The organism is Paenibacillus albiflavus (assembly GCF_004344915.1).
Taxonomy (GTDB): domain Bacteria; phylum Bacillota; class Bacilli; order Paenibacillales; family NBRC-103111; genus Paenibacillus_AM; species Paenibacillus_AM albiflavus.
Map to the genome: position 1 here is coordinate 1 of NZ_SKFG01000005.1, position 57671 is coordinate 57671.

52 protein-coding genes, 2 pseudogenes and 1 riboswitch (1 of these 55 running past the window's edge) are annotated in these 57671 nt (G+C 42.0%); of the genes and pseudogenes, 32 read left to right on the forward strand and 22 right to left on the reverse strand.

Going from position 1 to position 57671, the window contains the following annotated elements; all coding sequences use genetic code 11:
* Nucleotides 1-87: 87 nt before the first annotated feature.
* From E0485_RS07770 to E0485_RS07810, 9 genes are all read left to right on the forward strand, one after another.
* Nucleotides 88-1632, forward strand: a complete 1545-nt coding sequence (locus E0485_RS07770; RefSeq protein ID WP_132417433.1) for an S-layer homology domain-containing protein — start codon at nt 88-90, stop codon at nt 1630-1632.
* Nucleotides 1633-1954: 322 nt separating this feature from the next.
* Nucleotides 1955-2536, forward strand: a complete 582-nt coding sequence (locus E0485_RS07775; RefSeq protein WP_132417434.1) for a TetR/AcrR family transcriptional regulator — start codon at nt 1955-1957, stop codon at nt 2534-2536.
* Nucleotides 2537-2576: 40 nt separating this feature from the next.
* Nucleotides 2577-3890: a cytosine permease gene (locus tag E0485_RS07780; RefSeq protein ID WP_235857477.1), complete on the forward strand. Its 1314-nt coding sequence runs from the start codon at nt 2577-2579 to the stop codon at nt 3888-3890.
* A gap of 7 nt (nt 3891-3897) precedes the next feature.
* Nucleotides 3898-5022 carry a DUF917 domain-containing protein gene (locus E0485_RS07785; RefSeq protein WP_235857478.1) on the forward strand — a complete coding sequence of 375 codons (1125 nt, stop codon included), beginning with the start codon at nt 3898-3900 and terminating at the stop codon, nt 5020-5022.
* Nucleotides 5022-6599 (forward strand): hydantoinase/oxoprolinase family protein, encoded by a 1578-nt coding sequence (locus tag E0485_RS07790; protein WP_132417435.1) that lies wholly within the window; start codon nt 5022-5024, stop codon nt 6597-6599. Before E0485_RS07785 ends, E0485_RS07790 begins: the two co-directional genes overlap by 1 nt.
* Nucleotides 6600-6883: 284 nt before the next feature.
* Nucleotides 6884-7813, forward strand: coding sequence for an ATP-binding cassette domain-containing protein (locus E0485_RS07795; protein ID WP_132417436.1), 930 nt, complete (start codon nt 6884-6886; stop codon nt 7811-7813).
* A complete protein-coding gene (locus E0485_RS07800; RefSeq protein WP_132417437.1) occupies nt 7810-8583 on the forward strand; it encodes an ABC transporter permease in 774 nt (257 codons plus the stop codon). Before E0485_RS07795 ends, E0485_RS07800 begins: the two co-directional genes overlap by 4 nt.
* Before the next feature lie 131 nt (nt 8584-8714).
* Nucleotides 8715-9428: an ABC transporter ATP-binding protein gene (locus E0485_RS07805; protein ID WP_132417438.1), complete on the forward strand. Its 714-nt coding sequence runs from the start codon at nt 8715-8717 to the stop codon at nt 9426-9428.
* Complete coding sequence (locus tag E0485_RS07810; protein ID WP_132417439.1) at nt 9421-11019, forward strand: ABC transporter permease; 1599 nt, start codon at nt 9421-9423, stop codon at nt 11017-11019. The genes E0485_RS07805 and E0485_RS07810 overlap by 8 nt, the downstream gene beginning before the upstream one ends.
* Before the next feature lie 253 nt (nt 11020-11272).
* On the opposite strand, the gene E0485_RS25865 is transcribed toward E0485_RS07810, so the two are convergent.
* From E0485_RS25865 to E0485_RS07835, 6 genes are all read right to left on the reverse strand, one after another.
* Entirely contained in the window at nt 11273-11698 is a 426-nt protein-coding gene (locus tag E0485_RS25865; RefSeq protein ID WP_407944836.1) for a transposase, read from the reverse strand.
* Nucleotides 11589-11987 carry a transposase gene (locus E0485_RS07815; protein WP_235857485.1) on the reverse strand — a complete coding sequence of 133 codons (399 nt, stop codon included), beginning with the start codon at nt 11985-11987 and terminating at the stop codon, nt 11589-11591. Before E0485_RS07815 ends, E0485_RS25865 begins: the two co-directional genes overlap by 110 nt.
* 278 nt (nt 11988-12265) lie before the next feature.
* The gene (locus tag E0485_RS07820) at nt 12266-12499 is read right to left on the reverse strand and encodes a hypothetical protein (protein WP_132417441.1); all 234 of its coding nucleotides are present in this window, start codon (nt 12497-12499) and stop codon (nt 12266-12268) included.
* Nucleotides 12500-12814: 315 nt separating this feature from the next.
* The gene (locus E0485_RS07825; protein WP_132417442.1) at nt 12815-13141 is read right to left on the reverse strand and encodes a hypothetical protein; all 327 of its coding nucleotides are present in this window, start codon (nt 13139-13141) and stop codon (nt 12815-12817) included.
* A 78-nt stretch (nt 13142-13219) separates the two neighbouring features.
* Nucleotides 13220-14005, reverse strand: coding sequence for a PH domain-containing protein (locus tag E0485_RS07830; protein WP_132417443.1), 786 nt, complete (start codon nt 14003-14005; stop codon nt 13220-13222).
* A 131-nt stretch (nt 14006-14136) separates the two neighbouring features.
* Nucleotides 14137-14673 carry a hypothetical protein gene (locus tag E0485_RS07835; RefSeq protein ID WP_132417444.1) on the reverse strand — a complete coding sequence of 179 codons (537 nt, stop codon included), beginning with the start codon at nt 14671-14673 and terminating at the stop codon, nt 14137-14139.
* A 153-nt stretch (nt 14674-14826) separates the two neighbouring features.
* Here E0485_RS07835 and E0485_RS25485 point away from each other — a divergent pair.
* Nucleotides 14827-15222: pseudogene (locus E0485_RS25485) on the forward strand (IS110 family transposase); the annotation flags it as partial.
* On the opposite strand, the gene E0485_RS07845 reads toward E0485_RS25485, so the two are convergent.
* Together E0485_RS07845 and E0485_RS07850 are read right to left on the reverse strand one after the other, a co-directional pair.
* Nucleotides 15222-16187: a sensor histidine kinase gene (locus E0485_RS07845; RefSeq protein WP_132417446.1), complete on the reverse strand. Its 966-nt coding sequence runs from the start codon at nt 16185-16187 to the stop codon at nt 15222-15224. The pseudogene E0485_RS25485 and the gene E0485_RS07845 overlap by 1 nt on opposite strands.
* Nucleotides 16114-16815 (reverse strand): response regulator transcription factor, encoded by a 702-nt coding sequence (locus tag E0485_RS07850; RefSeq protein WP_207910943.1) that lies wholly within the window; start codon nt 16813-16815, stop codon nt 16114-16116. Before E0485_RS07850 ends, E0485_RS07845 begins: the two co-directional genes overlap by 74 nt.
* 192 nt (nt 16816-17007) lie before the next feature.
* Here E0485_RS07850 and E0485_RS07855 point away from each other — a divergent pair, with 192 nt between their 5' ends.
* Nucleotides 17008-17472: a MarR family transcriptional regulator gene (locus E0485_RS07855; protein WP_132417447.1), complete on the forward strand. Its 465-nt coding sequence runs from the start codon at nt 17008-17010 to the stop codon at nt 17470-17472.
* Nucleotides 17450-18319: a DUF6544 family protein gene (locus E0485_RS07860; protein WP_235857479.1), complete on the forward strand. Its 870-nt coding sequence runs from the start codon at nt 17450-17452 to the stop codon at nt 18317-18319. The genes E0485_RS07855 and E0485_RS07860 overlap by 23 nt, the downstream gene beginning before the upstream one ends.
* A gap of 76 nt (nt 18320-18395) precedes the next feature.
* Here E0485_RS07860 and E0485_RS07865 read toward each other — a convergent pair whose 3' ends face one another.
* Complete coding sequence (locus E0485_RS07865; protein WP_132417448.1) at nt 18396-18662, reverse strand: hypothetical protein; 267 nt, start codon at nt 18660-18662, stop codon at nt 18396-18398.
* A gap of 117 nt (nt 18663-18779) precedes the next feature.
* On the opposite strand from E0485_RS07865, the gene E0485_RS07870 reads away from it, so the two are divergent.
* Nucleotides 18780-19004 (forward strand): helix-turn-helix domain-containing protein, encoded by a 225-nt coding sequence (locus E0485_RS07870; protein ID WP_132417449.1) that lies wholly within the window; start codon nt 18780-18782, stop codon nt 19002-19004.
* A 65-nt stretch (nt 19005-19069) separates the two neighbouring features.
* Here E0485_RS07870 and E0485_RS07875 read toward each other — a convergent pair whose 3' ends face one another.
* From E0485_RS07875 to E0485_RS07885, 3 genes are all read right to left on the reverse strand, one after another.
* On the reverse strand, nt 19070-27259 hold the full coding sequence (locus E0485_RS07875) for a GH36-type glycosyl hydrolase domain-containing protein (RefSeq protein ID WP_132417450.1): 8190 nt from the start codon (nt 27257-27259) through the stop codon (nt 19070-19072).
* Between the two features lie 138 nt (nt 27260-27397).
* Complete coding sequence (locus tag E0485_RS07880; protein ID WP_132417451.1) at nt 27398-27952, reverse strand: hypothetical protein; 555 nt, start codon at nt 27950-27952, stop codon at nt 27398-27400.
* 73 nt (nt 27953-28025) lie between these two features.
* Entirely contained in the window at nt 28026-28640 is a 615-nt protein-coding gene (locus E0485_RS07885; RefSeq protein ID WP_132417452.1) for a TetR/AcrR family transcriptional regulator, read from the reverse strand.
* A 167-nt stretch (nt 28641-28807) separates the two neighbouring features.
* Here E0485_RS07885 and E0485_RS07890 point away from each other — a divergent pair, with 167 nt between their 5' ends.
* Both E0485_RS07890 and E0485_RS07895 read left to right on the forward strand, forming a co-directional pair.
* Nucleotides 28808-29443: an NAD(P)H-binding protein gene (locus E0485_RS07890; protein WP_132417453.1), complete on the forward strand. Its 636-nt coding sequence runs from the start codon at nt 28808-28810 to the stop codon at nt 29441-29443.
* A 237-nt stretch (nt 29444-29680) separates the two neighbouring features.
* The gene (locus tag E0485_RS07895) at nt 29681-30232 is read left to right on the forward strand and encodes a GNAT family N-acetyltransferase (protein ID WP_132417454.1); all 552 of its coding nucleotides are present in this window, start codon (nt 29681-29683) and stop codon (nt 30230-30232) included.
* Nucleotides 30233-30310: 78 nt separating this feature from the next.
* Here E0485_RS07895 and E0485_RS07900 read toward each other — a convergent pair whose 3' ends face one another.
* Complete coding sequence (locus tag E0485_RS07900; RefSeq protein WP_132417455.1) at nt 30311-31645, reverse strand: stalk domain-containing protein; 1335 nt, start codon at nt 31643-31645, stop codon at nt 30311-30313.
* Nucleotides 31646-31768: 123 nt separating this feature from the next.
* The gene (locus E0485_RS07905; protein ID WP_132417456.1) at nt 31769-32398 is read right to left on the reverse strand and encodes a YfbR-like 5'-deoxynucleotidase; all 630 of its coding nucleotides are present in this window, start codon (nt 32396-32398) and stop codon (nt 31769-31771) included.
* 200 nt (nt 32399-32598) lie between these two features.
* Here E0485_RS07905 and E0485_RS07910 point away from each other — a divergent pair, with 200 nt between their 5' ends.
* The 4 genes and pseudogenes from E0485_RS07910 to E0485_RS07925 all read left to right on the forward strand — a co-directional run bounded on the left by E0485_RS07910 (nt 32599) and on the right by E0485_RS07925 (nt 35904).
* On the forward strand, nt 32599-32814 hold the full coding sequence (locus tag E0485_RS07910) for a hypothetical protein (protein ID WP_132417457.1): 216 nt from the start codon (nt 32599-32601) through the stop codon (nt 32812-32814).
* A 100-nt stretch (nt 32815-32914) separates the two neighbouring features.
* Nucleotides 32915-33238, forward strand: a pseudogene (locus E0485_RS07915) (HAMP domain-containing protein); the annotation flags it as partial.
* 515 nt (nt 33239-33753) lie between these two features.
* Nucleotides 33754-34455, forward strand: coding sequence for a response regulator transcription factor (locus tag E0485_RS07920; RefSeq protein ID WP_132417459.1), 702 nt, complete (start codon nt 33754-33756; stop codon nt 34453-34455).
* A gap of 6 nt (nt 34456-34461) precedes the next feature.
* On the forward strand, nt 34462-35904 hold the full coding sequence (locus tag E0485_RS07925; protein WP_132417460.1) for a sensor histidine kinase: 1443 nt from the start codon (nt 34462-34464) through the stop codon (nt 35902-35904).
* 79 nt (nt 35905-35983) lie between these two features.
* Here E0485_RS07925 and E0485_RS07930 read toward each other — a convergent pair whose 3' ends face one another.
* The 4 genes from E0485_RS07930 to E0485_RS07945 form a co-directional block, all read right to left on the reverse strand.
* The gene (locus E0485_RS07930) at nt 35984-36340 is read right to left on the reverse strand and encodes a YxeA family protein (RefSeq protein WP_132417461.1); all 357 of its coding nucleotides are present in this window, start codon (nt 36338-36340) and stop codon (nt 35984-35986) included.
* Nucleotides 36341-36345: 5 nt separating this feature from the next.
* Nucleotides 36346-38265 carry an ABC transporter permease gene (locus tag E0485_RS07935; protein ID WP_132417462.1) on the reverse strand — a complete coding sequence of 640 codons (1920 nt, stop codon included), beginning with the start codon at nt 38263-38265 and terminating at the stop codon, nt 36346-36348.
* Entirely contained in the window at nt 38252-39019 is a 768-nt protein-coding gene (locus E0485_RS07940; RefSeq protein WP_132417463.1) for an ABC transporter ATP-binding protein, read from the reverse strand. Before E0485_RS07940 ends, E0485_RS07935 begins: the two co-directional genes overlap by 14 nt.
* 242 nt (nt 39020-39261) lie before the next feature.
* Nucleotides 39262-40410 (reverse strand): VanZ family protein, encoded by a 1149-nt coding sequence (locus E0485_RS07945; RefSeq protein ID WP_132417464.1) that lies wholly within the window; start codon nt 40408-40410, stop codon nt 39262-39264.
* A 188-nt stretch (nt 40411-40598) separates the two neighbouring features.
* Here E0485_RS07945 and E0485_RS07950 point away from each other — a divergent pair, with 188 nt between their 5' ends.
* Nucleotides 40599-41645 (forward strand): DUF418 domain-containing protein, encoded by a 1047-nt coding sequence (locus tag E0485_RS07950; protein ID WP_132417465.1) that lies wholly within the window; start codon nt 40599-40601, stop codon nt 41643-41645.
* 612 nt (nt 41646-42257) lie between these two features.
* Here the strand turns inward: E0485_RS07950 and E0485_RS07955 are convergent.
* Nucleotides 42258-42893, reverse strand: coding sequence for an SGNH/GDSL hydrolase family protein (locus tag E0485_RS07955; protein ID WP_132417466.1), 636 nt, complete (start codon nt 42891-42893; stop codon nt 42258-42260).
* A gap of 162 nt (nt 42894-43055) precedes the next feature.
* Here E0485_RS07955 and E0485_RS07960 point away from each other — a divergent pair, with 162 nt between their 5' ends.
* From E0485_RS07960 to E0485_RS07975, 4 genes are all read left to right on the forward strand, one after another.
* Complete coding sequence (locus tag E0485_RS07960) at nt 43056-44012, forward strand: alpha/beta fold hydrolase (RefSeq protein WP_132417467.1); 957 nt, start codon at nt 43056-43058, stop codon at nt 44010-44012.
* Between the two features lie 40 nt (nt 44013-44052).
* Entirely contained in the window at nt 44053-44556 is a 504-nt protein-coding gene (locus E0485_RS07965; RefSeq protein ID WP_132417468.1) for a GNAT family N-acetyltransferase, read from the forward strand.
* A gap of 121 nt (nt 44557-44677) precedes the next feature.
* The gene (locus tag E0485_RS07970; protein ID WP_132417469.1) at nt 44678-45490 is read left to right on the forward strand and encodes a PIG-L deacetylase family protein; all 813 of its coding nucleotides are present in this window, start codon (nt 44678-44680) and stop codon (nt 45488-45490) included.
* Between the two features lie 194 nt (nt 45491-45684).
* Entirely contained in the window at nt 45685-47133 is a 1449-nt protein-coding gene (locus E0485_RS07975) for an alpha/beta hydrolase family protein (protein WP_132417470.1), read from the forward strand.
* 3 nt (nt 47134-47136) lie between these two features.
* Here E0485_RS07975 and E0485_RS07980 read toward each other — a convergent pair whose 3' ends face one another.
* The 3 genes from E0485_RS07980 to E0485_RS07990 all read right to left on the reverse strand — a co-directional run bounded on the left by E0485_RS07980 (nt 47137) and on the right by E0485_RS07990 (nt 49630).
* The gene (locus E0485_RS07980; protein WP_235857480.1) at nt 47137-48231 is read right to left on the reverse strand and encodes a sensor histidine kinase; all 1095 of its coding nucleotides are present in this window, start codon (nt 48229-48231) and stop codon (nt 47137-47139) included.
* Complete coding sequence (locus tag E0485_RS07985; RefSeq protein WP_132417471.1) at nt 48221-48910, reverse strand: response regulator transcription factor; 690 nt, start codon at nt 48908-48910, stop codon at nt 48221-48223. The genes E0485_RS07980 and E0485_RS07985 overlap by 11 nt, the downstream gene beginning before the upstream one ends.
* A 114-nt stretch (nt 48911-49024) precedes the next feature.
* Nucleotides 49025-49630 carry a pentapeptide repeat-containing protein gene (locus E0485_RS07990; RefSeq protein ID WP_132417472.1) on the reverse strand — a complete coding sequence of 202 codons (606 nt, stop codon included), beginning with the start codon at nt 49628-49630 and terminating at the stop codon, nt 49025-49027.
* Nucleotides 49631-49821: 191 nt separating this feature from the next.
* A riboswitch (purine riboswitch) is annotated at nt 49822-49923 on the forward strand.
* Between the two features lie 98 nt (nt 49924-50021).
* Between E0485_RS07990 and purE the strand changes: the two genes are divergently transcribed.
* From purE to purL, 8 genes are all read left to right on the forward strand, one after another.
* Entirely contained in the window at nt 50022-50507 is a 486-nt protein-coding gene (gene purE / locus E0485_RS07995) for a 5-(carboxyamino)imidazole ribonucleotide mutase (protein ID WP_132417473.1), read from the forward strand.
* Nucleotides 50504-51706, forward strand: a complete 1203-nt coding sequence (gene purK, locus E0485_RS08000) for a 5-(carboxyamino)imidazole ribonucleotide synthase (RefSeq protein WP_132417474.1) — start codon at nt 50504-50506, stop codon at nt 51704-51706. Before purE ends, purK begins: the two co-directional genes overlap by 4 nt.
* A 19-nt stretch (nt 51707-51725) precedes the next feature.
* Nucleotides 51726-53021 (forward strand): adenylosuccinate lyase, encoded by a 1296-nt coding sequence (gene purB / locus E0485_RS08005; RefSeq protein WP_132417475.1) that lies wholly within the window; start codon nt 51726-51728, stop codon nt 53019-53021.
* A gap of 42 nt (nt 53022-53063) precedes the next feature.
* Nucleotides 53064-53954 (forward strand): phosphoribosylaminoimidazolesuccinocarboxamide synthase, encoded by an 891-nt coding sequence (locus tag E0485_RS08010; RefSeq protein ID WP_132417476.1) that lies wholly within the window; start codon nt 53064-53066, stop codon nt 53952-53954.
* A 27-nt stretch (nt 53955-53981) separates the two neighbouring features.
* Nucleotides 53982-54221: a phosphoribosylformylglycinamidine synthase subunit PurS gene (gene purS, locus E0485_RS08015; RefSeq protein ID WP_132417477.1), complete on the forward strand. Its 240-nt coding sequence runs from the start codon at nt 53982-53984 to the stop codon at nt 54219-54221.
* Between the two features lie 30 nt (nt 54222-54251).
* A complete protein-coding gene (locus tag E0485_RS25055) occupies nt 54252-54467 on the forward strand; it encodes a hypothetical protein (protein WP_165921118.1) in 216 nt (71 codons plus the stop codon).
* A 311-nt stretch (nt 54468-54778) separates the two neighbouring features.
* Nucleotides 54779-55474 carry a phosphoribosylformylglycinamidine synthase subunit PurQ gene (gene purQ, locus E0485_RS08020; RefSeq protein WP_132417478.1) on the forward strand — a complete coding sequence of 232 codons (696 nt, stop codon included), beginning with the start codon at nt 54779-54781 and terminating at the stop codon, nt 55472-55474.
* Nucleotides 55452-57671: the 5' portion of a phosphoribosylformylglycinamidine synthase subunit PurL gene (gene purL, locus E0485_RS08025; protein ID WP_132417479.1), read on the forward strand. It continues 27 nt past the right edge of the window; only the first 2220 of its 2247 coding nucleotides appear in the window; the start codon lies at nt 55452-55454; its stop codon lies beyond the right edge, outside the window. The genes purQ and purL overlap by 23 nt, the downstream gene beginning before the upstream one ends.

The window sequence follows — 57671 nt, forward strand, 5'->3', positions numbered from 1 at the left end:
GGCTCCGCGTTCATTAGCGGTTCAACCGTCAGCGCGGAAGGCGACTATACGCTTGTCGTCACGGATGCGGCGGGCAACGTCACCACCGTGAGCTTCACCATCGATAAAACACCTCCTAGAGTAACGGGCGTCACATCCGGAGCACCTGTGTATACAACGCCGGTTACGATTTCTTTCAATAAAGGAACGGCAACGTTGAACGGAGTTCCTTTCGCTTCCGGTACTACGGTTAGCGCATCCGGCACCTATTCGCTCGTCGTTACTGATGCGGCAGGCAATAGCACGAGCATTTCTTTTACTCTTAGAAGTGCCAGCTCTGGAGATGGGGGTGGAAATAGCGCTGGAGGCAGCGGTGGTGAAAGTAGTGGAAGCGGCGAAGGCAATAAAATGGCTATTAATATGATCGATATCCAAATCAACAACGTTGTCTATAAGAATTTCGCGATCGTATCCGTCAAAACCGTCAACGGGAAAAAAGTTACGACCGTACAGCTAGATGAAACCAAAATCATAAAAGAGTTGAGTTCCCTACACGACAGTCCTATAATCGTTATTCCGGTTCAGAACGGCTCTGATCGCGTTGTCGTTCTGTTGAACAGCCAGTTGGCGAAAGCGCTCGACGATAAAAATATGACTGTCGAGGTCCAAACGGACAACGCTTCCTACACCTTGACAGCCAATCAATTCGATATGGACGCGATCGCCAAGAGCTTAGGATCGAATACGCCATTAAAATTCAATATCGAAATCGCGAACGTGCCCGATCATAAAGTCGATTCCATTCGCAATAAATTAGGCAAGATCAGCTTGGTATCGCCAGCGATTGAATTTAAGATCACGGCATCGTCCGGCGGGAAAACAATCGAAATCAACAAGTTTCTTCACTTCGTTCAAAGAAGGATCGCCATCCCTGACGGGTTCGACCCGATTAAGATAACGACGGGCGTCGTGGTTACGGAAGATGGCAACATTGTTCCGGTGCCTACCAGGCTCGTCCAAGAAAACGGGAAATATTATGCGGTTATGTACAGCTTGACGAACAGCGTCTATACCGTGATCGGCAACGAAAAAACATTTTCGGATATCCAAAAACATTGGGCAAAGACCCACATCGAAAAGTTAGCGTCGAAGCTGATCGTTCAAGGCATCTCCGAGACAAGCTTCAAGCCGGACAACCAGATTACTCGAGCGGAGTTCACGGCAATTCTGGTCAGGTCGCTCGGTCTGCATGCGGTCGGCAGCTCTGCGGATTACGCGGATGTCCAGAAGAGCAATTGGTTCTACAAAGCCGTGACGATCGCAGCGAATAACGGACTTACCGCCGAGGGCAATAGCAACCGGTTCAATCCGAACGAACAAATGTCGCGGCAAGAAGCGATGGTTATGATAGCGAAAGCGATGCATTTAGCCGGAATGGACGTTGCGATCTCCGACAAGGAAGTCACCGAGCTGCTAGGCGCGTTCAAGGATTTAGAGCGGCTTGATTTCTCTGCCAAGCCTGCGGCTGCGCTTAACGTCAAGTACGGCGTAATTGTCGGCTATAATGGCTTGATTTCGCCCGGCAACGTCATTACGAGAGCAGAAACATCGATCATCATTCAGCGTTTCTTGGAAGCGGCGAAATTGAACTAAAAACGAATTAGATGCCAAAAAAATCTTCAATCTCACGGAAACGTGAGTCATATATGAGGGAAAACGAAGGAGCTAACTTCTGCTCGAATTGCGGCCAGAAGCTAGGCTAGATCACTAATTCAAATTGACAATTAAATAGTTGAATGATGAATAGCCCCATCCGATTAGGATGGGGTTTTTGCTGTGTATGATATAATTTATTACTTTTTCGCCATAAATTAATTTACTCTGATAAATCAAAAAAAGTATTGTATTTTTATGCAATTTGGATGTATAGTATTTACTTAATTAACGTTAATTAAATTAGAAGTGTGAGGATGTTATGACCAAGAATAAGTTGAAAGAAGTTGCCATGAGGTTGTTCGGAGAAAAAGGGTATGACGGTACAGCGCTCTCAGAAATCGCTAAGGAAGTAGGCGTTAAGACGCCTGCAATTTATTTCTTTTATGAGAATAAAGAAGATTTATTTATGACGGTCTTTAAAGAAGCGATGGAGTTTTACAATTTATTCATTCAGGAGCTCTCCGAGGATCAAGCGGAATTGAATGCCAAAGACAGTTTATATCGGATATTGATCAGGCAGCATCATTTTTATCAGAAGAACCCAGAGTATAGTTTGTTCGTACTCCGGTATATGTTATTTCCACCATCTTTTCTTAAAGAAACGATCGAGAAAGCATTTCTTCATTCGGATGTGCTGTTAACGAAGGTGATTGAAGCTTTGATTGTACAAGGAATACAAGAAGGTACGATTAGGGAACAGTCTGTAGAATTCCTTGTGGATGCTTTTCTTAATTTACTGGACGGGTCATGCATGCAATATTTTTACTACCCTTCCACAGAGCTTTATGAACGCAAACTAAATAATGCTTTTGCCATGTATTGGAACGGCGCTTGTTCGTAAACCTGGAGAGCAGTAAGATTTCACAGATAAGGGGATGAAGATGATGAGTGAAGTTAGCGAAGTTATAACGAATGAATCTAAATCACATGATTATGAAAGAGAACCCGTTCCAATGCATTTGCGCAAAGGATGGTTATCCATGTCCCTAGTCTGGATCGCAATCGGGATCGACTTATCTGCCATGTTCCTGGGGGCTGAACTTGGTGCAGGAATGAATTTGACAGATTCTCTAACTGCCACCATGATTGGTTCGGTTATTCTTGGAATAATCGGTGCATTATGTGCGTATGTCGGTGCCAAAACAGGACTTTCGACTGCGATGATCAGTCGGTTTCTATTCGGAAATCGAGGCGCACTTATTGTATCAGTTGTGCTTGGTATTTTCTCACTGGGCTGGTTCGGGGTGCAAGCAGGCTTCTTCGCATCCAACATGCAGACAGCTTTTCTGAAATTATGGAATATTGATTTATCTTTAGGTCTTCTATCCTTTATAGGCGGTATGCTGATGATGTCGACAGCGATCTGGGGCTATCGCTCGATCGAAAGATTAAGCGTGTGGTCTGTTCCACTTCTTGTCATTTTTATCGGAGTTGCCTTTTATACAGCCATACATACCCAAGGTACTGCAGCTATTTGGGAACCAATCAGTGCTGCACCTATCCCGATGGGAACTGCAATTTCACTCGTTATCGGAATATTCATTGTTGGAACGATTCTATCTCCCGATATTGCACGTTGGGCGCGTACACCCAAGCACGCTATAATCGCGGCATTTATTGGATTCTTTGTGGGAAACAGCTTTATGACGGTTATTGCGATCTTTCTATCCAGATTGATGGATACAAGTGATCTTACGAATATTTTTATCATGCTAGGATTAGGTCTGCCTGCAATTATCGTACTAACCTTGGCTCAATGGACGACGAATACGAACAATTTGTATTCTGCCTCATTAGGATTCTCCGTTGTGTTCAAGCGTGTGCCGAAAAAATGGATTACCGTAATTGCGGGTCTGATCGCTATTTTACTGGCAGTGCTTGGAATCTATGATCGTTTCTTGTCTTTCTTGAACGTGATTACGATGTTTGTATCCCCAATCGGGGGAATCTATACAGCCGAATATTTGCTTGTCGATCGCAAGAAATTTACGTTTGAAGGACTGGATCGCAATAAAAAATGGATTATTCGCTCCCTAGTTGTATGGGTAGCGGCTACATTTTTCGCTTATATGACAACAGCAGCCCCGGATGGGTTTGGTTTATTCCAGCTGACAAGTGTGCCTGCACTCGATGCATTTATTTGTGCATTCGTCGTGCAATGGATTGTCGGTAAAATGATGAACAGGAAAGGATAACTCCAACATGAATAACAACATGAATAACAACAAGCTGACAGAACTTACAGAAGAAGCTATTCAATATATTGCAGTCGGTGCAGCAGTGCTTGGGACAGGAGGTGGCGGAGATCCTCATATCGGTAAACTGATGGCCATTGAGGCAATACGTAAATATGGTCCTGTTCGTGTGGTAAGTCCTGATGAATTAGCAGATGACGACCTGGTTGTTCCTCTTTCGATGATCGGGGCGCCAACTGTCATGAATGAGAAAATTCCTTCTGCCATGCAAATGATCAAGCCCTTGGATTTAATTGAAAAAGAATTAGGTCGCAAGGTGAATGCTATCATGCCGATTGAAGTAGGCGGCGGCAACTCGCTTGTACCGGTAATCGCTGCTGCTCAGCGGGGAATTCCTTTGGTTGATGCAGACGCGATGGGCCGTGCTTTTCCAGAATCGCAAATGGTTACGTTCCACTTGGACGGCATTGATTGCAGCCCAATCGCCATGGCAGATGAGCGTGGTAACGGTGCGCTCCTGCATGCAATTGACGGTGTATGGGAAGAACGAATGGCGCGTGCGATTACGATCCAAATGGGCGGCTCCGCTTCGATCTGCGATTACCCGGTAACTGGGGCGCAGGTAAAGCAAAGCGCCATCTCACATACACTGACACTTGCTTATGAGATTGGCAAGACCTTATTCGAATCGAAGGGCTTAAAGCAGAATCCAATCGATGCGCTGCTCAAACAGTTAAAAGGGTATGCGTTGTTCCACGGCAAGGCAGTGGAAATTCGTCGCCGTACGGAAGGTGGATTTACGCGCGGCGAGGCTGTATTCGAAGGCACAGACACGCTCAAAGGACGCACGATGCGTCTATTTTTCCAGAATGAGTTCTTGCTCGCAACAGAAGACGGACAATCTTTGGCTGTTACACCAGATTTAATTTCTTTGCTCGATCAAGATACAGGCATGCCCATTACAACCGAGAATTTAAAATATGGCGCACGCGTAACAGCAGTCGGATTCCCTTGCGATCCTAAATGGCGTACTGCCAAAGGATTAGAAACGGTTGGACCGCAATATTTTGGTTATGATACACCCTACATTCCAATTGAAGAGCTAGCAGCTAAGAAAGGCGGGATTCAGTAATGGCTCAAGCAAAAATAAGCAGTGAAGAGATCTATCGAATTGGGATTGACGTTGGCGGAACGAATACGGACTCTGCTTTGCTGGATTCCAAGCTGAATACGATTCATACGGTCAAAGTGCATACGACAAGTGATGTGAATGAAGGAATTGTCGAGTCAGTCCGTCAATTGCTGGAGGAGAGCAAATTGAATCCTGCTCAAGTACGTTATGCTATGCTTGGAACGACGCATTGTACCAATGCGATTTTACAGCGCAAGCATTTGGGTAGAGTGGGCCTCATTCGTCTTGGAGCACCAGCGACGACATCTGTTTCACCACTAGCCGATTGGGATGATACGATTAAAGCAGCGATTGGTCCTCATGCTTATGTGGCAAATGGCGGTTATGAATATGATGGTCGCACAATCGTGGAATTGGATGAAGCGGAGATTATCGACTACTGCAATCGGATGAAAGGGGAAGTCGATGCAGTTGCGATTTGTGGTGTATTCTCCCCAGTGAATACTTCTCAGGAGAAACGTGTAGAGCAGCTTGTTAAGCAAGTTCTTGATGAGAACATGCCAGTTACGCTGTCTCACGAAATTGGCAGCATCGGTCTGCTGGAGCGGGAGAACGCATCGATTTTGAATGGTGCGCTGCTTAATGTGATTTCCGGGGTTGTCCATGGTTTCGAGCAAGCATTAAATGGATTCGGCATCAAGGCTGGCGTCTATATTTGTCAAAATGACGGTACGCTGATGCGCAGCGAATATGCGCTTCGTTATCCGATTCTCACGATTGCTTGCGGCCCTACGAACTCCATTCGTGGCGCAGCACATCTGTCCGGATTAAACAATGCGCTGGTAGTGGATATTGGCGGTACGACGACGGATATTGGTGTGCTGACACAAGGCTTTCCACGTCAATCATCAGCAGCTGTCGAGATCGGCGGGATCCGTACTAACTTCCGTATGCCGGATATTCTATCTATTGGAATCGGTGGAGGAACCATTGTGAGATCAAATACAGATCAGGACGTTGTAACGGTTGGTCCGGATAGCGTAGGGTATGAGCTGCTGAAGCGTGGACGAATTTTTGGCGGAGACACTTTGACAGCAACAGATGTAGCTGTTAAGCTAGGTCGATTCGAGTGGAAAGATGCGCTGATGGATGACTTGGATGAAGCGATATGCCGCAAGGCTGATGCCATTATTACAAGCGATATTGAGGATGCCATTGATCGTATGAAAACAAGTGCAGATCCAGTGGATGTGATCTTGGTAGGCGGAGGAAGCATTCTCGTGCCAGACCAGCTTAAAGGTGTTTTGCGTATCGTGAGACCTAATCATCATGATGCTGCCAATGCAATTGGTGCGGCACTGGGTGAAGTAAGTGGTGAGACTGAGCGCATCTATTCGCTTGACGATATGACCTACGATGAAGCGATGGCGGATGCTCGCAGCAATGCAATTGAGCAGGCGGTTCTTGCTGGAGCAGATCGTGCTACCGTGCAGATTGTGCTAACGGAGGATATTCCGATTGCCTACTTGCCTGGCAACGCTTTACTTGTAAAAGTAAAGGCTGCTGGTCGGCTGTAGCATGTTGTAAGAACAGAATTAGCCGATGAATTTTATATAGACCTGAGAGCCAGCCGATCGCATATGCGAGTCGAGCTGGCTTTTCTTCAGTATTATAGAATTTATAACATTCGTATCATAAATTCTAAGTAATACCTTAAGAAACGCATCCGTCTTTAGGACGGTGGAACCGTTTCTTCTTGTTTAAGATTGATTTAAGAATCAGTTAAGAGATCAATTAAGAAATCGCTGATAAAGTATAGATATGGAAGAAAGCGACTGTAGATAGAAGAGGAGTGAAGAGCGTGGAAACAAGCGTATTATCACTAAAAAATGTATCCAAATCATTTGGCAAAGAAAAAGCTTTGAATCAGGTAACATTAACTGTGAGAAAGGGAGATATTTATGGTCTCATTGGTCGTAATGGTTCTGGGAAAACGACAATCATGCGGCTCATCACAGATTTATCAACAGAGTCCAAGGGTGAGATTGCTTTATCAGGCAATGCGAAAGGAACGTCAAGCTATCATACGGCCTTACAACGAATTGGCGCCGTCATTGAAACTCCGGTTGCTTACAATAAGCTTACGGCTTATGAAAATATGAAAATTATTTGCATTCAAAAGGGAATACATGATTTCTCGATCATTAATGAAACGTTGGAATTTGTGAACTTGGCGAACACCGGAAAGAAAAAGTTCCGCAACTTTTCTTTAGGGATGAAGCAGCGCTTAGGCATCGCGATGGCACTAGTCAATAGCCCTGATTTCCTCATATTAGATGAACCCATCAATGGTTTGGATCCGATTGCGATTATTGAGTTCCGTGAACTGCTGGAGAAAATTAATATCGAGAAAAACACGACAATTCTGATCTCCAGTCATATTTTGACCGAGCTATATCAGGTATCTACACGTTTTGGCTTTATTCATCAGGGTGAGATGATTCAGGAGATTACGAAGGAAGAATTCGATTCGAGCTGTTCCCAAGCGATTATCGTTCGAGTACAGAATACATCTCAAGCAGCAGTGGTCTTAATGGAAGCCATTGGTGATAAATTTCGATTTGTTGGGGAGAATGAAATTCACATTACGGATCCATCAGCGAGCGTTGCAGGTATCAATCAGTTGTTATCAGCCAATGGGATTCTTATCGATTTTATTGGTAAAAAGGAAAGCAGCTTAGAGAACTACTATACTAATCTCATCCAATCCCTTGGAGGTGGAAAGAAATGATTCGTTTAATGAAAGCTGATCTCTATCGTTTAGTTCATACCAAAGGTATATATATCGTGTTATTAGCGATCATCGCTTTTGTGAGTGTATCGGTGTCTGCTGAACAAGTTGGCACGATGGGGGTAAATAGTGAGTCTGCTTTGAAAAGTCTATATCAAGGCAGCAGTACTTGGAATATGGCAGTAGCTCTGACGAGTGCCTCCTTTTCAAGCAGCATCCTAATCTATCTGTTTATTGCCTTCTTTGTGGTTGTTTTAGGATACGAATTCTCACAAAGAACCTATAAAAATACGTTAACTTCAGGTGTGAGTCGAGTTGCTTTTGTTATTTCCAAATACTTCACGCAGCTGCTAACTTTATTTGTAGGCACTTTCTTATATTATGCGACAACTGCTGTACTCGCCTTTTTTAAATATGGTACAGAAGGTATTATGGTCGGTGAGGTTCTCACAGATGCGTTGATTGCTATGGTGAGCTTGAGCTTTTGCGTCAGTGTTATTTTCAGTCTAGCCACCCTCGTATTATTACTAACAACTAGTAATATTATCTCCGTTGTATTCATCATCATCTATCCCATTCTTATTCAACTTACGTATATGCTTACGAAATGGGATGGGCTCAAATATTTTGATTTTTATTCGCTCGCACAAAGCATTGGTCTCAGTCAAATTGGCGGAACAGAGTTAGTGCCCTATATCTTGGTGAGCTTAGCTACGATTACGATTTCCCTCATTGGAGGCGCCATTGTTATTCGTCATAAGGAACTATAATCACAAGCATTAACTGACGTTCTACCTTTTTATGTGAAATGAACTTTCATAATGGTCTGTTCGTATTATAGTTAATCTACTCAAATAACATTGCAGAAGGTTAAATAGATTAACGGAGAGGTGAAGGACAGATGCTGACTATTAAACATTTTACAAAAAGATATAAAGGTGGCAAAAAGGCTGTAGATGACCTCAACTTGATTGTTGAAGCAGGAGATATTTATGGCTTCATTGGGCATAATGGCGCTGGGAAGACGACGACGATTCGCTCGGTTGTGGGTGTGCTTGAATTTGAGGAAGGCGATATCGAAATTAACGGCATTTCAGTGAAAAAGGATCCTGTAGCCTGCAAAAAGATTACGGCTTACATTCCTGATAACCCGGATCTCTACGATCATCTTACGGGTATTCAGTATTTGAATTTTATTAGTGATCTCTACAGCGTATCCAAGTCTGATCGGGAGTCGCTCATTCGTCAATATGGCGATGCGTTTCAAATTACAGCCAATTTAGGAGATTTAATCTCCTCGTATTCGCATGGTATGAAGCAGAAGCTGGCGATTATCTCTGCGCTTATTCATCAGCCGAAGCTGTTAGTGTTGGACGAGCCTTTTGTTGGGCTTGATCCCAAAGCAGCTCATACGCTGAAGACGATTATGGCGGATCTATGCAGCAAAGGCAGCGCGATCTTCTTTTCCACTCATGTTCTAGATGTAGCAGAGAAGCTCTGCAATAAGATTGCGATCATTAAAGCAGGTAAGCTGCTGAAGCAAGGCAGAACAGAGGATGTTAAAGGCGATAGCAGTCTCGAAGATGTGTTCTTGGAGTTGATTGATCATGACTAACATCTGGCGGCTTACGAAAATTCAACTGCTTGCTTCGTTTGGCTTGAACAAAGCCTTGCACACACAGGATGAGAAGGAAAAACGCAAATTGCTCTTGCTAAGCATCGCGATTCTATTTGCGATTATTATGGTTGGCGCTGCATCCTTCGCTTATAGCTGGGGGATCGGGATGCTCTTCTTTGAACAAATGGAGCTGCTGCTCGCCATTATGATGGCGGTAGCTTGTTTAATTGGATTCTTTACAACCATTTATAAAGCTAGTGGTGTGTTATTCAGCTTTAAGGACTATGATTTAGTGATGTCGCTCCCGATACCAACAAGTCATGTTGTCGCAAGCCGTGTTTTGCAGCTTTATGTACTTAATTTATTTTTTGCTCTAGTGGTGATGGTGCCAGCTGGCGCAGTTTATGCGATCAAAGTGAATCCTGCGGTATCCTATTATCTGTTCTTTATCCTCACGCTTTTCTTTATTCCGCTTATTCCGCTGATTGCTGCCACCATTATTGGTGCGTTAATCAGCTTTATTTCCTCGCGATTTAAGGGAAGCCGTGCGATTAGCTTAATTTTGACTATTGCTGTATTGGTGGTCTTTATTGTTGGCTCATTAAGTATGAGTGGAAGCGGCAATGAACAGATGCTCATCGATATGAGCGTACAATGGGCTGATATGATTTATAAGATATATCCACCTGCTGTGATGTATGTAGATGCAGTTTGCTCGTATGATCTCCTAAACCTAGTGTTTTTTATTGGGATTTCAGTCATTGCCTTTATCCTGTTTGCGCTTATTCTGGGTACGAGATATAAAGCCATATATACAGGCATGAATACATCGCGTGCAAGCAGCAAGTTTAAAATGAGATCGCTGCAAACCTCCTCACCTTTTGTGGCGTTATACAAGAAGGAGTTGCGTCGGTTTTTAAGCTCGTCCTTATATGTACTTAATGTGGGCATCGGGATGATTCTATTGCTGGTTATGGCCATCGCACTGGTAATCATGGGATCGGATCAGCTTGGACAATTAATCGAAATTCCGGGGTTCGAGACCTACTTAAGCAAATTAGCGCCATTCGTGGTCTCGATGTTTGTCGTCTTAAGCTGTTCTACAGCATCCTCGATTTCACTGGAAGGCAAAAACATCTGGATAATAAAGAGCTCGCCTGTTTCTAAACTGACAATCCTGCTTAGCAAGATTGCGGTGAATTTGACGATAACTGTACCTGTACTAATGATCAGCAGTGTGCTGGTCATGGTAACGCTTCGCACAGGCTGGGTAGAAAGTTTGTTTCTATTGATACTGCCAATTCTGTATGCCATTTACTCGGCTGCTCTCGGCATCCTGATCAATCTGAAGTTTCCTAACTTAGAGTGGACAAGCGAAGTGACGGCTATTAAGCAAAGCGCATCTGTGATGATTACGATGTTAATTGGATTTATTAGTCTAGTTGTTCCAGCCGCTCTTACGATCCTACTCTCCAATGTGAACGGGAATCTCGTTCTGTTAGGTATTGGGCTGATTATTATAGCGGTATGCGCTGGTATGTATCGGTATATGAAGACGAATGGGGAGAGATTGTTTCAGGGGTTGTAAAAGAAGCCTAGTAGCTGGGAAAGAACATCAGAGATGGCAATGTCATTAAGTTAACTCGAAAAAAAGACCGGGGATAAAAATGAACCGAAACGGCATGGGAAATAGCCCTGTGCCGTTTGCTTTTTGGTGCAAGCAAGGAAAAAAGCATACAGCAAACAAAGCGGGTGGAATATCCTATTCATGTGAAACGAATTTATGCTACTCTATAGACGAAGCTAACAGCTGATTTATAACGGATTTTGCGCGTATTCTTCTACCCTGGGCGAATGGGTTGAATCGGCAAAATATTTTTGCGAATCAGCGCTTTAATATCGGGCGGGGGTTCTTCGTCCCGTGAGCGCAGGAAATGTCTACAAACGTGAACGGCGACCGTGAAGTTGACTTGGTATTGATGCCGTTTATCCATTTGGGAAATGATTACGTGTGAGGTAATCATTTCAGCGAAATTGTGCAGGATCATTCTTGCGAAAATCTCTTGGATGATGGACTCTTGTCTCTTTGCGTGAAAATTCGTCAGACCGACGGTGTATTTTAATGCCCTGAAAGAGGTTTCAATGTCCCATCGCATGTTATGGTGGGAAATCAGCGGCAGAAAGATTCGTAATGACGGTTTCATAAGCGCCATTAGGCAGGACGAAACGAACAGCCCGAAAGGAAATCGGGTAAAATAAGCTCTCATGCAAATCCAAAAAATCAAATGTAGAAGTGGGAGGGACGAACTTGTAAACCTCGGGATGAGCCTTGACCTCTTTGGCTTGTTTTTTGGTGAGTATCAGATGAACGTCAATATCAAAGTCTCCAATAGAGGGCAAACGCAAGCCCGAAAGAATACCATTGGAATCCAAATCCTTTACTCGTATGACGTAGTTCCACCCTTTGCGTTCAATATGCGCGAAATTGTTGTAACTTTCATAACCTCTATCGGCAGTAACAATGGTTTTGCCTTTGATGGGGGAGCGGTCAACCATGGCAGTCAACGCCTTTCTTTACACAACCTTCGCTGCTGAACAATGGCATAGACGTAAAGTCTGTTGCAGAGGTCATAGGCTGCGTTCAAATGCAGAAGGTTATAGCCTTTCGTGTTCAGTTGCGATATGCAAATCCGAACCGTCAACGGCAAGTAATCGATACCCTCGGTAGCACTTAATATCCGTATACGATTGTGTAAATTCGTGAAACAAGAATTCCACAGCAGACTGCAGGATTTTATTCCTCTGCTGGACAAAAGCAGAAGTGGTTGCAGTGTTTACGTCATAGCCTGCGATTCCAAGAGTTCCTTATATATGCTGTTGCCGCCCATTGAGATCAGGAGTTGCATAACCGTTTCAAAGGGCAGCTTTTTCTTTCGGGTAAAATCTTTATTAGGGAGGGCTTTTGCCATAAGTGCTGGTGCGGCTGACATTTCTCGTATAGGGGATGTCTGCGTTTCTTTTAGTGAATTCGCGTACTCTTTCTTTGGTGTAACCTCCTCGTTTTTCAAGGGGCTTTGCCACACATTTTTCCATCTATTTGTCAAGTTCTATTTCTATTTTTACAAAAAAAGAGCGGGTTATCTTTTACGATAACCTGCTCTTGTTCTTGATTTTTTAACTTAATGACATTGATAGTCCGCCCCTCTTTGCTATTTCCGCCAATACATCTCCGATTTAATTATCATTCCGCACTAACATTGAACAGCACTCTACATGTGTCCTTATAAAAGTTGTAGACGTTTATGGTGATGCAGAGAGGGGTCAGTATTTTGAGTTTTAGGTTGGTTAGTGTTTACATTATACATGTGATAAATAGTATTTCGTTAAATCCTGTCGGAAGGTTTATTAGATAGATCTATACTTTTATCTTTATCCGATCTAAAAAATTCGTAATTTTCAATAATTTTAAATAAAAAGTAACCCCCCATTAATAAAATAATAGCACCAGTCCATTTATATGAATTAATAAATGCATCACATAATAACAGATATTTAGAAGGCTCGGTCTCCCCACCAAGCTTTAGTTTTATGTAATTATTAGCCGCACTATTACCCCAGTTCACAGAATTAAGTAAAATTATACAACCTAGAAATGTAGTAGTTCCAAAAAATAAGATAGAACATAATTGATTTTTTTTCTTAATATCCATTATCTGGCTCCTATTTCATTTTACTTTTAGAATAAAAATCTCAAAATTTCTCATTCAGTAACCATCACAAATTACTAGCTAATCTAATAATTCTTGAAGATATTGAGGCGATGGATCAAGTGCCATGATTTGATTCGATAGAGTGTATTTTAAATCGTCTATTATTAGAGTAGGCTTAAATGAATATAGATAGTCTAAGTCTGTTTTAACCATTAATTCAATCGATAATGTTGAATTGGACTCTAACATCCTCGGAAATTGTATGGAATTTTTAGATATAACAAACTTTTCAGGAACCATTATATCAGATATCTCAAAATTATGATTTGTTTTGTTTTTTAATACAACTTCATATTTAAAATACTGTGAGGGTACTTCTGTAACAATAAAAGGGATAAATGATTTAATCTCGATATCATTTTTCAACTTATTTGATGATATTATTTCACCATTAAAAATAACAATATTCTTTTCATAAACTTGATTATTTATTTTAAAATGTATCATTAATTCATTATTCTTAAGTATCATTGGATTTTTAAAAGAAACTAACAAATTAAGAGTATATTGATTATAATGTTCACTTTTTTGCCCAATTGAAACTTCATGTTTAACTACATTGAGGATGTCATCTAAATTTGTTCTCAACTCATACTGCTCAATATCTAGATTGTTTTTTTTTGAATAAAAAGGTATAGATATGAACATCTCCTCATCTTGATGTGCAATAATATTATAGTGCCATGTTGGTAAAAACCTAACTTGTGTATCTCTTTGGACAATATTAATATTGGAAGTTATTATTAAGATAGTAGCAGTACCAATTAATAGAAATACAACGTATTTGATTTTTTTTATTATCATAGCCCCTCCGTACAATATCCTACCAACAATGAATATTTGAAAGATTAGTGTGCAAGTAACAGTTATATGAATAGAAAGAGTTCGAGATCAGAGGGTGTGCCCTCTGATCTCTTTAATATTTCAAAATGTGACTATACTACTCTATAAATAAATCCTCTAAAATGTCTTGGTGTTAAGGTAGCCTCATCCCCTGTATAGGAGCAGCCAATTGGAATTGAAGTAGAGCATACTTTCAATCTTTGAAATAGTTCTTGTTTGTAATAAAAATGCTGGTATTCTATCGTTTTGTATTCATCATTTTTTTTAAAAGGATAAACATATGCTGTTGTTGTCGATTCAGTTCGACTAAATGAATATCCAAAAGCTGCCTCTGCTGCTCCAATAGATACTTTTAATGAACCTGTATAACCTTCATTCATTCCTACTGATTTTGAACAATTCAATGATGCCCCCTCTGCATAGTAACCAGCAACGCAAAATGTCCAAGGTCCATAATCAATGTATAGTTCACCGTGATCGTAAACTTCCCAAGTATAAATATTTATGTAAGGGGTTATTTCTGATTCGCTTGCGCTAGACTCGGTACCGCTTAGAGGTGAAGCAAATGCTAATGTATTTACTGAGATGAACATCAGTAGTGCAGAAAAAAACAAAAATAGCTTTTTCATAGATATCTTTCCTCTCATTTTTTATTTAATCCCAATAAAGTATTTATATAAATATATTATATCTAAAATATTACCTTTATTTGGGATTAAAATCATATTAACACTATTGTTCTAATATGTCACTAAAATTTTAAAAATTTCCTTATTTAAAAAATAGAGGACTACTTCACCGTCGTGTTAGCGAATGTACAACGCATCAAGAAGAATATCCCTGGTCGTAAGACAGACGTTTGCGACGCCGAATGGATCGCAAAGTTGCTTCGAGTCGGACTTATTGAATCAAGCTTTATACCATCTGAGGATTTAAGAGAGCTTTGTGACCTTTGCCGACTTCGAAAAAAACGAATTGGCTCTTTAACGGTGGAGAAGAATCGTATCTAGAAGTATCTCGAGGCAGGAAACATCAAGCTTGGTAGTGTCATCTCCGATATATTTGGCGTATTTAGGTGCAACTTGTTGCGACACTTAATCGAGCAAGGTTATGTGGATAATGTCGAAGTAAGCGTCAAAGGCTCGATTAAGAAAAGAAGGGCAGCTGTTACCGAAAGCTAAGACTCTCTGCTTTTTTTGAGTTTGAGTTGTAGGTAGAAAAATTCAGGATCTGTCTTGATTGTAATCTCACCATCCATGGCTTTTACCAGTTCTTTGACGATAGAAAGCCCTAGACCTGTGTTTTTGTTGGATCGTGAAGGGTCTTCGGTGACAAAGCGTTGATACAGCCTATCGGCATTCTCGATTGAAGCGGCTATACCGTTGGTAAATTGAATGATGAGCTGATCTTGTTGTGCTTCTAGCGAGATCAGTACCTTGCGATAGCCATATTTTAGAATATTACCTAGAATATTTTGGAAAATTCTCTGCAGAATTGTTTCATCTGTGATGATAGATTGCTGTTCCTGAATATGAATTTCTAGGGACAGGTGTTTCTTGTGCAATTCATCATAATAGGTAAACAAGTATTGGGTTAATAACTCAGAGACATCTATTTTGCGGAACTCAGGGGTTAGCATTTTTTCTTGAATCAGATTGTATTCCATAAGGTAATGAAGATAATGAGAGATCGAGTTCAAGCTGCTATCGATCTTCTGAATCATGGCGTGATGCTGTGATAGCTTAGGATCCTGTAAAAGAATCTGTGTATACCCTGACGATACAGTCAAAGGTGTCTTGAGATCATGCGTGAGATTGGTGATTACCTCCTGCATTTGTTTATCCTTATGGTATCTTTCTTGGTTGTAGATTTTATTTTGCTTAATTAATCGATTATTACTGTCTAGTAATCTTCTAATAATTCCATTCTTGGAAGTAGAGGTTAATTCTGCATTTGTATCTTTTGAGACAATATAGTCAAGCTGCTGGATGATTTTCTTCAAGTCTAGAAGAATTAAGCCCAAATAGGCAAGCACAGCAATGAGCAGGATACTAAGTAGCCACAGAATGTTACTCGCCCCCTCCAGCCAAACGAATGCCGAGGCCCCAGATCGTCTCGATATACTCGGTGTCCGGATCGGCATCTTTTAATTTTTTTCTTAGGGTACTGATATGTACGTTGATTGTGTTCTCTCCGCCAAAGTAATCATTCTCCCAAATCGTCTGATAGAGATTGGCTTTGGAATAGATTTTTTTAGGGTGGAGCAGCAATAACTCTAGCAGCTTGTACTCTTTATGAGATACTTGTATATCCTGGTTATGTACTAATACCTTATATTCTTCCCTAATCAAGGTTAGATTGTGATAAGAGAGCTCATCACCAGGCTCCGTTAATAGAGCGGTATTACGTAGCTGAACTTCAATTCTAGCTTCAAGCTCCTCTACATGAAAAGGTTTGGTAATGTAGTCATTGGCACCTTTTCTTAATAGATTCACTGTTTTACTTTTATCATTCAATGCCGTGATAATGATGATGGGAACATGGGAAGTTCGGCGAACCATCTCTAATACACTTTCGCCTGTCACCCCAGGCAACATCAGGTCGAGAAGGATTAAGTCGTATTTGTTTTTGCTTATTTGCATAAGCGCTTCAGTTCCTGAATTCGCCGTGTCCAATTGGTATCGATTGGTAAATAAATGGGCAAGAAGTTCGCAAATATTCTGATCATCTTCAATAAGCAGGATATGTTTCATCGTTGACCTCGAATTCATGGATGTCGTTTATCTCTCCTTATTAGTTATATCATAAATAGTAGAATGAAGAATGGTCAAAAGAGCACAAAACACCGACAAGTTGTCAGTGTTTTGTATCCTTTCAAGTTATACAAGGTTTTTGACAAAAGGTAACTGGTTACATAAAATAAAGGTAACTAGTTACTTTTATGAGTTTGGAGGTGTTATATATTGAATGAAGTAGAAAAAAAGGCATATATCTTTGGTGGTATTCTGACTTTGGCAAATCGATTGCAGGTTCTGGGCGACAAGTTGGATGAGAATGTGACGCTAAAACAATGGTTGCTTATCGCCATTATTTCAAAGCATGGACGACCATCTCCGACAATAAGCGAGGTGGCTGAAATGATTGGAAACTCCAGACAGAATGTTAAGAAAATGGCCCTTATACTTGAGAAACGAGGCTTTGTTTCATTAATAAAAGATGATCAGGATGCGAGAATCTATAGAATTCACCTTACACCCAAATGTATAGCTTATTTCGAGAGTAGAAGCGATAAAGAGATTCAATTTATGAATGCACTGTTTGATACATTTGATGAAAATTTGACGAGTGGACTATACGAGGGAGTCATAAAGTTAGCTTACAACATTACCAGAATGGAGAATACTCATGATGAAGAAGAGAGGGGTTAAAAAAACAATGTGGATGATCGTTGTGATCCTTGCGGTTATAGTAACTGGCATCGTAGTCTTTTTTAAGATCCCCTATTCCAAGACCAAAACTGATTTTAATCAAGTAGTAACAGAACAGATCAGCAGCTCAAAAGCATTAAAAGATGTTTTTACATTAGATGACATTAAAGGATTGCCGTATCCTGTACGCCAATATTTTGAAAATAGTGGATACATAGGTACTCCCAAAATGAACTATATGAAAGCAGCATTTAATAATGTTGATTTTATTATGTCTCCAGACAAACCAGCTTTGAAAATCGACTATACCCAGTATAATTTTGTTCACGAGCCTATAAGACTTGCCTATATTGACACTGCTATGTATGGAGTGCCATTTGAGGGCTTTGATTCTTATCTTGATGGTGATGGAAGCATGAAAGGGGTCCTCGCTAAAGTAATTACACTCTTTAATCAAAAGGGTGAAGAAATGAATAAGGCTTGCCTAGTGACATTTCTATCAGAATCTTTAATTATGCCCAACGCGGCTTTACAGCATTATATTACTTGGGAGGAAGTTGATGATACCCATGCAAAAGCGACTATATCATACAACGACATATCGGCAAGTGGGATCTTCACTTTCAGTGAGAATGGCGAACTTTTTTCTTTTACAACTGAAGATAGGTCTGTTGTATCCACTGATGGAACATTTCAGCAAGTGACATGGTCAGTTTTATTTAAAGACTACAAGACAATTGACGGTATCAAACAACCGGGTCATCTTCAAGTTGTCTGGAATTACGATCACGGAGATCTCATTTATTTTGACAGCAGTTCTTTTAAAGTTGAGTATGACTCACAATAAGTCTTTGCACTTGGATTTTCTATAATTAAAAAGTAGATCGCCCACTTGCAAAGGTGTGCGATCTACTCGCTTATAATCATCCAGAATTCTCGGCATTTAATAATTTCATTTTATTCGCCATGAAACTTTTTTCCAATCTTATATGAAGTAACTCCGTCTGTAAATCCTTTTCAATTGTATGTACGGCGGAAATAATGCTTTCCCCAATGTGTATACCTTTATCTCCGTTGCTTGCAATGTAGTCTACGATCATCGAAATGCTACCTTCACATAGTCCGATTTTTTGAATTAGCTCATCTTCCTCAAGTTCAAGTTGCTCATACTTATTTCTGTACTCATTCAAGCCTAATCAACTCCACCTTTGAAATAATTACGCCTATACGTACCAATAATGTAATTATTATATGGTACGCTTTTGCGTAATGTCAATGGTTGAAACTAAATATAGATGGTGATTAGTGTGTCAAAAAAAGTAGTTATTAATATTTCGAAATTAGTAAGGGAGCACCAAATAACATTGAGGGAATTGTCGCGTTTATCTGATGTCAGACACGCGGCATTGAGTGAATTATCTAATGGGAAAAGAGAGAATATTAACTTTAGCCATATCGAAAGGATTGCAGACGCTTTGAATATAACAGATATCAGAAATATAATTGATCTGATTGAAACAAATGATGATTAATGTTTCTCAGAAACAAAACCCAGTCCGTATGAGGACTGGGTTTCATTGTGGAATGGGGGTATCTGCTATAAACCGATCATAATGTGATGTTCTTCGCCATCGTCTAACAATTCAATATAAGTTTCAGGTCCAGCCTTCAAACCTTCTTCTGTTGAAGGATCTTTGTTGAAATCCAGGATATACTTCGTGTCACCGTATCGATAGGTTGCTTTAAAGCTGGACCACTCGGAAGGAATGCACGGATTTAAGTTGAGCTTATTTCCGTGTTTGCGGAGCCCCAGTATCGACTCGATCCCGCACTGATACATCCACCCGGCAGCACCGGTATACCAAGTCCAGCCTGCATGTCCATGATGTGGTTCAGCGGTGTAGACATCAGCTGCCATTACATAAGGCTCCCCGACATATTTCCGTACTTCATGTTCCGTACGTGTATGATTAATCGGGTTAAGCATATGGAACAGCTCAAACGCTTTATCACCTTGGCCTAGCTTACTCCAAGCGCTGATGCTCCAGAGGACGCCGTGGGTGTACTGCGCTCCATTCTCGCGAATGCCCGGTGGATACCCTTGGATATAACCCGGACTTGGTTCGGTGTGGTCGAATGGAGGGGTTAAAAGCCTCACTACGGAGAGCCCGCGGTCAACCAGCTCACGGTCGAACGATTGCATAGCTTGATTAGCGCGGTCCTGTGGTGCTGCTCCCGAGATCACGGACCAAGATTGCGCAATGGCATCGATTCGGCACTCTTTGTTATAGATAGAGCCGAGCCAAGCGCCAGAGTCCGTGAATGCTCTTCGATACCACTGCCCGTCCCAAGCATGGTCATGGATTGCTTGCGCCAATTGCTCGCGGACTTGTTTATAGTGTGCTTCTCGTTCAATCTCGCCGCGGTTTCCGCTTAGCTCCCTAAACCGCTGCAGCACCTCGCATATAAACCATCCGAGCCACACACTCTCGCCACGTCCTTCACTCCCAACCAGGTTCATGCCGTCATTCCAATCTCCCACGCCAATGAGGGGGAGTCCATGTTCACCGATCCTCTGCAGGGCTTTGTCGATTGCTCGTATGCAATGCTCGTACACCGTACCGCTTTTGTCAGACTGCACCGTCGGTTCATATCGCTCATGCTCGCCTTCCTGCAACGGTCCACTCGTAATAAAGGGTACAACCTCGGCTAGAAGCGTATCATCACCCGTATGCTCCATATACCGGGCCACCGAATAAGGCAGCCAAAGCAGATCGTCGGAGAATAGTGTTCGGATACCGCGCGCTGTTTCTTCATGCCACCAGTGCTGCACATCGCCTTCCTCATATTGATGAGCAGCATGGATGAGAATCTGCTTCCTCGTAAGATCGGGTATCGAATGGAGGAGTGAAAGAGAATCCTGCAGCTGATCACGGAATCCATATGCGCCTCCTGCTTGATAGAAGGCAGTACGTGCCCACATGCGGCAAGCGAGCGATTGGTAGAGCAGCCAGCCGTTGAGGAGAATATTGGTCTCGATCGAAGGAGTCTCCACAACGATCTGGCCCAGCGTTCGATCCCAGTAGTCTGCGTTCTCTTTCCAAGCCGCATCGCAATGCGAGCCATCGCTGTATCGCTGAGCCAAGCTTGCTGCTTCAGTTTTGGAAGATGCGCAGCCGAGCAAGATTAAAATCTCTTTTTCCTCGCCTGACGCCAGATCCAGCTTCAACTGGACCGCTCCGCAGCTCGCATAGTGTACGCCAGTTCGCCCAGACAGACTGGTGCGGTCCAACGCAGCGGGATGGTCTAAGCTTCTGTTCCTTCCGATAAACTCCAGTTGATCCGTGGTCCAAGACAAGTCGCTGGAGTTCGCGGTATTCTGTGGAAAAATTCCCAAGAATGCAGTCGCATCCCGGAAGTTTTCTTGATACCGATTCTCTGAAGTCAGAATAGAGGCCACTTCATTCCACTCACTTACGATGTAGGGAGCGTTCTGTTGACGCTGAACGCCTAGTACCCACTCAACATAATAAGTGACGGAGAGTCGTCTTTGTATGGACGAGGTGTTCTTGAGCTGCAGTCGAATGATTTTGACGGGATCCTCCCTAGGGACGAATACAGTCATCTTGTGACGAATCCCGAGACGCTCATGATCGAAAGTCGTATAACCCAAGCCATGCGTGACCATATAAGGATTCTCATCCTTGCCAGACGATGGTGTGATGGTCCACAGGTCACCTGAATTCTCATCTCGTACATATCCGAGTTCCCCAGGTGGGTCAAGTACAGGATCATTAGACCATGGGGTTAACTTGCATTCCCGACTGTTCCTCCAGAACGTGTAGCCAGTACCTAGCTCAGAGACAAGGGCACCGAATCTGGGGTTAGAGAGGACGTTGATCCATGGCGCAGGCAGATGCTTGCCATCCTTGATCAAAAGCTTGTATTGTTTGCCATCCGCCGTAAACCCACCCCAACCGTTAAAGAAGTGAAGCTCTTTTGCTTGGAGCAAAGGTGGATGGGTTAGCGGTACATGCAGTTGGTCTTGCTCGGCAGTCCGCTTAAGCAGTTCTGGCCAATCGGCATCATGAGAACGACGCTGCAAACGAAGTTGACTAGCCATACTTGGTCCGCCTGCCAGCAGCACAACTCGTGCAACTGCCAGAAGAAGCGTTCGTTCTTCTTCGCTTAGTCGGTTGTCTGGAATGACATGAATTCCTACAGTTCCTGCACCGAATCGATCAACGCTGTGCTCTACGGCTCGACCAAGCGCTTCCTGCAGATTTTGCTGATACCCCTCTGCAGATAGATTAAGAATGATAAGATCGAATTGAAGCCCCATCCTTCTCAAATATTCATGCCCTTTCAACAGCTTAACGATAAAGGGCAGATGGCTTGGGTTATCAATTTGGACAAGGATAATCGGTCTATCACCTGAAATGCCGAAGGACCATAATCCAGGCTGTCCCTTCGAATTCGCGGCGATCCGTAAGCTGCGCTCGTCTCTTAAAGGCGGTGTGTATAGGACTTGAGCTGCAAGTGACTGGTATTGGTTGGATTCGAACTGATCGATGCCAAGATTGCGCAGCTCGATACGGCTGCGAGTCCAGGCAAGCTTGAAGCTTCGATCCACCGCTTGCGCCTTCGTCAGCCTGGATACGATTTCGACTGCATCTTCTCTCGACTCGGCAACGGATGTCACGGCATACAAGTGGACCTTCTCACTCGGTTCCACTCGTACTCGGTGCCGCATGACGAAGGCGGGATCAGCCACAGACCCGGTTTTTCCCTTCAGAGAGCAGTGGATGGATTCGGGTTCCGTTAGCCGATATCCTCTACCGATGAAAGCGGCCCGATCTGTCTCAAACTCTGCCGTCCCTAGCGTGTGACATTCCGTTGCGAGCAGATGGGCGGACCAGAGCGATCTGTCCTTTGCTTCTCGTTTGCGCCTGCTGGCAACAAGACAGCCGCTATCATGATCATATGCAGTGCGGATAAACAGCTTGCTGAAAGCTGTATGGGCATCATCTGAAATAGGGTTCGAGAGCGCAAGCTCTATAAAGGATGTGATTTCAAGCACCTTGGCTTGATCTCCCTGATTTACTAATGTGATACGGCGTACCTCAGCATCCGCTTCAGGGGAGACGCATATTTCCATACATGTCTCGATAGTGTCATCCTTGCGTTTGAAAGTCGCTTTGTCTGGTTCGAAGCAGACACGCTGCTCTGGCGATTCCACCCTGCAAGGCTGGTATGATGCAGACCAGATCTGATCAGACATGACATCTCGGATGTAAATATAGCTTCCCCATGAATCCATAATGGGCTCTTCTCTCCATCTCGAGATCGAGAGGCCTTCCCAACTGCTATAACCGCTTCCGCTAACGGTGACCATCGTGGTGAAGCGCCCGTTCGACAGCAGGCACGTTTCCGGTGTAGCGGTGTGAGGAGAAGTGAACTCCCGTATCGGATTCACTTCTTTCACGGCTTGTTCCCCGCGAACCATTGAGCGGTTCATTGCAGGATGTTTGATCCACGTTAGAGGCCGCATAACGCGCTCCTGAAGCAGCAATTCTGCTGCACGTACTTCCTTGTTCCGATGGAACCTTTCGAACATGGTGGTTGGCAAAAGCAGGTTGGACAAGGTCAGCAGAGTCATCCCCTGGTGATGCGCCATAAAGCTGCGGATCACGACATGCTTGCTGCCTGCTGGCATTCGTTTTGGCGTAAAATCCAATGCCTCGTAATAACCGTATTTACCGCGAGCACCTAGCTGATCCATTTGTTTCAGCGCCTTGAGCCCTTCCTTCGGGGCATAAGGCAATGCCATAGCCGTTGCATACGGCGCAAGAACAAGATCCTGCTCAAGTCCTCGCTTAAACCCAATACCAGGGACGCCAAATGCTCTATATTGATAGTTCATTTGGTAATCAAAGGCGAAATAACCGGATTCGGAAATCCCGAACGGAACGCCACGCTCCTGGGCAAAAGCGATTTGACGCTCTACCACGCCTTGGTAGGTGCTGTCCCATATCGTATGTCGATACGTCTTCATCAGCAGCCATGGCATCATGTACTCGAACATCGTTGCCGACCAGGAGAGCAGCACCGGCTGGCTGCCAACCTTCGTCAGCGTTCTTCCGAGCGCATTCCAATGTGACACGGAGACTTGCCCTAAGGCAATGGCGACGAAGCTGGCTTGGCGTGCCTCAGAAGCCAGCAGGTCGTAAAGCACAGCATCTCGAACGCCTGGCTTTACATGATAACCAAGTGAGAAGAGGTTGGTCTTCGCATCGAAGAGCGGACGAAAGTTTGTCTCGTGAATCAATACGTCGATTCTAGCTGCCAATCGTTCCCCACGAGTAATCATATCCGCTTCAGTAACTAAGCCGGGCTCTTGCGCGAAGGCGACTCCAAATTGCTCATTTGACCATTGTTGACGGCTATTACGGCTAACCTGCTTCAATAGGTGATCTTTGTCATTCTGCAGCCATTCAAGGAGGCCTTCTTTTACTGTTATCAAGGAGGCGACGAAATTCCCGGAATCGACGGTGGACACGTACACGGGCAATAGTGGAGCCAGTGTTTCCGTGCCGTACCAATTGTAGAGATGGCCCTCCCATTTTTCCATTCTCTCGATAGTATCTATCGTTCGTTCCAGACGCACGATAAGTCCTGACGTGTCGATAAACCCAAAATCTCTGGCAGCCAGCGCACATGTTACATACATCCCGATGTTTGTAGGGGAGGTGCGATGTGCAATCCCCCTCTCGTGTTCGATTTGGACGTTATCGGGCGGTAGCCAGTTGTCCCGCACTGTCACGAAATCCTCGTAGAAGGACCAAATATCATAGGAAAGCTTACGTAGCTCCTCAGCCTCCTGAGGACTGAACGTTTCCGTCATACGAACCGGTGATTGGTCGAGCCATCGGATTGCCAGTGGCGCTATACTCCATATCACAACGAGAATCAGGCTGATCGCTTGTACTGCGGCTGATTCACTCCATACGGCACATACCGCCATGAGTGCAATCAAGATGTAACCGCCATAAAGCCCAGACATTAGCGGAGAGCCTGCTTTCCCGTTTAACCGTTCAACCTCTGCTTGATTTACCCATTCGAGGAGTCTGCGCTTGGAAATGGTCAAACGGTACAGCGTCCGAATGATGGCATCAAGCATCACCATACTCTGGAATGGGAGGGTCATAATCGCGATAAGTACGTGCCCTGTTGTATGCAGCAAGCTCCTTGGTCGGTTCAGAATGACATTGAAGGTGACTACCTGACGGAGCAGCGGAAGAATCATCGTAAGTAGTACGATTCCGTACCAGCGTATCGGCGAGCCTGGAAGTGCAGGGAGGGCCAGCAGCATGATCGCCATCAGAACAGGTTGGAGCAGGCTGCGCCTTAAATTGTCTATAATCTGCCATCTCGTCATTCTGGATAAATTCGTCGGTACAAGCTTACCCTCACTATTTCGGATTGAAGGCTTTAGCCAAGGCAGCAGCTGCCAATCCCCACGTGTCCAGCGGTGAAGCCGCTTCTGATGTGACATGAAGGTGGGGGGATGATCGTCGATGAGTTCGATATCCGAAAGGAGTCCAGTTCTCAGAAAGCTGCCCTCAAGCAGATCATGGCTAAGAACACTATTTTCAGGAAATCGGCTGCCGAGCACAGTGTGGAAAGTGTCTATATCGAAAATCCCTTTGCCCGTAAAAATACCTTGTCCAATCGCATCTTGATAAGGATCCGAGACCGCAAATGCGTATGGATCAAAACCAGCCCCATAAGTCCATAATGAGGAAAGTCTCGATTTCTGTGCACTCTCATAAGTCAGCCCGATTCGAGGTTGAAGCAAGCCGTAGCCATCGATCACCTTGGTCCTGCAATTGTTCAGCCGGGGACGGTTATAAGGAAGATGCATGGCGCCAATCAACCGCTGCGCACTTTCAAGTGGTAAGCGCGTGTCAGCATCTAATGTAATCACGTAACGGATTTTATTGAAAACAGCTGTATCGCCGAGGATGGTACTGAAACTCGTTCCTTCGGTTCCTTGGATCAGCTTTACAAACTCTTCTAACTTTCCACGTTTACGTTCCCACCCCATCCAGGTTTGTTCGGAGGGATTCCATTGTCTATGGCGATGAAATAGGTGGAAGGTGCTGTTCGAGTACGTATGATTTAATCGTTCGATCTCGTCCTTCGCCAAACTTAATATCGCTTCATCCTCAGAGGAATGTTCAGCAGCTGCATCCTTGAAATCACTTAGAATCGCGTAATGAATGTGGGGGGAACGATTCCCTAAATAATTCAGTTCCAATCGTTCGGTTGTACTCTTCACATCTTCGAGTCTAGACCAGATAACAGGCATGACAACCATCGTCGCAGCATCTTCAGGCACACCTTTGGAAAAATCATATCTCAGCAATCGAGTGGGTCGTATCGTACGTTCAATAAGCCAATGAACAGCAGTGACTCCAAATTCGCTTGCTGGCAAGGTGAGCAGGAGCAAGGCGGCTGTTAAGCCAAGTGGGGATATGGCGGATGCCGGGCCGATGGCCCATAAAGATAACACGATTAAGGCAGCAACCATACTGAATACCATCAGCTTGATGTATAGACTGTTTGCGCGCATTTTAAACCCGGTCTCCGGGAGGGAGCCTACTTTTCCGCACAGCTTTAAAGCCTGCTGGAGCTCCTTCATTCCCTGTGCTTCAAGCAAATAGTATGCAGCGTTCACATTTCTGGGCGGTAACGATTCGGGGCTTTCTTTCATTGCAGCTTCATATTGCTTGTCTGCTAATTGAACAGCTTGGGCTGCGACTAAGCTTTCGGGCACTTTCATACGCCGGGCTAACTGTTCGACCCGATAACGCAGTGTATGACGGCTCCCACCGTCCAACTTCGGGTAGTTGCCTGTCTGTTCTTCCCGAAGCTTTTGCTCTACCATGCTGATCTGCTCGAACAACTCGCTCCACACCAGGCGGGAGAGATTACGTAAACTGGTGATGACATTGCCTGTACTTACCTGATATTCAGCCTGAAGCCGATATTCGTAAGAGAGAATTGCATCGAGACTCTCAGGTGGGTTCTCCAGCTTGCAGATCAGCCACTCTCCGATGTGCGCTGAATCCTCCGCATACTCTCTTAGATGCTTAATAAGATGGACAATTAATGCGCCTGATAAGGGCAATTCCACGTTTGCTTCGTCTAAAGCCTGCTTTAAACGCTCAGGCGTCAGCTCTGCAGGAGGAATTCCTGACAACATTCGCTCTACGAGTTCGCAGATGGCGCGCCGTTCCTTCACAGGTAGAATAAGGGATGCAAGACGGCGAATCATCTCTATTTTCATAAATAATGGAATAGACCATGCCTCCGCGATGGAGAGCACTGATACTTCTTGATACGAGTTGAAATAAGCCGCAAAACGCTCTTCATCCAGAACGCCGTCCGTAAGCTCCAAATAAGCTTCGCAGATAGAAGAGACTCGAAGGCGAGCACTCTTGTCCACTGTGGGAAGAGGCTTTACGTTGAGATGACGGATGGCTTCTTGAATCTCTACTACTTCAGCCTCTATAAATTCCGAATGATCCAATAGCCACTCCTCAGCAGGCTGCGTGCACGCGCTGCGACGATCATGGAGTTCCTTAATGAAGGTTCGCAGCTCTTGAATATCGGACTCGAGCTGTCTCCACAATGCTTTTGATGAGGTGTTCCTTCCTTTCGGATCGTGTTCTAGCGCTAGCTTATGTGCGTCTTCCTGTAACTTATCTTTAAACAAACCCATGTATTAGGCCCCCAACGATGACAATGGTAAAAAAACACTTCATTACCATTCCACATTTGTTGGGATATTATTTGTTGAACAGGAAAAAGGAAATAATTCCATTAGAAGCAAGGGAGGGTAGGCATTGGTATGTTGGATTTAAAAGTAGCTGACATCGGGATCAGCAGTATGACTTTGTTGAGGGAATAGGAATCTTTCGAAATAAGGTGATGATTGGCCCTTTAAGCGAAGTCCTTTTTCAATTTCTGTTGCAAAACGACGAGCATCTTCTACGTTTCGCTTGCCAGTAACGATGTCATGCATCAAATTTAAAGCCATAAAATTTGCCGCTTCTTGATCGCATTTAGCCGTAGCTTCGCCAGCAGTTCGGTCTGGATATAAACTGCCATCAAACTGTGCCAATTGATCAAAGAATTGAACAGGCACTTTATAATCAATCGTTTGTTCCAAATAATCAAGGTGGGGAGTCGGAAAGTTATGAAGCACTGTGTTCAGATGAACAGTCGTACGCTTCCAAGGACCATTGTTATACCAGGTAATTTTGGTCCAGCATGCTTCATTTGGTAAACCATATTTATAAATTAACAAATGAACAGTCTTTTTGGGTTCCCCGGTCCACCTCTCCAAAATTTGATCTAAAACCGGATGAATACGGAAATGTTGCTGATAATAACCACCTAAACCATGATCCATATAAAAGTCCCCTCCTATTAACAGATGTAATATTATATACGGGGCATCTGTCCATAGTTACACACGTTGAAAGCTAGATTTGAATGCCAGATACTTTAACAGGTCCGAAAATAGCCGTTTGTGATAAAATGCGTGCAACTTCTTCTGGTGACCTATCCATTCCAGATTCTAACCAATGTTGAATAAGACCAAGATGAGCCGAACTGATATAAGCGAGTAGATAATCTGGAGGAACCATTACATGATCTTCTTTAAGGAATGGCGAAAATCTATGAAGCAGGGTGTCTATAATCACATGTTTTAATTTATTCTGAAAAGAGGGGCTGCCTTTTGGGCCTAATAGAACTCTCATAAATTGATAATTTTCTCCAATAAATTCGAATAACTGTATGGATAAAGGCAATAAATCATCCACTTTCATTACTTTTTCAACATCATAGTTTGCATGATGCCAAAAAGTTACCACAATTTTGTTGAGCCCTTCAAAAATCTCTTTTTCACTTTGCTCGAGTAAATCGTACTTATCTTTATAGTGTTGGTAGAATGTCCCTCTATTAATATCAGCCTTTTCTGTCAAGTCACTTACTGTTATCGCTTCAAAGCCTTTTTCCTCCATTAATAGGGTAAAGGCTTCTATAATCATTCTCCTCGTTCGAGTAATTCGACGGTCTGTTTTCTTTAAGGTCATTTTTGCACATCCTTTTAATATCTTGAACATTTTTCTACTTATTGTTGAATAGTGAACAAAAGCTAAATTATTGATGATTGCTATAGCTACTCTATTTATTATAATGAACATGTAGAATGTTAATCAACAATGTGTACGTTATCTTTTAAGAATAAGGAGGAGTATTTGTGCAACAGACGCGTACAATTGCCATTATTGGTGGAACTGGTAAAGTGGGAAAGTATATCGCCAAAAGAGCGATTGACAATGGATATTACGTTCGAATGCTCGTGCGTAATCCAGATACCGTAATTTTTCCTGACCATCGTATTGAGGTCGTGCAAGGTGATGTGCTGGACATGATTACTTTGAGAACGGTGCTCAAAAGCTGCGATATCGTCATGAATACCTTTGGGCAACCTGCAAAAGCAGAACCGTTGTATAGTCAGGTAACAGAACAAATTCTAAGTATCATGAATGAATTTGGAATTTATAGGTATATTGGTGTCACAGGTGGGTCGCTCAATGTATCAGGGGATCAAAAGAGCATGAAGAATAAAATTGGTGAGAGATTATTTGCGCTGTTCTTTTCTAAGATGATGATAGATAAGAGAAGGGAACTAGATATATTAGAGAAAAGTCAAGTGGATTGGACGCTTGTACGGCTACCCTTTGTTAAGGAGGGCACAGAAAAAGGGGAAATAAAAGAAAATGTATTGGATATGCCAGGCAATTCCATTACGAACAACGATATTGCTAGTTTTTTAATACAACAAATAGATGATCAAAAATACTTAAGAAAAACTCCTTGTATTTCAGGCTAAATCAATTTACTTCGCTCAACTGGACACGATAGCTTAATAGCAACAGGCTAATGGCATCTTGGGCACCTTGTTCCGCTAGCGGGAAGATTTGTTGAATAATGGATATAAGCGGTATAAAATGTATATCTGAAAGGAATGAGAACGATGTAATCTTTAATGATATAGATCCCTTTGCAAGATCTCCGCCTTTATCCAATATGAGTCAGGTAGGAGTAATTAAACCATAGGAGGATCTAAATGAAAATTAATATTTGGACAGGCCATAAAGTTAGATTGCGTGCAATTCTCCCCACTGATTGGGATAAATTCCACAATAATGATTATGATTCTGATAGTGCTAGATTGTGTGATGTAATACATTTTCCAAGATCTGAAGATGGTACAAAGGCTTGGGCAGAGCATCAGGCATCCAAGGGTCCTAATGGGGATGAAAATATGCTTGCAATCGAAACTTTAGATGGAGTATTAGTGGGAAGCATAAGTACGAGTAAATGTGACACACGGAATGGAACATTTACATATGGTGTTGCTATTTTCAGAGAATACTGGCGTAAAGGTTATGCTTCGGAAGCGATAATGATACTGTTAAGATATTATTTTGAGGAATTACGCTATCAGAAAGTTACTGCACATGTTTATGCTTTTAATGATAATTCACTTGCACTTCATGAGCGGCTTGGATTCGTTCAAGAAGGAAGACTTAGAAATATGATTTTCACTCGTGGACAATATTTTGATGAATATTTATATGGCTTAACTAAAAGTGAATACGAAAAATTGAAGAGTTAAAGGGCAGTTTATGCTAATTGTGTTCGCACAAAAAAGCCGACAAATCTCATAGCATGAGATTTGTCGGCTTAACATGCATTACTTTGTGGTTGTGATGATGACAGTTTTTGTATTAGAATCCCAGTCAACTTTAGCACCAAGTGCTTCAGCGACGAATCGGGCAGGTACTAATGTACGATCATTAAGCTCGATTGGAGCGGTGTTTAAAGTAACTTGCTTGTCATTGATTGTGGCTGTAGTAGAGCCAATTTGCAGAGTAATTGTTAAATTATCAGCAGAACCGGTAACGATCTTCTTAGCAGAATCCCAATCAATTTTAACATTGAGCGCTTCAAAAATGGCACGCATCGGAACAAGAACACTACCATTTTGCTCAACAGGTGCTTGATCTGGGAAAGCTAATGTCTTTCCATCAATTGTAACCATAATTTCTTGTGAGCTGCTGGTTGTGGTCGATGTTTCAGCTCCAGCTTTTAAATTCTTTTTTAACGTCCCATCTAATAATATTTTGTAGTGATTATTGTCTGCTGTACGGTATAGGAAGCCGTCTTGTTCCAGACTAACAAAGTCCCCTTCAATGGGTTGTTTGGAGAACGGAGTTCTGGATTTGCCATCCAAACTAATTTTATAAATGTTACGCTGATTACTATCGTAATCTTCCATATCAAAATAGAGAGCGGAATCATCGATTTTGGCTACCGTTCCATACGAGTCGAGTTCAAATCGATGATTATCTTTACTACCCTTTTTGCTAATCACAGCAAAAGAAGTTTGAGCGTTATAATCGAATTCTGTATAGAAGAGATAATCGCCGTACGCATCGATAAAGTAGTTATCTGAATAGTCCACTGGAAAAGATGAGTAAGGTTCTGCCCCAGATCCGTCTATTTTCATTTTATAAATTCGGCCAGATTCTTTATCGCTATAATAGATCCAGCCATCGATCACGTTGAGCGTAAGCGTAGACGTGTTAGAAACGACTTGTTTCGATGATCCATCAAGGTTCATTTTGATAATGCTATCACCTGATTGGTTAACAATTTTGGCATAGTAAATCAAGCCGTCAGCAATAGCAAAGCTTGATACACTATCATCGCTAAGCTTAGTCGCTCCTGAACCGTCCGACTTCATTCGATAGATCTGACCGAGTGATAGAGAACCAAAACTGCCTGGATTATCCGTTGCTTTCAAATAATAAATCCATCCGTCAATTTCATATGGCTTTCCGAGAATGGTATCTTTTAGAACTTGAGTTGTCTTGTAATTAACCGTATCTGTCCAGAATAAGCCTGGATTTTCCCAATTACCAGCGGTTACGACAGTTTTATTGGTTGCCGCTTGAACAGATGGTGCGGATAAACCTACTTGTGCGAATACTACTAGGAAGCATAGAAATAGAACTAGCTTTTTCAATAGAAAATCCTCCTTAAATTAGCTGATAATAAGTCTGACTATTCTGACTTATTTAGTATTTATTATATATTAATTTAAAGAGTATCTGTTGTAAATACTAGATTTTAATCTAATTAATGCCATTCATGACGCTAAGGCGTCATGCGTGATCTGTTCAATATTGATAGGTGATCTTGCGCCTTCACTAACCATGTCGGGTAAAATATGGGCTAGGAAATAATCAACGCAGTGAAGCTTTATTCCTTTAATTTTGATCAATGCATTTCGATACATGGCGATAAATTCTTTCTCCGTATTACCTCTTTGCAGTTCAGTAAAGGCCTCGTAAACCTGATCCATTTTGTCCGCAACCTCTAATATTAGACCTTCCACTGAATCGTCTTTGCCTTCGCGTAGTTGTCTGCGGAAAATAGGCTTGAATTCATCTGGAATATGCTCGTCAATGAAGTGAGAGACCATACCTTCCTCAACTTGCTGCAGCATAGCACGCAGTTCTAGCGAATAGTGCTTGACGGGTGTTTTAATATCTCCGATAAATATTTCGCCGTAATCATGGCTGCTCGTGATTTCATATAATTTTTTCCAATCTATAGTGACTCCGTTATTTTCCTCGATATCTGCTAGTGTTTTCGCATATTGAACAACCTTCCAAGAATGAGCGGATACACTATGCTCCTCAAATTTGAATTTACCTGGGCAACGGATAATGCGCTCCAGATCGTTAAGTGATTGAAAATACGTATGAATTCCCATATGATGTTCCCTTTCTTTTGTAAAATGTAATGAGGTTCTATCTATAGTATACATGCTGATTGTTAACGGAGGATTAAATCAGTTCGTACCTCCATTCCCCTATGTGTGATAATTATCATCGATAGTCCAATTCTGAATTTTGAATAATAGGGAGAGTCCTTATAGATAGTGCAAGGTACATATAGAGGAGCGTGAAATCGATGGCAGCAAGCCGTGAAGTAGTGGAACAGGATTATGTTATCGAGCAGGTGAGACAGTTATATCAATGTACAGTATTGTGGTGCGAAGGGCGTCCGTGCCTAGAGTACGATAGTATCGAGGAGCTAGACAAAATATCCGATTATGTTAAAACCCGTTTTGATAAAGATTTACTTGATGTGTTTTTTGTTGCTGTCGAAAGCATTCCACAGGAATAAAGACCTATTTTTTTGTCGAACTGTTCTTTTGCTTATCGGTACGCTTGTGGCATTGCTTGCAATATTTATAATTATTTTTGTTAAGTAAAAGCCGCTTAAGTTAGTGAATGAAAAAATCACTGAAATTGCCCATAGCGGAGGGGATCTTACCGGACGACTAGATTACTCCGGCAAGGATGAAATTGGAGAAATCTCGAGATCCTTAAATGCGATGCTTGAGACCCTGCAATCCATTATTAAAGATGTCTGTAATGCCTCCGATAGTGTATTGAGTTCATCGAATAAATTGGTTGAAAATACGAAAGAAACGGCAAGTGCGACAGCGGAAATTACGAGACAGGGAGTAAGTATTGAGCAAGGGGCGGCAACATCTGTGCAAAGCACACTTGATGCCTCACATGCAATTAATGACTTGTACGTGTGAATCAACAACTAGCTATACCCAATGGATGTATCTGGGACTTACACTGGTAAAAGCTCTATCTCCCCAAGGATATCCACTATGAGATTGTATTCATGCTACGATAAGTTTTTATCTTCTGTTGGCGCGTCTAGCATTCTTTCTACATCGAAGGAGTGTCTTCAAGAACTGCTTGATGTAATCTGGCCCAGTCTACAGGTAAGAAACTTCATTTTCTTCGTTTTAATAAAAGGAATAGCGTTAACCGATTCAATAACAATCCTGCTTTCCCTGCGGCTGAAGAAAAATACAGAGCGAAATAGCATGCCAATTACGACGGACCGAGCCTTATTAGGCAATTTTGGCACGCTTGAGGTGTCGTCGGAGGTGCCGGGTCTGAATTCATTGAATAAACTAGGGGTTTACTCCAATACTTGAAAGTGTTCAGCGGCTTCATGGGTATGAACCGTGAATTTTTTGCGAAAGAATTAAAGAGAACTTTATAATGTAGATAAAGAGTGTGTTATGGAGGGAAACAAATGGTAAGTCATAAGTGGGTTTTAATCATAGACGATGAAGATGATTTAGCGCGTCTGATGAAGACAGTTTTACATAAAGAAGGTATTGCAGACGTTGTAACTGCGGGGACAGTTGCGGAGGGTTGGGAGAAGTTTCAGGAGTATAATCCTGAGCTTATATTGCTAGATATTATGTTGCCAGATGGAGAAGGATATGATTTATGCAGGAAAATTCGGGAAACGTCAAATGCACCGATCTTATTTATGTCTGCAAAGGATGAGGAAATTAATAAGCTTTTAGGACTGGCGATAGGTGGAGATGATTATATTACTAAACCGTTCAGTCCAAAAGAAGTCGCTTATCGGGTAAAGGCACAGCTGAGAAGGGCTGGCTTTACAGAGGAAAAAAAGGCTCCGAAAAGTTTGCATGTTGGCCCCTTTGAGCTTAGTCCCAATGAGACAGAATTAAAAAAGAATGGCGAAGCCGTTGTGCTTACCGCCAAAGAAGTCGGTTTAATGAGCTGTTTTATGCATCATCCGAATCAGATATTAAGCAAAGAAACCTTGTTTGGACAGGTGTGGGGTGAAGATTTTTTTGGTTCCGATAATACAGTAATGGTACATATTCGGCGCTTACGCGAAAAAATTGAGGTAGACCCTTCAATGCCTTCCTATTTATTAACGGTTAAAGGGTTAGGTTATAAATTACATACCAAGGGGTGAGACAAGTTGAAATGGAAATTGACACTCCGCTTTTTAAGATCGGTTATGACTATTGTTGTAATCGTTGGTATTGTAAATGTGATTTTGTTTCTTTTCCTATTCTTTTTACAGCTAAAAAATAATAATTTTGGCACTGAAGAAGCGTCTGCAGAAACCTTTAGCCGGACCTTTTCACAATATGTAGAACTACATTCTGGCAAACCTGTTGTGAACGAAGAAGGCCTCAAAAAACTGCAAGATATGAACGCCTGGGTACAATTCTTAAATAACCATGGGGAGCAAGTAGCTGCATATTACACACCTAAAGAATTGCAAACAGTGTATTCCCCTATTGAGATTGTACAAATGTATAAATATAAAGAATTAGATGCAAGCACGACTGTTTTTGTCAGCGAAGCCCAAAGATTCAGCTACTTTTTAGGGATTAAAAATCCGAAAGTAGGCCGCTATGTAATGACCTATGACTATGCTAAAATTTTTAAGGACGTTAATGTATTTCTCTCCATTTTTTTAATCGTTGATGTTCTTATTGTAATCTTCGTTGGATTTTTATTTGGGAAAAAGTTAACTGCACCACTTCATACATTAATAGATGGTATTCAACAGCTTAGGGAACGACGTTTTAAGAAATTGCCTACTCCCAATGGCGTTTATGAAGATGTTTTTCGCAATATGAATGAACTATCTGAAAAGCTCGATCGACATGAAGAGGAACGTAAGCGTCTCGACCAAATGCGTGAGGAATGGATTAGCAATGTTTCGCATGACATGAAAACACCACTTGCTTCTATTCAAGGTTATGCAGAATTTATAAACGACAGTGCTACAGATTTAACAGCCCAAGAATTACATGAATATACATCAATAATCAAGAGTAAATCTATGTATATGAAAGATTTGTTAGATGATCTCAATTTAACGATGCGTTTGCGTAATCACCAGCTATCTTTGCAATTTGAAGAGGTGAATCTCGTTCAGTTTCTACGAGAAATGACGATTGAACTTTTAAATGACCTGACATTTGGTGAACGACAGGTAGAGTTTGAGGCAAATGTGGTTAAAGCAGTGCATAAGGTGGATAAAAAATTACTAAAACGAGCGATCCTTAACTTTATCTACAACGCGCTGGTGCATAACGATGAAAATGTCGTGGTGAAGATTCGAGTGGAAACCATTAATCCAAAATATGGACAAAAGCATCCGTCCGGCAGCCTATCTCCAGATCCAGAATTTCATACCCAAATTTCGATTTCTGATAATGGCCATGGTATTCCAGCTAAAGATCTGGAACAGGTTTTTGAACGCTACTATCGGGGTACAAATACTACAAGCAAACATGGTACTGGCTTAGGAATGGCAATCGCAAGAGATATTATTTGGGCTCATGAGGGGAAACTCGATTTGACGAGCGTTGAAAATATTGGAACCACCATTACTATACTTTTATAATACAATTGCCTTACTTACTCATTAGGCAGAGAAAAGGGCTGTTCTCCACTTACTATTTTGGAGGCAGCCCTTCTTCTATTTATTTGTTTTTTTGTGCCATTTGCGGAATATCCTCTAATTTCACTTCATCGTATGATGATACTTGATCTCCTTTTTTTACATACATTTTTAAGTAGGCTCCTTTACGAAGATTTTTTTGTGCATTAAATTCAAGTTGAATTGTTTTACCTTTGGCATTTATAGCATCTAGTGTATACGAATAGGAGGTCATCACTGTACCATCGTTTAGTTTATATTCATGGGGTTCCCCATCCTTTGTTATTTGTAAATAGTAACTTTCGGCATTGAAGCGATTAAAGTCAAATTTAGCTAGAGCAAAGACACTTACAGCTCCTATAATAAACAAAATACCAATAGTAATTAGAAATTTTCTCATCTCAATCATCCTTCTGTTCTATTATTTTGTGTGATAATACGATTGTAAGAAGCTACGGTTAAAAAATAGTACAACCCATAAATCACTGTATAAGCAATCATCCAGAGCAACACAGGTTTTGCTAAATCTATCATCAGTAGACTAGAGAATGCTTTTAAAGCCACCACACTGTGCAATAACCCTACTGCCAAAGGTACAACAAAGATAACAAATACCTGTGACGCAATGGATTTCCGCATTTCTTTTGCACTGACACCCATTTTATGCAGCATATAGTACTGTGATTTATCTTCTTCTGCCTCTGTTAAAACTTTAAAGTAAATGATACTGCCTGTTGCAGCCAGAAATACGAGACCAAGGAAACTTCCGATAAAAAGTAGAGACCCCACACTTTCCAAGCTTGTTTGGTAATCTTGAGGAGCACTGGAAAATAGCGCTTCTTCAGGTAATTGCTTTGCAATTTCTTTAGATAAATCTACAGAGGCATGATCTACCCCAAGGACACGATAGTGCAGCACTTCCCCATCATTTCGCAATACTTTATACTGGTCATCCGAGACTACCACTGTTATACCTGCTGTGCCTCCATTCAATACGGTTTGTGTTTTAAAGCCTTGGAATGTGAGTTGATGGCCGTTTCCTGTCGTTATAGTTTTTCCTGTATATATAGGTGAGAACCTTTTATCATATCCAATATCTAAAATAACCGCGTAGCCATCATTTACATTTAATTTTTCTTTATGTTGTACACTTCCTAATTTGTTGTATGTTTTTTCATCGATAACTGTATATCCTCTTTTATCAGAGCTATCGAATGTTGATGGCGAGTTTAATTCTTTCGTATGAAACGTAATGGATAGTGCTTCGATATTTTTATCGTATTTTGTATCTGATAGTACAGCACTCACCTGTTTATCCATTTCTGCATCTGTTGATTGATACATAAAGGTATTCGGATTAATAGTTTTCGCCGAGTCATTCGTATTGTAATAAAGACTATAGACCGCTCCACCGGCTGTTACTGTCGTAGCACTCAACACCGCAATCACAGTTAATGTACGTGCATTCCCACGGACACGATAGAGCAGTTGCGAAATGGTCATTACATGAAGGCCTTTCCACAGCCACTTTTCATTTTTCTTAATCATTGCCAGCACAAAGCCAGTCACACTGTGGAACAATAAAAATGTACCCACAATAACCGTTGTTAAAATAATTAATACAGTCATGAGAAATCCAATTTTTTCCCATACCTTAGAAGTGAAAATATCCTGCATCGCGAGCCAATAGCCCAAGACAATTAGTAATACTCCAAGAACAGCTACTATCATAGATGATTTGGGCGCCACTTCTCCCTTTTTCGAAGCATGAAATAAATCAATCAGCTTAAATTTATAAATCAAGCGATAGCCTTGATACGATGTAACTAAGAAAATAAGCAGAAATACGATAGCAGTGTTCATCGCTGCTGCCGCTGAAAATGTAAAGGGTGCTACAACGTCATAACCCATTAAATGAATCAAAATCGTCATAAATCCTTTTGAACAAAGGAACCCAAGTACAATCCCTACTACTAAAGAGAATAATCCTAATAATAAATTTTCAAAAAAGAGCATAAAGCCTATTTGACGATTACGTACACCCAGCAACGCATACAATGCCACTTCTTTTTTACGTTTTTTCATAAAAAATGAATTAGAATAGGCGATAAATATGGCAACGAAAAAGATAAGGATGACTGCCGCCCCACTCATTAGTGAACCTAGTTTTTGCGATGAAGCCGTCTGTTCTGCAATCGTATCACTATATTTTAATGTCACAAATGTAAAGTAAATGATGATACTAAACACCATCGATGCAATGTATAAAAAATATTGAGAAAAGTTTCGTGCTATATTTCTTCTTGCTAGACTAAATAACGTCATCTACCTCACCCCCAATGGCTGCATGAACATCTAAGATCTCTTGGAAGAAGGCTTTGCGTGTCTGATCACGACGATATATTTCTGTTGAAAATGAACCATCCTTGATGAAAATAATCCGGCGGCAGAAGCTTGCGGCAAATGCATCATGGGTCACCATCATAATGGTCGAATTGTTATTTTCATTTAAAGTACTTAAGCTTTCCAATAAATCTGTTGCTGATTTGGAGTCGAGTGCACCTGTTGGTTCATCAGCCAAAATCAGTGCAGGCTCTGTCACAAGCGCTCTAGCCGCAGCGGTTCTTTGCTTTTGACCACCAGAAATTTGGTAAGGATATTTTGCCAGTAAATCTTCAATACCAAATACTTTAGAGATCTGAGTCACGAGGTGATTGATTTTCTTCGCTGGAATTTTAGCAATCGCCAGAGGAAGCAATATGTTTTCCTTTACAGTCAAGGAATCGAGTAAATTGTAATCTTGGAAGATGAAACCGAGATTATCACGTCGGAAGTCTGCCAAAGCTGTTTCCTTCATATCATGAATACTCTTATTCTTCATATAAATCTTCCCTTCAGTTGGAGAATCAATGGTTGCTAACAAATTTAGCAAGGTTGATTTTCCCGCTCCGGAAGGTCCCATAATCCCTACAAACTCACCTGCATGAATGTCAAAAGACACGTTTTCTAACGCTGTGTAAGCAGCACTTAACTTCCCGTACACTTTTTTTATATTTTCTATTTTTAATAATGGTTCCATTCATTTCACCTCTTAATTTGCTGATGCTTATACTATAGGCTGCGAACCTTACAGCAAATTCATGCCAACCTTACAACAAGCTTAAATCTACAAAAAAAGGGATACCCCGTAGCCATTTAAGACTACTACGGGGTACCCCTTTGCTATTGAATAGGATTTAGGTGAGTGTTTTGAGTGGGCGCTCCGCGGAGCTGTCTCCGCAATCTTCTCTAAAAATAACAAAAAGGAATCGCCCTTCTACATTATTTTTTTCTAGTTGTATATAAATCAGAAGCTTCATCAAAGTAGAAGCGGCGTTTTTCTTTGCCAAACACGACTAACATAACATGGATGAACAACACGATCGTTAAAGTGATATAGGTCAATCCAGCACCTAGCGTTAAGAATATAGATGCCTTATAAAATGGAGAATCCATTGATATTTCTAGGTTATTCAAAGTATTCGCAATTACTGTTGTGAAGTATATCGCGTAAATAGCACCAAAACGTTTAAATAATCGCTTGTTTGTTTCCACTCGACTTACTTTACTGTCATAGCGATAGCGCATAATTTTCGTACCGACTGTCGATCCGTTCCAAATCCATGGAATAATAAACAATGTTACAGAAAGTGTAATTGTAGTCGCAATAAATTCACTAACCATATTAACGTTGGTCATACTCAACACAACTTTAACTACCATGTTGCTGATAAATATATCAATCATAACAGCTAGCAACACAGACATTCCTCTTACTTCATCAAGAGCCAATAATCTTTCTGCTTTCTCATTAATTTTCTTTTTTGATGGGAATAACGCTAACACGGCTGGAGCAATAAAGAAACCCAGTACCCCGCCAGTAGTATTCAACAATAAATCATCCACATCAAAAATGCGATAAGGGCAATTATAAATTCCGTAAATGCCGGTTATCTGTGTTACCTCATAAAATAATGTTAATAAGAACGTGATTCCTAGCGCTTTCTTCCAGTATTTCTTGTCTTGAAAAAAGTATCGCAAATAAATACCAAAAGGTAATAAAAGCAAGAAATTGAAAAACGCTTGATAGAATGATGGTTGGCTAAATAACAGTCTATAAGTTGCAGGCTGTGATAAAACGATACCACTATTCCCTAAGTTGTTCACTATAAATTGAAATGGCATAAGTGAATAATGTTGTGTACCCGGTTTTTGTAGCGAACAAGTATTACGTATTTCTGGCAACGGCAACAAAACTAAAAATAACGCTGCTAGAAAGTAGAAGATAAATGAAAATGAAATTAACGTGGTAGAAAATGGAAGATAGTTATATTTTCTATATGTATAAATGAGCCATGGGATAGATAAGGCAAATGCTAAAACAACAAAACAGATCGCTGCCACAAAGATTGGTTGAGTATATACTGACATTGTTTCTCCCTTTCAAACACTAAATTTATTAAGTATTTATATTTACCATAAAACTGATTCTAATTCAACTGGAGTTGGAACATTTTATCATATTTAAGGATCCTGTAATGTTGGCATTAATTTAATGTAAGGTTCGCAACTTATACTGACTTCTAGCAAATAAAATTATTTTCAAAGGAGAAACATTAATGAATCCCTCCATTTCACAAAAAGAAAGAATTATTTCACTCGACATCATTCGCGGACTTGCTCTTTTTGGCATACTGCTTATAAATGTTGGAGCATTTAAAATTATTATGGAAGGTGATCCCTTACCAGACTATAGTGGCATTAATGGAATCATCAGTAGTTTGATAACTATCTTCGTACATAAAAAATTCTTTTCGATTTTTTCATTCCTATTTGGAGTAGGTCTATACATTTTCGCCTCAAGAGCCGAAAGCCGAGGAGATAAACCAAGATGGCGTATGGCTAGACGTTTACTAATCCTCTTGCTGCTGGGAATCATTCATTGGTTTATCTTTTGGGGAACAATTCTACCCGCATACTCCATTATCGGATTGTTTCTGATCCCTTTTTATCACACAACGGTTTCTACACTTAAAAAGTGGCTTGTTGGTATGACATCAATTTACATCATTTCCCTGGTGTCAAACATATTTACACCATCTCTTGGGGCAATATCATCTATCCTAGATATCTTTTCTAATGACGCTATACAAATCTTCATTATGTTTTTAGCTGGTTTTTTAACCGCAAAATCAGGTTGGCTGACACATATACAAGAATTGTCCAAACCCATTAGATGGATTCAAATTGCGTCATTTCTTTTGTTCGTTAGTTTCTCACTATGGATTTGGAACGCTTCTCAAAGCGGGAACAGCAATGTAGATTCAGTTACGGCCTTAGGATCACTCCCAACCACTATGTTTTACTTAACATCATTATTTCTACTTTTAGAAAATAAACACATTGTGAAATTTCTGACACCCATATCATGGGTTGGTCAAATGGCGTTTACAAATTATGTCACACAAAGCATTATAGGGACGACAATCATTTCAATTATAGGTCTCGAAGTCGTTTCACCAAAAGATGTTCTCTACATTGCAGTTCTGATTTATATTATTCAAATCATTTTTAGCACAATCTGGTTCAAGTTTTTTTCCATGGGACCCTTAGAAAAGGTTTGGCGCTTGATGACATACGGGACAAAGCATGCAACAAAACGATAAAAGCTCCTACGAAATTATTACCTAACACTTGAAAGTGTTCAGAGGCTTCATGGGGTTGGAGCCTAGAGGGATGATGTTTTTCTATACTCGTTTTCTATGTAGGACAAATTTCTGATGCGGGTAATTAAACTCCTCTACCAACTCATATTCAACAAAACCAAGTTTCTTATATCAGCATCGCTTGCCACAAATAGCGGTGTGTCTGTTTATATTTTAATTACCGTTCGCTTATAGCTTTCCAATCATTCTGCAGTGTCTAAACCAAGAAAGCTAGTTCTCACCTTTATCTAATTTACTATAGTACTCGATCGGGGGATTGCTTTAGTCATATATCTCTGGGTATAAAAAGCAAAAAAGAGTCTGAGCGATAAGGATTTCTCCTTTATCGCTCAGACTCTTTACCTAATTATATATAGCTATCACTTTCCAAATAAGAAAGTTAAATGAGTAGGAGCCACCTCGATCTGAGGTGGCTACCGTTGTAATATGGAGCTATTGTGACTGTAAGCTTAATTTTTTCTGCTAGTGTATGATGATGCACCACCAATTCCGGCTCCGATTGCAACACCGATTGCCACTCCAATAGCAAGGTTATGAAACATGATACCTTTTTTAGATAAGAAAAGGGGTCAATCCTTTTGCAATAACCAGGTGGCCTTTATCATTTGGGTGGATGGGCAAAGATCCGCTGAGCGCATCTTCTAGCTTGCCGTGTTGATACCCATAAATAAGATTAGCCTGTTTTCCTTCGAACCAATTGTGAGTAGGAACTACAGTTACCCCATATTTAGAGGCTAGCTCTTTTATCGTACAATTTAATTGGTCAATTGCTTCAACTGCAAGAGGGCTGTTCGGAAAAGGATTGTATTGCGTGCAGCATATGATCCGAGCACAGCTTCCTTTTTTGATCTGAGTAAAAATAGCACTTAAATTACGTCTATAGCTACTTATGATTTGTTTAGCAGCTAGTGGTTTCTTCGTTCGAAGTGAAGTTAGTGCAGCATTGGCTAGGTCAACTCCTCCAATCCAGACAGAAACAACAGAGGAGCGACAGATTACGGAGGAACCGTTCCATATCACGGCATCCAATAGATTACCGCTGTTCCACCCGGGTCTAGCCAGAACAAACCCTCGAACCTTTCGAGAATCAGAATTTAAAGCAGATACAGCCAATTGGGGATAAGAGCATGCCCAAGAAGATGCGTTCTCCCCGAATGTAATAGAATCTCCGAGCGCTGTATAGATCATGGGCTATCACCATCTCCTCTATTAACCCTATACATACAATTCATCTTAGAAATAATATATTGCAATGAGGTAATGGGGGTGTGGACATTAGCAAGCATTATTCGAGATGGGCAATTAACATAGTTGTTGTATAATGAATTCAAGGAGGTTACTGAAGGCGCGATGAATAAAATATTGAAGATCATAAAAAATGTTGTTCTAGTTATCATAGGAGTCTTGTTCTTAATAATTGCTATCAGTTACATCAATCATAGAATTCAATTGCATAACGAATCAGCTTTGCTAACACCTACTGGAACAGTGGTGAATGTAAATAACCATCAAATGCATGTTTATACCGAAGGCATTGGCGATAAGACACTTGTCTTTATGTCGGGTGGCGGTACTGCTTCTCCGGTGCTAGATTTTAAAGGGTTATATTCCAAACTGTCTGATCGATATAGAATTGCAGTCGTCGAAAAGGCGGGCTATGGTTATAGTGAAACTGCGGCTGTCTCTCGGGATATAGATACTATACTAGAAGAGACTAGGGCTGCTTTGACTTTAGCGGGTGAAAAGGCGCCATACGTCCTTTTTCCACACTCCATGTCTGGCATCGAAGCTCTCTATTGGGCGCAAAAATACCCGGAAGAGGTTGTTTCTATTATTGGGCTTGATCCTGCTATTCCAGCAGCATATGAGAAATATCCATTACCATCAGAATTGTCAATGGCGCTTACTAGCTTTGGCGCTCGTATCGGTATTACGCGTTTCTTCCCAGCCATTGTTGATTCTTCTGCCGCAATTCAAGAAAATCATTTGTTTGATCAAGAAAACAAGATTTACCGTGCGATATTTTATGCCAAAACACAAACATCGAACATGAATGAAGAAGTGAAGATGATCGTAAACAATGCGCAGAAAGTAGCGGATGGCGGAATCCCTGATGTACCGATGTACTTCTTTATTTCGAATGGTCAAGAAATACCATTAGCGGATTGGGGAAATCTATTAATTACATACGCGGAGTCTGCGAGGAATGGAAAGTATATGGTTTTGGATTGCGGTCATTATATTCATGACTATGAGCCTGAAATCATAGCGGAAGAGAGTATGAAATATATAGAAGGTTTGCAATAGACAAATCGCTCATACATTTTGTTAAAAGGAGGCGTCTGCCATGAAGGTTCTTGAAACAGATCGGCTAGTTCTTCGTTTTTTAACACCGGATGATGCGGAATTTATGTTTGAGTTATTAAATAGTCCTGGCTGGTTGGAATTCATCGGTGATAAAGGCATCAAAACCGTCGAGGACGCGCGTGATTATATTCTGAAGGGTCCTGTTGAAATGTATAACCGATTGGGCTTTGGTCTGTATTTGACCGAGCTTAAGGCAGATGCTGTTCCTATTGGGGTCTGCGGACTGATCAAAAGAGATGGGTTAGAAGATGTGGATATTGGCTATGCATTTCTTCCGAACTTCTGGGGGAAAGGATATGCGTACGAGTCAGCTGCTGGCGTTTTGGCCTATGGTAAGGAAGTGTTGGGCATAAATCGAATTGTGGCAATAACCTCTACGGACAATCTAAGATCAGCGAAGCTGCTTGAAAAGTTAGGGCTGCAATTTGAAAGAATGGTTAAGCTTTCGAATGATGGAGAAGAGATCAGATTATTTGGAATGTGATCAAGGTGGACACTCTGAAGTGTCCATTTTTTTAATGTTTTTTTAATGCTCAAATTAAAGGAATTTACGGATTCTTCGAGGAATTAATAGATTATACAACATCGTAGCGAGGAGAATGCATATGTCAAATATCCTGAATGTAATCGTTATTGCTGCTCATCCAGATGAGCCGGAGGAGTATGCAGCTGGCACGGCAGCCTTATACGCAGAGCTTGGGCATCGTGTTAAATTCCTGACTCTGACGAATGGGGATATCGGTCATTACAACTATAAGGGTCCAGAGCTTGCTAAACGCAGACATGGAGAAGCGCTTCTTGCTGCTGAACGTCTTGGCGTTCAAGAGTACACAATCTGGGACATTTCCGATGGCTGGCTTGTGCCTAGTCTAGAGAATCGCGATAAAGTGGTTGCGCATATCCGTGAATGGGATGCTGACGTTGTGATCACATTCCATGGCAATGGTGGCGGCCATTTTGATAATCGTAATGCGGGAAGAATCGTTCGTGAAGCGGCTGAACACATAGCAAGTGGTGCTGCCGAAGACAGTAAACAACCTTTATTCTTGCTGATGCCCGATTTCTCGGCACGTTCGATCTATAAAGCAGACCTAGCGATCGATATCACATCAGTTCTGGAGAAGAAGCTGCTTGGCTGTGATGCTCACGCCTCCCAATTCTATGAATTGGCGCCTTGGCAGAAGCGTATAGATCATCTGGTGCCAGAAGGCTGGGAACAGCGTAGAGCGTTCATTTTGAAATATTGGTCTGATTTCTTCGTGGTATCGGAGGAGATGGTTCCAGCGCTTGAGCGTTGGTACGGTAAGGATAAAGCGTCAGCGATTAAATATGCGGAGCCGTTCGAGATTGCTGATTACAATCCAAAACAATGGACTGAAGAAGAGCTTAGAACTTTGGTTCCTATGCTGCAGAACTAAACTATTGAATATCTGAGAAACTGCCAATGTTGGTATTATCCCCTTCAAGTAAACTTGGAGGGGATATTTTGTGATATTTGAAATTTTTATAGTAAATCTTTAGCAATAACTTAGAAATTCCTCTTCATCCTCTTCATTTTTCTTTTGTACATTGAGACTTAAGTTAAACAAATTGAATGAGGAGGAAGTTACGCATGAGGATGTTGGAAATAGGTTTGATTGTGATCAATTTTGGACTGCTTTATTGGGCCGTTATGACGAATAGAAAAGATGGTCGGGGCTCTTATATCCCTGTAGCGATTGCTTTTGGTTTGGTTATTGTGCAAATTGCTGTAGAAGGCGGACGATGGGAGATGGTTCCTGCTTACTTGACGCCACTTCTATTGACGACTTATATCTTCTTAGGCAAGCGGAAGGAAGGAGGCAGAAGCAGGATTGCGGTTATCATTCAAACGGGGTTATTAAGCGTATATCTATTGGTCTCTGTTGTACTGCCTTCGGTACTCCCAGTATTCTCATTTGAGAAGCCAACAGGTCCTTATGCAGTCGGAACTGCGGTTTATCATTGGATTGACGAACAGCGGAGAGAAACTTATTCGGATAATCCTGACGATAAGCGCGAACTCATGGTGCAATTCTGGTATCCAGCAGCCACTGAAGAAGGTGGTAAAGAGATGAGCACTTATTTACAGAACTCATCGAAGATGGCGGAAGCTATATCATCCAATATGATGGACCTTCCATCTTTTACGCTCAGTCATCTGGGACTGGTCAAAACACATTCTATACAGGAAGCGATGCTTTCGGATTCGGAAAGCCGTTATCCCGTATTGATCTTTTCCCATGGGATGATCGGTTATCGCAATCAGAATATGTTCCAAATGGAGGAACTTGCTAGCCATGGCTATATCGTTGTGGGCATCGATTATGCATATGAAGCTGCTGCGTCTGTTTATCCTGATGGAAGGGTCGCTATGAGTAAAATTGACAGCAGTTTGACTTCCAATGCTCGATATGAAATGCATATACCGCTATGGACATCTGATGCTACCTTTGTGCTCAATCAGTTGGAGAAGATAAATCAGAACGATGCTACGGGCCGTTTTACAGGGAAACTCGATCTTGAACGAATCGGAATGCTTGGACATTCATTCGGTGGAGCTGTTTCGGTTCAAATGCTGCAGAATGATTCGCGTGTAAAAGCAGCCCTTAGTATGGACGGAGGATTTTATGGTCCCCCTGTTTCGAATAAAGGCTTAGGTAAACCGTTCTTCATGATGTATGCAGAAGAGACGTATAGTAGGATAATGACTTCTTACGATGATGTAGCGAAGCAGTTAGGTGGCGTAAGCCGAGAAACGTTTGAAGCCCCGCGAAAAGAATATATCGAAAAATCAAACAATGCACTAGCAGGTGGGGGATTATCACTCCTTATTCCTGGCTCGAAGCATGCAAGTTTCTCCGATCTTACCTTATTCTTTCCATGGCTAGGATTAAGCGGACCAGACCCACGGCGGGATCATAGAATAGTGAACGAATTTAGCGTTGCTTTTTTCGATCGATATTTAAAAGGAAAGAACGATTCCGCACTTCAAGCATTGGCTGCCAAATACCCCGAAGTTAATTTCAAGGTAAATAAATAAATTCTATGCGTGCCCTGATATTGGAAGTTCAATGATAAAAGTATAATAGCCCGCTGAATGTACGAGGTTTAATGTGCCACCGTGCCGTTCGATAATATTTTTGGCAATGGATAAACCTAATCCTGAACCGTTCTGGATGGATTGGGCCGCACGGGAAAGATCAGCCTTATAAAATCGTTCGAATAACAGCCCCTCTTGCTCCATCGATATCGGTGTTCCTTCATTTTCGATTTTGATGATAACAGAGGGGAATCGTTCATCCATTGATACTCGAACCACTCCAGGCTTAACCGAGAATTTCAATGCATTCATTAAAAGGTTATCGACGGCTCTCCTTATTTTTTCTGGATCCATCGAAATGGGCAATGTTTTAATCGTTAAACATGTCTCTACAGTGACACCAAGTTCTTTAGCGAAGGGTTGATATTCAGCCAGAATTTGCGTGAGCAGCTCCTGTATATCAACCTGATCAGTTTCAAATTTGGCTTCACTGTTTGTGAGACGTGTGTATTCAAATAAGTCATCAATGAGATTCTTCAGTTGAAGGGATTTTTTGTAGATGATGTCAATGAAACGTTCTTGCTCCTGCTCATTTTGACAGACTCTATTTATCAACAACTCCAGATATCCAATAATGCTCGTAAGAGGTGTTCGTAGATCGTGGGATACGCCTGTAATCAGATCCATTTTGGATTTTTCGATTTGTCTTTCCTTTTGGATTTGGATTTCCATTTTTTCAGCCATTGCATTAATGTTTGCTGCAACCTTACCTAACTCATCTGTCCTTGAGATCGGAATGCGATAATGGAGATTTCCTCTGGCAATAAAATCAAGTCCTTCAGCTAGATGATACAGATATTGTATGATCCGATTGGTCATAAGGGAAAAGCTTATAATAAACAGGATGACAAATGAGAAGATAGATAATAGGGGTGACAGATAGAAAATTAAGTGAGGATCAGGCAGACTGATTAAGAATGATTCGTTGATATAGGACGATAAGTTAATTGCAATAATTAGGCTAAAGAGAAACGACCAGAACATTCGCACACGAATACTGTTTTTTCCTGAAATATGAGCAATGAGTTTATTTTTCAATTTTATATCCCACTCCCCAGACTGTCTTAAGATACTGCGGCTCTCGGGGGTTTTCTTCGATTTTCTCTCGGAGATTTCGGATATGAACTACAACTGTATTGTCAGAGAAGTTCGCGCTTTCTTTCCATACACGTTCGTAAATTTTATCCACGCTGAACACATGCCCTCGATTGCTGGCCACCAGTTCAAGTATGGCAAATTCTAGAGGTGTTAGAGAAACTTCTTTACCCTTTACAGTTACTTGGTGCTGAGCCTTGTCTATGATTAAGTCGCCGATAGAAATGACTTCTTCCTCAAGATCCTTGACGATATAGCTTTGCCGACGCAAATGCGCTTTGACGCGTGCTACCAACTCTAGAAGACTGAATGGCTTGGTAACATAATCATCAGCCCCTATCGTTAGCCCGGTTATTTTATCGATATCTTCTTCCTTGGCGGAGAGCATGATAATGGGGATATTTGAGGTTTCTCTAATTTTGAGGCACGTTTTGATCCCGTCCATAAGAGGCATCATTACATCCAGAATGATCAATTGCACTGGCGATGATTTGATAATTTCTAATGCTTGTAAACCATTCTCTGCTTCAAGCACATGATAACCTTCATTGGACAAAAAGATGTTAATAAAGTTTCTGATTTCAGAGTCGTCATCCACAATTAAAACAGTGGTCTTCTTCATCTATAACCTCCATAATCTTTACTTGTTATTTAGCATAAGCAAATTAACTGAAGATTTTGTGGAGAAAAATCTGAAGAATATATGAAGAGATAAATACAAGCAGGTATTTATCTCCTAATCGATTTTCGCCCCATAGGATCTAGCAAAAGCAACAGCTTGGAATTCATCTAATCTAGCGCCTTTGATATCAAAAGATTTAAAATCAACGCCATCCATAACGGCTCCTCTAAGATCAGCGCCGCTTAGCTTGACCTTGCCAAGATGCGCTCTAGTTAAGTCTGCATCCCGCAGATTAGCCTTCTCTAAATTACATTCATATAAGTCTGCTTCTACGAAACGGACATTGCGAAGCGTTTGCCTCGAGAGATTCCGAAATCTGAGATTCGTATAAGACCAGTCGCCGCCTAGAATCGTAATTCCATCCATGTAGGCTTCGGTGAAGTCGGAACCGACCATTTTGCATTCTTCAAATTTAGCGACAAATAGATTTGCTCCATTGAAACGACAGTTCGTAAAAGCAGATGAGGTATGGAGAGAGGCGTTCAGGCTAGCCCCTGTAAAATCACAATCGATGAATTGGCAGCCGCTTGTCCATACTTCCTCCATATATGCGCTGCGAAACCGACAGCGAGTAAATGTACAATTTCGCAGTTCCCCTTCGCTGAACTCAACATGGCTAAAATCAACATCTATATACTGCCTATCACAATATAGATCCATAACCAAACTCCTATCACACAATAATAGAAAAATAACGTTTATCACATCTATTGTATGCTATGACGAGCACTCAGGCAAAAACAAGTCAAAACCGAACTATAATTTTATGGTGTCCAAAAAATGTTCGTTTTTTCGAAATTGACAGGGCTATAATCACCTGTTAAACTAAAATTACTCAAGTAAATCTTATTCAACTTAATATAAATCAATCTCGTATAACGTCAGGAATATGGCCTGAAAGTCTCTACCCAGAAACCGTAAATTACTGGACTACGAGGGTGATGTAAGTCTGCATGCTTTCACACCTATCCGTCCAGATCATGTTGCCTATTTGGCCATTTCTGGATTTTTCTATTTATTGCGATAAATAATCAAAGAAAGTTGGTAGAATATGACCGCACGCGTTGGAGTTATTATGGGTAGCCAGTCAGATTGGGAAACAATGAGGAAGGCATGCGATGTGCTGGATGAACTTGAAGTACCTTATGAGAAGAAGGTTGTTTCTGCGCATCGTACACCAGACTTGATGTTTGAGTATGCCGAAACTGCTATCGAACGCGGCCTTCAGGTTATTATCGCGGGAGCGGGAGGAGCGGCGCATCTGCCAGGAATGGTAGCGGCTAAGACGGAGCTTCCCGTTATCGGCGTTCCAGTTCAATCCAAAGCACTTAATGGCCTTGACTCACTTCTATCGATTGTGCAAATGCCTGCTGGCATTCCAGTAGCAACTGTTGCAATTGGTCAGGCAGGTGCAGCGAATGCAGGTCTGCTTGCAGCGCAAATGCTTGGAGCCTTCGATCCTGAACTTCAAGCACGGATTCGCGCACGTCGTGAACAAACGAAGCAAGCTGTTCTGGAAAGCAGTGACTTAATATGATGAAAAATACAGAGACTAAAGAACAGGTGCTATTGCCTGGAAGTACAATTGGAGTATTGGGCGGCGGACAGCTAGGTCGTATGCTTGCCTTATCGGGTAGGGCGATGGGTTATCGATTTATTACCTTAGATCCAACTCCTGACGCTCCGTGCGGTCAAGTAGCCGATGAGCAGCTTGTTGCAGCCTACGATAATTTGGAAGCTGCACGTGAGCTTGCAAATAAATCAGATGTTATAACATACGAATTCGAGAATGTAGATGCAGGCGTAACGGAATTATTAATGAAGGAAACTTATGTGCCGCAAGGCAGCAAGCTATTATATGTGACCCAGCATCGCCTTCGGGAGAAGCGCGCGATCGAGGCAACGGGAGTGAAGGTAGCGCCATATAGAGAAATCGATAGCGTGGCTGCACTTCAAGACGCTGTTCAAGCGTTTGGAATGCCTTGTGTGCTGAAGACTGCAATGGGTGGCTATGACGGCAAAGGACAATGGGTTATTCGTTCCTATGAGGAGATTCCAGAAGCCTACGAAACCTTAGCTAAAGCCAATACAGAATTAGTGTTAGAGCAATTCATTCATTTTGACAAAGAAATATCGGTAATCGCAGCTAGAAGCCCGCGTGGCGAAGTGAAAGTGTTTGCCCCCGCAGAGAATGTGCATGTAGATAATATTCTTCATTTATCAATTGTGCCGGCAAGAGTGTCTCATGAGATCACGAAACGCGCTGAAGAGCTAGCGATTCGAATTGCAGAAGGATTAGAGATTGTCGGATTAATTGCAGTAGAGATGTTCTTGACACCAGATGGGGAATTATTTGTGAATGAGCTGGCCCCACGTCCTCACAATTCAGGGCATTATACAATGGAAGCTTGCCATACGAGTCAATTCGAGCAGCATCTTCGAGCGATTTGTAATCTACCGCTTGGTTCAACTGAGCTTATGACCCCTGTGGTAATGGTTAATCTTCTCGGAGAACATGTGGAGCCTATCCTACATTGGATGAAACTTCAAGCAAATAAACTTGCAGATTCAGCAGACAACAAGTTTAATGGTATTATTCCCAAAATTCATTTGTACGGCAAGCACGAGGCTAAGCATAAGCGCAAAATGGGCCATATCAATCTACTTACAAAGGATTTAGATTTGGCACTTGAATGGGTTGAGCAAATGGGGATTTGGTCATCAAGAAGTAAATGAATCTATGGAGGTTAGGTTAATGATTGAACGTTATACACGTCCTGAAATGGCACGTATTTGGACAGAAGAGAACAAGTTTAGAGCATGGCTGGAGGTTGAGATTCTATCCTGCGAGGCATGGTCAGAGCTAGGTGTAATACCGAAGGAAGATGTACAGTTGCTTCGTGAGAAAGCGGATTTCTCAATCGATCGAATTTATGAAATTGAGCAAGAAACACGCCATGATGTGATTGCCTTCACGCGTGCCGTGTCCGAGAGCTTGGGCGATGAGCGCAAATGGGTGCACTACGGCTTAACTTCAACGGATGTTGTAGATACAGCGCTTGGCTATTTGCTACTTCAAGCGAATGAAATCATCGAGAAGGATTTGAACAATTTTATCGAGATCCTGCGCAATAAAGCGATTGAACATAAATATACAGCGATGATGGGCAGAACACATGGTGTACATGCAGAGCCAACAACCTTTGGTCTCAAAATGGCGCTGTGGTACGAAGAAATGAAACGGAACCTTGAGCGTTTCCGCTTTGCAGCAGATGGCGTACAATATGGCAAAATTTCTGGTGCAGTCGGAACGTACGCCAATATTGATCCGTTCGTTGAGGTTTATGTATGCGGCAAGCTTGGAACGAAGCCTGCTCCAATCTCTACACAAACCTTGCAGCGTGACCGTCATGCTGAATACATGGCGACACTTGCACTTATTGCGACTTCAATGGATAAGTTCGCAACGGAGATTCGCGCACTTCAGAAGAGTGAATTCCGTGAAGTGGAAGAGCCGTTTGCCAAAGGTCAGAAGGGTTCCTCAGCAATGCCGCATAAACGCAATCCAATCGGCTGCGAGAGTATTTCAGGTTTATCTCGCGTGATCCGTGGTCACATGGTATCGGCATACGAGAACGTCACGCTGTGGCATGAACGTGATATTTCCCATTCGTCTGTTGAACGTATTATTCTACCTGACGCAACGATGCTGATTAACTATATGTTGAACCGTCTTGGCAACATCATCAAGAACCTGACCGTATTCCCTGAGAATATGAAGCGCAATATGAGAAGCACATACGATGTACCTTTCTCTGGTCGCGTGATGACGAAGCTGATCGATAAAGGATTTGCTCGTGAACAAGCCTATGACACTGTTCAACCTCGCGCGATGCAAGCGTGGGAAGAGCAGCGTTCATTCCGCGATATCGTGTTTGCAACACCTGAGATTACAGAAGTACTTAGCCCCGAAGAATTGGCAGACTGCTTCGATCCAAGCTGGCATTTGAAGCATGTAGATACAATCTTTGACCGTTTAAGTTTAAAATAGAGGCGTAGAGGCATACTTCCAAATCGATAAGGAGATGTAAACATGACAAGAACCGCATTAATGACAGCCGTTGATCTTGTAAAAGCACCGCTAATGTATAAAGGGAAGGTCCGTGAGCTTTACGATTTAGGCAATGATCAAATGTTAATCGTCGTAACGGATCGTATTTCCGCATTCGACTACGTATTAGAGCCAGGAATTCCTGATAAAGGAAATGTACTGAACTTAGTCACCAGAGCTTGGTTTGAAGTAACCGCGCAATTTATGCAGAATCACATGATTCACTGTGACATTGATCAACTTGGCGATATTATCGTTGATAAAGAAGTTCTTCGTCATCGCATCATGGTGACCCGCAAGGCGACTCGTATTCCTGTAGAATGTGTCGTTCGCGGATATGTAACAGGGGGCGGCTGGCGTCAATACCAAGAAACAGGCATGATCAATGGTCGGGAATTGCCAGCAGGACTTCGCAAGAATGAGAGATTGCCACATCCGATCTTCACGCCTGCAAAGAAAAATGATGTCGGTCATGACGAAGATATTACGATCGCTGAAATGGAAGCATGGCTTGGTGAGAAGTTAACAGCTCAGTTAGCTGAGAAGAGCATTATGCTTTATGTGCTCGCACATGCTTACTGCGAAGATCGCGGTATTGTCTTAGCGGATACCAAATTAGAGTTTGGATTCATTGACGATGAAATCTTATTGATTGACGAGATATTCACACCAGACTCTTCACGCTTCTGGGCTATGGATAAGTATGATCTTGATATCGAAATTGACTCCATGGACAAAGAGCCAGTACGTACATTCTTAGCTAATTCCAATTGGGACAAAAACTCTCAGCCTGATCCACTTCCTGCTGAAGTTGTTGAAGAAACCGCACAACGTTATACCCAAATTCTTCATGCCTTGTTCCAAGAAAAATAAAACACATCTCCGAGGAGGATATCCACGATGAAAGCAACCGTCTATGTGACGATTAAGCAGAATGTACTCGACCCGCAAGGAAGCGCAGTAGAAGGCGCATTACATTCAATGGGTTTTGACGAAGTAAGCAAGGTTCGCGTTGGCAAGTATCTTGAGTTCGACCTGAACATAACAGATCGCGCCGAAGCCGAATCCCGCATCACAACCATGTGCGAAAAGCTTCTAGCAAATACGGTAATCGAAGACTACCGTTATGAGCTTGTGTAATCTCTTAATCTATCACATAGGCGAAACATTGTGTTAATAGCGAGCATGGTGGCTGCTGCGGGTCGGATCGTTCTTCCGATCGCTGTTGTATCCGAATTTCCTGATCAGGTAAGACCATTTCGAGGTAGAAATTCGGCTACAAAGGCGAACACTATCGTTTCTCCAGAACGATCCGTCCCTCCGCTGCCTTCGCTACTATTAATAATGTGTGCCATACGTAATGAGATTGCGAGATTTGTGGGGTAAGTAGAAAGAGTTTTGTTACTTTGCGAAGCAATAGTAACGAAGGTTGTATAGTAAGCGAAGCAACGAAATGAAAAATTCATTTCTAGCGGAAAGTTTACGTCAGACCTTTGAAATGGTGTTATATCCATAAATTCTAATCAATAAGAATACCATTTCAACAGTCGGTGTCCAAGTTTTCGTAAGAAAACTACATCGGAAGCATATGCTTAGAAAAGAATTTGTAATGGAGTTTGCGTAGCATCAAACAATTTTAGACCGAAAATTACGAATGTTCAGCACCATTTTCCATATACCGAAGGAGGATCTTCCCCATGAAATTTGCCGTTCTCGTATTCCCGGGATCGAATTGCGACATTGATTGCTATAAAGCAGTAGAAGATTGCGTAGGCCAGCAGGTCGATTACGTATGGCATACAGCAACGGATTTATCTGCTTATGATTGTATTCTCGTACCTGGTGGATTCTCATATGGCGATTACTTGCGTTGTGGTGCGATTGCTAGATTTGCACCTGTCATGACAGCATTAGTTGAAGCGATCAATCAAGGTAAGTATGTCCTTGGGATTTGCAATGGTTTTCAGATTCTGACGGAAGCGGGTCTATTGCCTGGTGCCCTATTGCGTAACAATTCGCTTAAGTTCCGCTGTCACCAAGCATCGCTTGAAGTTGTGAACAATGAGAATCCATTCATGATGGATTATGCGAAGGGTGAAGTGATTCACATTCCAATCGCACATGGCGAAGGCAACTACTATGTGGACGAAGCAACGCTGGCAGAACTGCAAGCGAATAATCAGATTCTGCTTCGTTACGCAGCTGGTACGAATCCGAATGGTTCACTTGATGACATTGCAGGTGTATGCAACAAGCAGGGAAATGTCGTGGGAATGATGCCGCATCCAGAGCGTGCCGTGCATGAATTGCTAGGCTCGGCAGATGGCAAAAAAATGTTTACATCAATTTTGAAAGCATGGAGGAATGAACATGACGCAGCAGCTATCCGTTAAAGAACCAACAGCAGAGCAAATTGCCGAACAGAAGATTTACAAGCAAATGGGCGTATCGGATCAAGAATATTCGCTGATCTGCGGACATCTAGGGCGTCAACCGAACTATGTGGAAATTGGTGTGTTCTCCGTTATGTGGTCTGAACATTGTGCTTATAAGAATTCCAAGAACTTGCTTAGAAAATTCCCCGTCACTGGCCCACGCGTACTAATGGGACCTGGTGAGGGAGCTGGGATCGTAGATATCGGCGATAATCAAGCCGTTGCTTTTAAGATCGAATCACATAATCATCCATCTGCAATTGAGCCGTTTCAAGGTGCAGCTACGGGTGTAGGCGGGATTATTCGGGATATTTTCTCCATGGGCGCTCGTCCGATTGCTTCCCTTAACTCCCTACGCTTCGGCAAACTTGAGAATGATCGTGTGAAATATTTATTCGAGCATGTTGTGTCAGGGATTGCGGGTTACGGTAACTGTATCGGGATTCCAACGGTTGGCGGCGAAGTGATGTTCGATGAGAGTTATGAAGGAAATCCACTTGTAAATGCGATGTGCGTGGGTCTAATCGATCACGATAAAATTCAGCGCGGTGTAGCCAAAGGGGTCGGCAACCCAGTGTATTATGTGGGTCCGGCAACAGGTCGTGATGGTATTCACGGTGCAACGTTTGCCTCCGAGGAATTAACGGCAGAATCCGAAGCGAAGCGTCCAGCGGTTCAAGTAGGTGATCCGTTCATGGAGAAGCTTGTCATGGAATCCTGCTTGGAGTTAATTGATTCAGGTATCGTGCTTGGGATTCAAGATATGGGTGCTGCTGGTCTTACTTGCTCGTCATCCGAAATGGCTTCTAAGGCGGGCAACGGTTTGGAGCTATATCTGGATGAAGTGCCGCAGCGTGAGACAGGCATGACACCTTATGAAATGATGCTATCCGAATCGCAAGAGCGCATGTTGTTCGTCATTGAAGAGAAGGACGAGCCGATTGCGATGGAGATTTTTGACCGTTGGGGTGTTATTTGCAAGAAGGTTGGTAAAGTAACGGATGACGGACAATTGAAATTATTCCATGGTGGTGCGGTGGTTGCTGAAATGCCAGTCAAAGCATTAGTTGACGAGTGCCCAGTATACAATAAACCATCTAAAGTACCTGCTTATTATGAAGAGAATGCCAATGTAGATACAACACGTTATGCAGAAGTAACGGATTTGAATGAAGCGTTGTCGAAGGTGCTGGCTTCACCAACAGTTGCGAGCAAAGAATGGGTATACAGCCAATATGATCATATGGTTCGTACATCCACTGCGGTGCGTCCAGGTTCGGATGCAGCGGTAGTGCTTGTGCCAGGTACACGCAAAGCGCTAGCGATGACAACAGATTGCAATAGCAGATTCGTTTATTTGGATCCAGAAGTTGGCGGAAGAATTACCGTTAGTGAGGCAAGTCGGAACATTGTATGTTCAGGTGCGGAGCCGCTTGCGATTACAGATAATTTAAACTTCGGAAGTCCGGAGAAACCAGAGATTTTTTGGCAAATGGAAAAGGCAGTAGATGGGTTGGCAGAAGCTTGCCGTGAGCTGGATACACCAGTTATCGGAGGCAATGTATCGCTATACAATGAGACGCCTAAGGGTGCGATTCATCCAACACCAGTTGTCGGGATGGTTGGTTTAGTTCATGATGTAGACCACATTACGACACAAGGTTTTAAAAATGCAGGTGATGTCATTATCCTGCTTGGAGACACCAAAGCAGAGCTTGGCGGTTCCGAATTCCAGTATGTGATTCATGGTGTGACGGAAGGCCGTCCTCCAGAGCTAGACTTAGCTGCTGAGAAGAAGCTGCTGAAGGTTGTACTGGAAGTCATTCAGCAAGGCAAAGTGAAATCAGCGCATGACTTGTCAGATGGCGGGCTTGCCGTTGCATTAGCAGAGTCTTGTATTTCAGGTGGTAAGGGTGCGGATGTGAATTTTGCATCTTATTTACGCAAAGACTTCGCCTTATTCAGTGAAAGTCAATCACGTATTCTATTGTCAGTAACTCCTGAGCATGTTGAAGCTGTTGTGCATGCAGTGACTGCACAAGGTGTTCCTTGCCAAGTGATTGGAAAGGTTGCAAGCCACAAGCAGCTGAATGTCACTGTTAATAGTGTATCAGCGATTGAAGCTGAAGTAAGTACATTGGAAGCAACCTGGAAG

What these genes read in the sequence shown, in the direction of transcription:
- E0485_RS07775 (WP_132417434.1), top strand. Translation starts at nt 1,955, where the DNA reads ATGACCAAGAATAAGTTGAAAGAAGTTGCCATGAGGTTGTTCGGAGAA.
- E0485_RS07780 (WP_235857477.1), top strand. Translation starts at nt 2,577, where the DNA reads ATGATGAGTGAAGTTAGCGAAGTTATAACGAATGAATCTAAATCACAT.
- E0485_RS07785 (WP_235857478.1), top strand. Translation starts at nt 3,898, where the DNA reads ATGAATAACAACATGAATAACAACAAGCTGACAGAACTTACAGAAGAA.
- E0485_RS07790 (WP_132417435.1), top strand. Translation starts at nt 5,022, where the DNA reads ATGGCTCAAGCAAAAATAAGCAGTGAAGAGATCTATCGAATTGGGATT.
- E0485_RS07800 (WP_132417437.1), top strand. Translation starts at nt 7,810, where the DNA reads ATGATTCGTTTAATGAAAGCTGATCTCTATCGTTTAGTTCATACCAAA.
- E0485_RS07805 (WP_132417438.1), top strand. Translation starts at nt 8,715, where the DNA reads ATGCTGACTATTAAACATTTTACAAAAAGATATAAAGGTGGCAAAAAG.
- E0485_RS07810 (WP_132417439.1), top strand. Translation starts at nt 9,421, where the DNA reads ATGACTAACATCTGGCGGCTTACGAAAATTCAACTGCTTGCTTCGTTT.
- E0485_RS25865 (WP_407944836.1), bottom strand. Translation starts at nt 11,698, where the DNA reads ATGAGAGCTTATTTTACCCGATTTCCTTTCGGGCTGTTCGTTTCGTCC.
- E0485_RS07815 (WP_235857485.1), bottom strand. Translation starts at nt 11,987, where the DNA reads ATGGTTGACCGCTCCCCCATCAAAGGCAAAACCATTGTTACTGCCGAT.
- E0485_RS07825 (WP_132417442.1), bottom strand. Translation starts at nt 13,141, where the DNA reads ATGGATATTAAGAAAAAAAATCAATTATGTTCTATCTTATTTTTTGGA.
- E0485_RS07830 (WP_132417443.1), bottom strand. Translation starts at nt 14,005, where the DNA reads ATGATAATAAAAAAAATCAAATACGTTGTATTTCTATTAATTGGTACT.
- E0485_RS07835 (WP_132417444.1), bottom strand. Translation starts at nt 14,673, where the DNA reads ATGAAAAAGCTATTTTTGTTTTTTTCTGCACTACTGATGTTCATCTCA.
- E0485_RS07845 (WP_132417446.1), bottom strand. Translation starts at nt 16,187, where the DNA reads ATGCCGATCCGGACACCGAGTATATCGAGACGATCTGGGGCCTCGGCA.
- E0485_RS07850 (WP_207910943.1), bottom strand. Translation starts at nt 16,815, where the DNA reads ATGAATTCGAGGTCAACGATGAAACATATCCTGCTTATTGAAGATGAT.
- E0485_RS07860 (WP_235857479.1), top strand. Translation starts at nt 17,450, where the DNA reads ATGATGAAGAAGAGAGGGGTTAAAAAAACAATGTGGATGATCGTTGTG.
- E0485_RS07875 (WP_132417450.1), bottom strand. Translation starts at nt 27,259, where the DNA reads ATGGGTTTGTTTAAAGATAAGTTACAGGAAGACGCACATAAGCTAGCG.
- E0485_RS07880 (WP_132417451.1), bottom strand. Translation starts at nt 27,952, where the DNA reads ATGGATCATGGTTTAGGTGGTTATTATCAGCAACATTTCCGTATTCAT.
- E0485_RS07885 (WP_132417452.1), bottom strand. Translation starts at nt 28,640, where the DNA reads ATGACCTTAAAGAAAACAGACCGTCGAATTACTCGAACGAGGAGAATG.
- E0485_RS07895 (WP_132417454.1), top strand. Translation starts at nt 29,681, where the DNA reads ATGAAAATTAATATTTGGACAGGCCATAAAGTTAGATTGCGTGCAATT.
- E0485_RS07905 (WP_132417456.1), bottom strand. Translation starts at nt 32,398, where the DNA reads ATGGGAATTCATACGTATTTTCAATCACTTAACGATCTGGAGCGCATT.
- E0485_RS07910 (WP_132417457.1), top strand. Translation starts at nt 32,599, where the DNA reads ATGGCAGCAAGCCGTGAAGTAGTGGAACAGGATTATGTTATCGAGCAG.
- E0485_RS07920 (WP_132417459.1), top strand. Translation starts at nt 33,754, where the DNA reads ATGGTAAGTCATAAGTGGGTTTTAATCATAGACGATGAAGATGATTTA.
- E0485_RS07930 (WP_132417461.1), bottom strand. Translation starts at nt 36,340, where the DNA reads ATGAGAAAATTTCTAATTACTATTGGTATTTTGTTTATTATAGGAGCT.
- E0485_RS07935 (WP_132417462.1), bottom strand. Translation starts at nt 38,265, where the DNA reads ATGACGTTATTTAGTCTAGCAAGAAGAAATATAGCACGAAACTTTTCT.
- E0485_RS07940 (WP_132417463.1), bottom strand. Translation starts at nt 39,019, where the DNA reads ATGGAACCATTATTAAAAATAGAAAATATAAAAAAAGTGTACGGGAAG.
- E0485_RS07945 (WP_132417464.1), bottom strand. Translation starts at nt 40,410, where the DNA reads ATGTCAGTATATACTCAACCAATCTTTGTGGCAGCGATCTGTTTTGTT.
- E0485_RS07950 (WP_132417465.1), top strand. Translation starts at nt 40,599, where the DNA reads ATGAATCCCTCCATTTCACAAAAAGAAAGAATTATTTCACTCGACATC.
- E0485_RS07955 (WP_132417466.1), bottom strand. Translation starts at nt 42,893, where the DNA reads ATGATCTATACAGCGCTCGGAGATTCTATTACATTCGGGGAGAACGCA.
- E0485_RS07960 (WP_132417467.1), top strand. Translation starts at nt 43,056, where the DNA reads ATGAATAAAATATTGAAGATCATAAAAAATGTTGTTCTAGTTATCATA.
- E0485_RS07965 (WP_132417468.1), top strand. Translation starts at nt 44,053, where the DNA reads ATGAAGGTTCTTGAAACAGATCGGCTAGTTCTTCGTTTTTTAACACCG.
- E0485_RS07970 (WP_132417469.1), top strand. Translation starts at nt 44,678, where the DNA reads ATGTCAAATATCCTGAATGTAATCGTTATTGCTGCTCATCCAGATGAG.
- E0485_RS07975 (WP_132417470.1), top strand. Translation starts at nt 45,685, where the DNA reads ATGAGGATGTTGGAAATAGGTTTGATTGTGATCAATTTTGGACTGCTT.
- E0485_RS07985 (WP_132417471.1), bottom strand. Translation starts at nt 48,910, where the DNA reads ATGAAGAAGACCACTGTTTTAATTGTGGATGACGACTCTGAAATCAGA.
- E0485_RS07990 (WP_132417472.1), bottom strand. Translation starts at nt 49,630, where the DNA reads ATGGATCTATATTGTGATAGGCAGTATATAGATGTTGATTTTAGCCAT.
- purE (WP_132417473.1), top strand. Translation starts at nt 50,022, where the DNA reads ATGACCGCACGCGTTGGAGTTATTATGGGTAGCCAGTCAGATTGGGAA.
- purK (WP_132417474.1), top strand. Translation starts at nt 50,504, where the DNA reads ATGATGAAAAATACAGAGACTAAAGAACAGGTGCTATTGCCTGGAAGT.
- purB (WP_132417475.1), top strand. Translation starts at nt 51,726, where the DNA reads ATGATTGAACGTTATACACGTCCTGAAATGGCACGTATTTGGACAGAA.
- E0485_RS08010 (WP_132417476.1), top strand. Translation starts at nt 53,064, where the DNA reads ATGACAAGAACCGCATTAATGACAGCCGTTGATCTTGTAAAAGCACCG.
- purS (WP_132417477.1), top strand. Translation starts at nt 53,982, where the DNA reads ATGAAAGCAACCGTCTATGTGACGATTAAGCAGAATGTACTCGACCCG.
- purQ (WP_132417478.1), top strand. Translation starts at nt 54,779, where the DNA reads ATGAAATTTGCCGTTCTCGTATTCCCGGGATCGAATTGCGACATTGAT.